The sequence below is a fragment of the Actinobacillus porcitonsillarum genome, assembly GCF_003101015.1.
Lineage (GTDB): Bacteria > Pseudomonadota > Gammaproteobacteria > Enterobacterales > Pasteurellaceae > Haemophilus_A > Haemophilus_A porcitonsillarum.
On the sequence record NZ_CP029206.1, the window covers coordinates 1,526,372 to 1,584,042 of the forward strand.

General features: G+C 40.2%; 45 protein-coding genes (2 of these 45 running past the window's edge). 31 read left to right on the forward strand and 14 right to left on the reverse strand.

What is annotated here, in order from left to right:
* Positions 1-1,450 carry the 3' portion of a nitrate/nitrite two-component system sensor histidine kinase NarQ gene (gene narQ, locus DDU33_RS07340; protein WP_108924114.1) on the forward strand. The gene continues 269 nt to the left of window position 1, outside the view, so 1,450 of the gene's 1,719 nt are visible here — the last part of the coding sequence; its start codon lies off the left edge, out of view; it ends in the stop codon at positions 1,448-1,450.
* Positions 1,451-1,494: 44 nt separating this feature from the next.
* Positions 1,495-2,007: a GNAT family N-acetyltransferase gene (locus tag DDU33_RS07345; protein WP_005819473.1), complete on the forward strand. Its 513-nt coding sequence runs from the start codon at positions 1,495-1,497 to the stop codon at positions 2,005-2,007.
* Between the two features lie 37 nt (positions 2,008-2,044).
* On the opposite strand, the gene DDU33_RS07350 is transcribed toward DDU33_RS07345, so the two are convergent.
* The 4 genes from DDU33_RS07350 to DDU33_RS07365 form a co-directional block, all read right to left on the reverse strand.
* Positions 2,045-2,851, reverse strand: coding sequence for an ABC transporter ATP-binding protein (locus DDU33_RS07350; RefSeq protein WP_108924116.1), 807 nt, complete (start codon positions 2,849-2,851; stop codon positions 2,045-2,047).
* Positions 2,852-2,860: 9 nt separating this feature from the next.
* Complete coding sequence (locus DDU33_RS07355) at positions 2,861-4,819, reverse strand: dipeptide/oligopeptide/nickel ABC transporter permease/ATP-binding protein (RefSeq protein ID WP_108924118.1); 1,959 nt, start codon at positions 4,817-4,819, stop codon at positions 2,861-2,863.
* Positions 4,819-5,772 carry an ABC transporter permease gene (locus DDU33_RS07360; RefSeq protein ID WP_108924120.1) on the reverse strand — a complete coding sequence of 318 codons (954 nt, stop codon included), beginning with the start codon at positions 5,770-5,772 and terminating at the stop codon, positions 4,819-4,821. The genes DDU33_RS07355 and DDU33_RS07360 overlap by 1 nt, the downstream gene beginning before the upstream one ends.
* Before the next feature lie 109 nt (positions 5,773-5,881).
* On the reverse strand, positions 5,882-7,468 hold the full coding sequence (locus DDU33_RS07365; RefSeq protein ID WP_108924122.1) for an ABC transporter substrate-binding protein: 1,587 nt from the start codon (positions 7,466-7,468) through the stop codon (positions 5,882-5,884).
* A gap of 245 nt (positions 7,469-7,713) precedes the next feature.
* Here DDU33_RS07365 and DDU33_RS07370 point away from each other — a divergent pair, with 245 nt between their 5' ends.
* From DDU33_RS07370 to nagA, 5 genes are all read left to right on the forward strand, one after another.
* Entirely contained in the window at positions 7,714-8,412 is a 699-nt protein-coding gene (locus tag DDU33_RS07370) for an N-acetylmannosamine-6-phosphate 2-epimerase (RefSeq protein ID WP_108924124.1), read from the forward strand.
* A gap of 1 nt (position 8,413) precedes the next feature.
* Complete coding sequence (locus DDU33_RS07375) at positions 8,414-9,292, forward strand: N-acetylmannosamine kinase (protein ID WP_108924126.1); 879 nt, start codon at positions 8,414-8,416, stop codon at positions 9,290-9,292.
* A 17-nt stretch (positions 9,293-9,309) separates the two neighbouring features.
* Positions 9,310-10,188 (forward strand): N-acetylneuraminate lyase, encoded by an 879-nt coding sequence (gene nanA, locus DDU33_RS07380; protein ID WP_005819462.1) that lies wholly within the window; start codon positions 9,310-9,312, stop codon positions 10,186-10,188.
* Between the two features lie 19 nt (positions 10,189-10,207).
* Positions 10,208-11,002: a glucosamine-6-phosphate deaminase gene (gene nagB / locus DDU33_RS07385; protein WP_005819461.1), complete on the forward strand. Its 795-nt coding sequence runs from the start codon at positions 10,208-10,210 to the stop codon at positions 11,000-11,002.
* A gap of 62 nt (positions 11,003-11,064) precedes the next feature.
* Complete coding sequence (gene nagA, locus DDU33_RS07390; RefSeq protein ID WP_005819460.1) at positions 11,065-12,210, forward strand: N-acetylglucosamine-6-phosphate deacetylase; 1,146 nt, start codon at positions 11,065-11,067, stop codon at positions 12,208-12,210.
* A 30-nt stretch (positions 12,211-12,240) separates the two neighbouring features.
* Here the strand turns inward: nagA and apaH are convergent, their stop codons facing one another.
* The 5 genes from apaH to pnp form a co-directional block, all read right to left on the reverse strand.
* Positions 12,241-13,053: a bis(5'-nucleosyl)-tetraphosphatase (symmetrical) ApaH gene (gene apaH / locus DDU33_RS07395; RefSeq protein WP_005819459.1), complete on the reverse strand. Its 813-nt coding sequence runs from the start codon at positions 13,051-13,053 to the stop codon at positions 12,241-12,243.
* Positions 13,054-13,055: 2 nt separating this feature from the next.
* Positions 13,056-13,571: a tRNA adenosine(34) deaminase TadA gene (gene tadA, locus DDU33_RS07400; RefSeq protein ID WP_039895679.1), complete on the reverse strand. Its 516-nt coding sequence runs from the start codon at positions 13,569-13,571 to the stop codon at positions 13,056-13,058.
* A gap of 98 nt (positions 13,572-13,669) precedes the next feature.
* A complete protein-coding gene (locus tag DDU33_RS07405; RefSeq protein ID WP_005819457.1) occupies positions 13,670-15,484 on the reverse strand; it encodes a DEAD/DEAH box helicase in 1,815 nt (604 codons plus the stop codon).
* Between the two features lie 205 nt (positions 15,485-15,689).
* Entirely contained in the window at positions 15,690-16,616 is a 927-nt protein-coding gene (nlpI, locus tag DDU33_RS07410) for a lipoprotein NlpI (protein ID WP_108924128.1), read from the reverse strand.
* A 63-nt stretch (positions 16,617-16,679) separates the two neighbouring features.
* Entirely contained in the window at positions 16,680-18,815 is a 2,136-nt protein-coding gene (pnp, locus tag DDU33_RS07415; RefSeq protein ID WP_108924130.1) for a polyribonucleotide nucleotidyltransferase, read from the reverse strand.
* A gap of 286 nt (positions 18,816-19,101) precedes the next feature.
* On the opposite strand from pnp, the gene parC reads away from it, so the two are divergent.
* The 5 genes from parC to glnD all read left to right on the forward strand — a co-directional run bounded on the left by parC (position 19,102) and on the right by glnD (position 30,609).
* A complete protein-coding gene (gene parC, locus DDU33_RS07420; protein ID WP_005819451.1) occupies positions 19,102-21,345 on the forward strand; it encodes a DNA topoisomerase IV subunit A in 2,244 nt (747 codons plus the stop codon).
* A 151-nt stretch (positions 21,346-21,496) separates the two neighbouring features.
* Entirely contained in the window at positions 21,497-22,828 is a 1,332-nt protein-coding gene (gene mukF / locus DDU33_RS07425; RefSeq protein ID WP_108925275.1) for a chromosome partition protein MukF, read from the forward strand.
* 12 nt (positions 22,829-22,840) lie between these two features.
* On the forward strand, positions 22,841-23,557 hold the full coding sequence (gene mukE, locus DDU33_RS07430; RefSeq protein ID WP_108924132.1) for a chromosome partition protein MukE: 717 nt from the start codon (positions 22,841-22,843) through the stop codon (positions 23,555-23,557).
* Complete coding sequence (gene mukB / locus DDU33_RS07435; protein WP_244175307.1) at positions 23,557-28,014, forward strand: chromosome partition protein MukB; 4,458 nt, start codon at positions 23,557-23,559, stop codon at positions 28,012-28,014. Before mukE ends, mukB begins: the two co-directional genes overlap by 1 nt.
* 45 nt (positions 28,015-28,059) lie before the next feature.
* Positions 28,060-30,609, forward strand: a complete 2,550-nt coding sequence (glnD, locus tag DDU33_RS07440; RefSeq protein WP_420807416.1) for a bifunctional uridylyltransferase/uridylyl-removing protein GlnD — start codon at positions 28,060-28,062, stop codon at positions 30,607-30,609.
* Between the two features lie 38 nt (positions 30,610-30,647).
* Here glnD and DDU33_RS07445 read toward each other — a convergent pair whose 3' ends face one another.
* Positions 30,648-31,028: a Z-ring associated ZapG family protein gene (locus DDU33_RS07445; RefSeq protein WP_108924138.1), complete on the reverse strand. Its 381-nt coding sequence runs from the start codon at positions 31,026-31,028 to the stop codon at positions 30,648-30,650.
* A 296-nt stretch (positions 31,029-31,324) separates the two neighbouring features.
* On the opposite strand from DDU33_RS07445, the gene rplM reads away from it, so the two are divergent.
* The 11 genes from rplM to DDU33_RS07500 all read left to right on the forward strand — a co-directional run bounded on the left by rplM (position 31,325) and on the right by DDU33_RS07500 (position 42,628).
* Positions 31,325-31,753, forward strand: coding sequence for a 50S ribosomal protein L13 (gene rplM / locus DDU33_RS07450; RefSeq protein ID WP_005596850.1), 429 nt, complete (start codon positions 31,325-31,327; stop codon positions 31,751-31,753).
* Positions 31,754-31,768: 15 nt separating this feature from the next.
* Positions 31,769-32,164 (forward strand): 30S ribosomal protein S9, encoded by a 396-nt coding sequence (gene rpsI / locus DDU33_RS07455; protein WP_005708818.1) that lies wholly within the window; start codon positions 31,769-31,771, stop codon positions 32,162-32,164.
* 122 nt (positions 32,165-32,286) lie between these two features.
* Positions 32,287-33,066 (forward strand): peroxide stress protein YaaA, encoded by a 780-nt coding sequence (yaaA, locus tag DDU33_RS07460; RefSeq protein WP_108924140.1) that lies wholly within the window; start codon positions 32,287-32,289, stop codon positions 33,064-33,066.
* Positions 33,066-33,617 (forward strand): ABC transporter ATPase, encoded by a 552-nt coding sequence (locus tag DDU33_RS07465; protein WP_108924142.1) that lies wholly within the window; start codon positions 33,066-33,068, stop codon positions 33,615-33,617. The genes yaaA and DDU33_RS07465 overlap by 1 nt, the downstream gene beginning before the upstream one ends.
* A gap of 111 nt (positions 33,618-33,728) precedes the next feature.
* Complete coding sequence (lepA, locus tag DDU33_RS07470; protein ID WP_005824931.1) at positions 33,729-35,522, forward strand: translation elongation factor 4; 1,794 nt, start codon at positions 33,729-33,731, stop codon at positions 35,520-35,522.
* Positions 35,523-35,592: 70 nt separating this feature from the next.
* On the forward strand, positions 35,593-36,489 hold the full coding sequence (gene lepB / locus DDU33_RS07475; RefSeq protein ID WP_108924144.1) for a signal peptidase I: 897 nt from the start codon (positions 35,593-35,595) through the stop codon (positions 36,487-36,489).
* A 61-nt stretch (positions 36,490-36,550) separates the two neighbouring features.
* Complete coding sequence (gene rnc / locus DDU33_RS07480; RefSeq protein WP_108925278.1) at positions 36,551-37,222, forward strand: ribonuclease III; 672 nt, start codon at positions 36,551-36,553, stop codon at positions 37,220-37,222.
* Between the two features lie 38 nt (positions 37,223-37,260).
* Positions 37,261-38,163 carry a GTPase Era gene (gene era / locus DDU33_RS07485; RefSeq protein WP_005819429.1) on the forward strand — a complete coding sequence of 301 codons (903 nt, stop codon included), beginning with the start codon at positions 37,261-37,263 and terminating at the stop codon, positions 38,161-38,163.
* Position 38,164: 1 nt separating this feature from the next.
* Positions 38,165-38,890 carry a DNA repair protein RecO gene (recO, locus tag DDU33_RS07490; RefSeq protein WP_108924146.1) on the forward strand — a complete coding sequence of 242 codons (726 nt, stop codon included), beginning with the start codon at positions 38,165-38,167 and terminating at the stop codon, positions 38,888-38,890.
* A gap of 307 nt (positions 38,891-39,197) precedes the next feature.
* Entirely contained in the window at positions 39,198-41,345 is a 2,148-nt protein-coding gene (locus DDU33_RS07495) for a TonB-dependent siderophore receptor (RefSeq protein ID WP_108924148.1), read from the forward strand.
* 110 nt (positions 41,346-41,455) lie between these two features.
* Positions 41,456-42,628 (forward strand): sugar transporter, encoded by a 1,173-nt coding sequence (locus tag DDU33_RS07500; protein WP_108924150.1) that lies wholly within the window; start codon positions 41,456-41,458, stop codon positions 42,626-42,628.
* Between the two features lie 31 nt (positions 42,629-42,659).
* Here the strand turns inward: DDU33_RS07500 and DDU33_RS07505 are convergent, their stop codons facing one another.
* Both DDU33_RS07505 and DDU33_RS07510 read right to left on the reverse strand, forming a co-directional pair.
* Complete coding sequence (locus DDU33_RS07505) at positions 42,660-44,381, reverse strand: DUF3413 domain-containing protein (RefSeq protein WP_108924152.1); 1,722 nt, start codon at positions 44,379-44,381, stop codon at positions 42,660-42,662.
* 3 nt (positions 44,382-44,384) lie between these two features.
* Positions 44,385-44,609, reverse strand: a complete 225-nt coding sequence (locus DDU33_RS07510; RefSeq protein ID WP_108924154.1) for a YejL family protein — start codon at positions 44,607-44,609, stop codon at positions 44,385-44,387.
* A 391-nt stretch (positions 44,610-45,000) separates the two neighbouring features.
* Here DDU33_RS07510 and DDU33_RS07520 point away from each other — a divergent pair, with 391 nt between their 5' ends.
* The 5 genes from DDU33_RS07520 (at position 45,001) to cdd (ending at position 51,583) form a co-directional block, all read left to right on the forward strand.
* Positions 45,001-45,975: an IS30-like element ISApl1 family transposase gene (locus tag DDU33_RS07520; protein ID WP_012478345.1), complete on the forward strand. Its 975-nt coding sequence runs from the start codon at positions 45,001-45,003 to the stop codon at positions 45,973-45,975.
* Complete coding sequence (locus tag DDU33_RS07525; protein WP_244175308.1) at positions 45,938-46,180, forward strand: TetR family transcriptional regulator C-terminal domain-containing protein; 243 nt, start codon at positions 45,938-45,940, stop codon at positions 46,178-46,180. Before DDU33_RS07520 ends, DDU33_RS07525 begins: the two co-directional genes overlap by 38 nt.
* A gap of 30 nt (positions 46,181-46,210) precedes the next feature.
* Positions 46,211-47,419, forward strand: a complete 1,209-nt coding sequence (locus DDU33_RS07530; RefSeq protein ID WP_108924156.1) for an efflux RND transporter periplasmic adaptor subunit — start codon at positions 46,211-46,213, stop codon at positions 47,417-47,419.
* Positions 47,420-47,431: 12 nt separating this feature from the next.
* Positions 47,432-50,551 carry an efflux RND transporter permease subunit gene (locus DDU33_RS07535; RefSeq protein ID WP_108924158.1) on the forward strand — a complete coding sequence of 1,040 codons (3,120 nt, stop codon included), beginning with the start codon at positions 47,432-47,434 and terminating at the stop codon, positions 50,549-50,551.
* 126 nt (positions 50,552-50,677) lie between these two features.
* Positions 50,678-51,583, forward strand: coding sequence for a cytidine deaminase (gene cdd / locus DDU33_RS07540; protein WP_108924160.1), 906 nt, complete (start codon positions 50,678-50,680; stop codon positions 51,581-51,583).
* Positions 51,584-51,632: 49 nt separating this feature from the next.
* Here cdd and yedF read toward each other — a convergent pair whose 3' ends face one another.
* The gene (gene yedF / locus DDU33_RS07545; RefSeq protein ID WP_005819410.1) at positions 51,633-51,902 is read right to left on the reverse strand and encodes a sulfurtransferase-like selenium metabolism protein YedF; all 270 of its coding nucleotides are present in this window, start codon (positions 51,900-51,902) and stop codon (positions 51,633-51,635) included.
* 25 nt (positions 51,903-51,927) lie between these two features.
* On the reverse strand, positions 51,928-53,145 hold the full coding sequence (gene yedE, locus DDU33_RS07550) for a selenium metabolism membrane protein YedE/FdhT (RefSeq protein WP_108924162.1): 1,218 nt from the start codon (positions 53,143-53,145) through the stop codon (positions 51,928-51,930).
* Between the two features lie 292 nt (positions 53,146-53,437).
* Here yedE and glmU point away from each other — a divergent pair, with 292 nt between their 5' ends.
* The 3 genes from glmU to DDU33_RS07565 form a co-directional block, all read left to right on the forward strand.
* On the forward strand, positions 53,438-54,805 hold the full coding sequence (gene glmU / locus DDU33_RS07555; RefSeq protein ID WP_108924164.1) for a bifunctional UDP-N-acetylglucosamine diphosphorylase/glucosamine-1-phosphate N-acetyltransferase GlmU: 1,368 nt from the start codon (positions 53,438-53,440) through the stop codon (positions 54,803-54,805).
* A 72-nt stretch (positions 54,806-54,877) separates the two neighbouring features.
* Positions 54,878-55,666 carry an enoyl-ACP reductase FabI gene (locus tag DDU33_RS07560; RefSeq protein WP_108924166.1) on the forward strand — a complete coding sequence of 263 codons (789 nt, stop codon included), beginning with the start codon at positions 54,878-54,880 and terminating at the stop codon, positions 55,664-55,666.
* A gap of 388 nt (positions 55,667-56,054) precedes the next feature.
* Positions 56,055-57,671, forward strand: partial view of an exoribonuclease II gene (locus DDU33_RS07565; RefSeq protein WP_108924168.1) — the 5' portion only. The gene runs 375 nt beyond the window's last position; only the first 1,617 of its 1,992 coding nucleotides appear in the window; it begins with the start codon at positions 56,055-56,057; its stop codon lies off the right edge, out of view.

A 57,671-nucleotide genomic window follows, 5' to 3' on the forward strand; every position in this document is an offset into this window, starting at 1 on the left:
ATTAAATTCAAGCTATTTATTACCTAAAGAGGTAAAAGCACGCTATCAACGCCTAAAAGATGTATGGGAAGAGATGGCGTTGTATATTCGTCATCAGGATCATGAGAGCTATTTATCTCGCATTGAACATTATGTGAAGGAAATAGATGCTTTTGTCTCTGCTTTACAGAAGTTTGCTGAGTTTAAACTTAAGATCGCCATTAGTGTCATTGCGATTTCGATGTTGCTTATTATTGCCCTTGCCTATTATGGTATTTGGTATACCCGTAAACGAATTATTAAGCATTTGGATCAATTAGTTTTGGCGAGCCAACAAATTCAGCAAGAAGATTTTGATCATGTTAATTTAGCCATTAATGAGCAAAATGAGTTGGGAGTACTCTCAAAAACCTTTACACAAATGGCGAGTGAGTTGAAAAAACTTTATACCTCATTAGAAGATAAGGTTGCAGATAAAACACGGCGTTTAACCGCAGTGAATCGTTCAATGATGGTGCTTTATCATTGCTCACAAATTTTGACCTCGAAGCCGGTTAATCGAGATCTGCTTTTACAAGTGTTAGAGAGAGTGCTTGCTAATGAGCAATTAAAAGGGATTGCTTTAGATGTTTATGGTGCAGATTATTGGAATATTACGCTTGATACTGACTTATTAAGCGACCAGTGGCAAAAGTATGAGATTGCGATTGAAAATGAAAAAATCGCCATGCTTCGTTGGAAATCCTCTTTATTATGCCCAGATGAGCGTTTGTTACATAGTGTAGCTGAAATGATTGGGCGTAGTATTTATGTCGTACAAAATCATAAACAGCAACAGCAATTGATTCTGATGGAAGAGCGTTCAATTATTGCAAGGGAATTACATGATTCTCTCGCCCAGTCTTTAACATTTTTTAAAATTCAGATTAGACTATTGCAGCGTAATGGCGAAACAGAGCAAGATTGGGAAAAACAAAAAGCGATCCTTAATGATCTTGAGAAGGCTTTAAATGATGCTTATAGTCAATTGAGAGAACTACTTTCAACTTTCCGCTTAACCATCGATGAAGCGAATTTGACCAGTGCATTGGAAAGGATATTAGATACTTTACGCGCAAGAACATCTGCACAGATTAGGCTAACTTGTAAGTTACCGTCATTAATGTTTAGTGCACAAGAACAAGTGCATGTCTTACAAATTATACGAGAGGCGGTCATTAATGCTATTAAGCATGCGGATGCGAGTGAAATAGAGGTTATTGCGGAAACCAATGCCGATGGCGAACATTGTTTAATGATTCTTGATAATGGAAAAGGTATTGAAACAGATATCGAACCTGAAGGACATTATGGTTTAACGATTATGAAAGAGCGAGCTACAGAGCTACATGGTGAATTTAAAATTCAAAACCGCCCGGAAGGGGGGACTTTAGTGATGGTTATTTTGCCTAATATGCTCAGCAAGCGGTAGAATATGAAGAAAATTTTGCATATTAATGATAATAAGGAAAAGAAATGCGTATCCGCAAATCTATAGAAACCGATTTTGAAACAATTTTAGCCATTTATAATCAAGCTATCCCAACCCATCAAATTACGGCGGATCTTGAGCTGGCAACGACAACTAATCGCCGTGCATGGTTCGATTTTCATCTATCAAGTGAAAAATATCCAATATGGACAGTTGAAGATGAAGAAGGGATTGCCGGCTGGTTTAGTTTCTCGCCATTTTATGAGCGTCCCGCTTTTATTCATACTTCAGAAATCAGTATTTATTTAGATGGAAAGGCAAAAGGAAAGGGCTACGGTTCAGAGATCATTCAATTTATGCAAGCAGAAATGTTGAATCACGGTATTCATACTCTGATGGCATATGTGTTTGAAATGAATGAAGTGAGTCAGAAATTGATGTTCAAACATGGTTTTGAACAATGGGGACGTTTCCCGAATATAGCCAATATGGGGAAAGATGAGCAAGGGCAAGATAAATGGCGAACGTTGTTGATGCTTTCTTATCAGCGTATTTAGATGAAAACTGGAGAGATTCTCTCCAGTTTTTTCTTTTTTACAATAAAGATGGTGCAGCTTGAATTAATGTTTTTGTATAGCTATCTTTTGGGTTGTTAAATACCACATCCGCAGAACCTGTTTCAATAATTTTCCCTCCATTCATGACAACGATTCGATCAGAAACTTGATGGACGGTCTGTAAATCGTGAGAAATAAAGACCATCGCAAGATTGAGTTCTTTTTTGAGATCGGCAAGTAGATTTAATACTTGCGCACGTACCGACACATCTAATGCTGAAGTAGGTTCATCTGCCACAATCAATTTAGGACTTAACGCTAATGCTCTGGCTATCGCAACACGTTGTTTTTGACCACCGGAAAGGCGAGTCGGCTCAACCTGTGCGGCAGAGCGAGGGAGTCCAACGCGAGAAAGGAGTTCATAAACACGTTTTTCTCGCTCTTTGGGTTGTAAGACATTGTGAATATCCATTGGATCTTTCAAAATATCCAATACCCTCATTCTAGGATTAAGTGCGGTAGCCGGATCTTGGAAGATAACAGAAACTTGCCGACCAAACTGTTTTCGAGCCTCTGCACTACCATACTTCATTTGTAATCCATTGAATTTAATTGTTCCGGCAGTCGGTTTTTGTAGCCCGATCATCACATTTGCTAATGTGGATTTACCACAGCCGGATTGTCCAACCAGTCCAACAGTTTCGCCTGCGTAAATCGATAAATTGACATGGTCAATTGCCGTGAATTTTTTAGGGTTGAACAGCGTACCATCACGAGAAGCAAATTCCACAACAATATCGGATAACTCAATAATAGGTTGTTCTTTTAACACTTTCATACTCATATTATCCTCCTATTTTGCTGAGCTTAAATGTGAAGCCCAGAGGTGTTTTGGATGATCTTCTGTGGCAACGAGTGGTAAACGTTGTTCTGGATTTGCTTCAGGGCGTAGAGAACGACTTGCAAATCGGTCGCCTTTGGCAAAATCAAATGGTGAAGGCACGCTACCCGGTATTTGATATAAACGTTTTGCCCGCACTTCCGTAGAAAGCACAGAACCTAGTAATCCCCGTGTATATTCGTGAGTTGGGTAAGCCAATAGTGCAGAGGTCGGCGCAGATTCAACGACTTGTCCGGCATACATCACGGTAATATGGTGTGCCATTTGTGCGACAAGGGCGAGATCGTGGCTTACAAAGACCATGGCAAAGCCTAATTTTTCACGTAATTCATTTAATAATTTAATGACTTCGGCTTGAACGACAACGTCTAAAGCGGTTGTCGGTTCATCAGCAATAAGTAATTTAGGTTCTCGAGCTAAAGCCATTGCAATCAAGACACGTTGGCGTTGTCCACCTGAAAGTTCATGCGGATAACGGTTTAATGTTTTCTCAGGATCGAGTTTCACCCATTGTAATAACGTTTCAGCAGATTGTTTTCCGCCTCGGCTAATGAGTTGTGCCATTTGATCTTTGATGCGCATAGATGGATTTAAAGCACTTAATGCATCTTGGTAAATCATGGCAATTTCATGACCACGTAGTTGATTGAGTTCAGTTGATTTTAATAAATCATGCTGTTTTCCACTGCGGTCAGTGAAAAGAATCTCACCGGTAATTTTTGCACTCTTCGGTAACAGTCCCATAATAGAGAAAGCTGTAATAGATTTTCCGCAACCTGATTCGCCCACTAACCCCATGGTTTCGCCTTCATGGACTGTAAAGCTAATTTCATCGACAAGCGGAATATCGCCATAACGATTAGGGAAGCGGATAGAGAGGTTTTTCACTTGTAAAATCGGTTTGGCATCGTGTTGTAATTGCATCCGATCTGTACGAGAAATTTCTTTCTCATGTAGCTGATTCAAATAACGTTTTAATGCTAATGTTTCGGCCATCGCCTCTTGTACATCTGTGGATAACGGTTTGGCTACATCTTCTTTTTGTTTGGTTGTCCGTTTTAATTTTGGATTTACCAATGCGTCTGTAAGCCCTTCCGCTAAGATGTTTAAAGCTAAGACCGTAAGTAAAATAAACATACCGGCAAAGGTTGTTGCCCACCAGAAACCGCTCAAGACAAGGTTACGACCTTCAGATAAGATATTCCCCCAAGATGGGAATGGCGGTTGAACACCTGCACCTAAGAAAGAGAGTGACGCTTCAAAAACAATGGCATCCGCAACCATTACGGTGGCAAATACTAAAACAGGAGCAGCCGTATTGCGAACCACATGTTTTAACAAAATATAAGTACGACTTCCGCCTAATACCCGTTCAGCACGAACATAGTCTTCTTCCCATTGTGAGATTACATTGGCACGAACCACTCGAGCGAGTTGTGGGGTATAAACGACCGCAATGGTTATAATGATGACCGGCACGGAATTGCCAAAGGTGGCTAATAATACCGCCGCAAGTGCAATACCCGGGAAAGCCATTAGAATGTCCATTAAACGCATAATGACTTCGTTCCCTAGTTTATCTGCGGTTGCAGCCGTTGCACCTAAAATACCGCCGAAGATAATTGCTACCCCAACGGCACCTAAGCCGATAAAGAGAGAGGTTCTTGCTCCCCAAACCATACGAGAGAAAATATCACGTCCCAAGCGGTCGGTTCCGAATAAAAATTCGCTATTTGGTGCTTGAACAGGGCGTATGGTTTGTAATGGATCATAAGGTGCAACAACAGGAGCCAGTATCGCAATGACCGCAATAAACACGATAAAAATTAAGGCGATTTTTGAACTGGTTGGTAAGGCTCTGAATCTTGCACCGCCATTTGCAAGCCGAGCGGCTAATCCTTGACGAAACATTATAGACTCCGAATTTTAGGGTTAATCAATAAGTAGAGAATATCTACGATGATATTGACAAGCACAAAGGTAAAGGCAATGGTTAAGACAACACCTTGTACCAGATTTAAGTCGTGATTCACAATGCCGTTAAAGATGAGTTTTCCCATACCCGGCAGGTCGAAGATTTGCTCAATAACAACAGCACCACCCAATAAATAGCCGACACGCAAACCTAATACGGTAACCGGTGTAATTAACGCATTGCGTAAAACATTGTGGCGAATAACCGTAGCGTAAGGTACGCCATTACCAATTGCGGTACGTACGTAATCTTTATCCATTTCTTCTACCATTGTGGTTCGTACAACACGAATCAATGAGGCACAAACAGGAACAGCCAGTGCTAATGAAGGTAAAATCATCGAACGTAAGTATTCGTGCGGATCTTCACTAAAAGGTACGAAACCACCAGAAGGTAACCAGTCTAATTTAAGCGAAAAGTATTGAATCAATAAAATCCCTAACCAAAATGATGGTGTGGCAACCGCTGCGACAGAAACTAAGCGAATAACTTGATCTACCCAGCGATCTCGATAAAGTGCCGCAGTAATACCTAAGCTAAATGAGACAACGGCAGCAAGAAATACCCCAATAAAGGTTAATTGCAATGTGAGCGGAAAAGCTTTTGCGATCATGCTGACAATAGGTTGTTCCGGCGGTGTTGTCATACCAAAGTCTAAAACAAACAAATTGCCTAAAAAGCGAAGGTATTGCACGATCAGCGGATCGTTTAAGCCATGTTGTTCTCGATAGATTTCTTTAGCGGCTTCGCTAGCACTTTCGCCTAATGCAATAGTAGCAGGATCGCCTGGCGTAAATTGCAATACGATAAAAACTAAGGCAGTTACACCTAGAATCATGACTGGAAGAGCCATTAAACGTCGGAATAGAAGACGGAGGACGATTTCCATGTTTTTCTCCTCATTGTGATGGTTTTAGAAAAACAAGCGGTTAGATTTTATAAAAAAATTACAAGTGATGTAGGGCGTAAGCGAATTACGCCCTTAATAACGCTAATGATTATTTACGACCAACACCTAAGAATGAAAGACCCGTTGTTGGTAATGGTTGGAAGTCTGTGAGTGCTTTTGCATTCCATGCTGTTGGGAGTTTACGATGCACAATTGGGTAAAGCGGCACTTGTTCTGCAATAATGTTGATTGCTTTTGTCCAAGCAACTTTTGCTTCTTCATGTGATTTCGCTCTCACTGCTTCATCCAGTAATTTTTGGATTTCAGCATACTCTGGTGTATCTGCCCAGCGGAAACGACGTTTTGGCCATACATCACCACGATACCACCAACTGAGTAAGAGGTCTAAGTCATTACCGAATACAGATGGATCGCCCGGTGCAATCACGACTTCAAAGTTACCTTTATCAACATGTGCCCCATATAATGCACCAGATTGTAAATGTTGAAGGGTAGCTTTCACGCCTTTTAGCGCATTCCAAGATTCGAGAATCAATGGCGCACACTCTTTAACCCAAGCATGGTCAGTAGATAAGAGTTGGAATTTTAACTCTTTCACACCTGCTTCTTGGAGTAATGCCTCCGCTTTGGCTTTGTCAAAGTCGTATTGTGCATTAGCTTTGACATAATCAGGATGCGTATCTTGAACATAAGAAGTCGCGGCTTTTGCATTACCTAAGAACGCAATATCAATCAATTTTTGGGTATCTATCGCATAATGTAACGCTTGACGCACTTTAGGATTATTAAATGGTGCTTTTTCACAGTTAAACATTAAGAAGAGTAAGCCAAAAGATTGTACAGGCTGAACTTCCGTTTTACGTTTTAAGCGTTGTGCATCTAAATAAGGCACAGATTCCATAGCTTGGATACGACCAGATTCTTGCGCGGTGACACGAGCAGCATCATCTGCTAATAAGAACCATGTCATTTTTTCGACTTTAGCAGGATAAATACCGTTATATGCTGGGTTAGCTGCAAAAACGATACGGTCATCTTTTGTTGCAGAAACAAAACGATATGGACCAGAACCGATTGGGTTTGCATCAAAGGCAGATTGTCCTGCTTCTACGATATGTTTCGGCACAATTTTGACAATGGTCAAGCGTTCTTTAAATAAAGCAAATGGATATTTCAATTTAAATTCCACCACTTTGTCATCTAATGCCTTCACGGATTCAATAAATGGAATGAATTGTGCAAATAGCGAAGCTTTTGCCGGATCAAGCACACGTTCAAAAGAATACACAACATCTTCTGTTGTCACTGGTTTCCCATCGTGGAAAACGGCACCATCTCTTAATGTGACGTGATAGGTCACTTCATCTTTCATTTCAGGATCTTTGGCGGCAAGAGCAAGATAAGGCTGACGAGTTGCAGGGTGTAAGTCCACCAAACCTTCAAAAATATGTAAGTTTGCGGCTTGTGAAGACGCGCCGCTTGCGGTTAGAGGGTCAAAGCCAGTAGAGATTGGGTAAGCAATCCCCGCTTCAATACTGGAACCCGCCCGTATACTAGCAAATGCCTCTGAAGAAAAGGTGCCTAAAGTCCCACTAAAAGCCAAGCCAGCACTTGCACCAGCAAGCAATTTCATAAAATGGCGACGAGATTCATTGAGTTCAAATTGTGTTTTCATAGATTGCTCCTTTCATTGAAGTTGCATAAATGTATTTAAAAGGAATGAAAAAACCAAACGGATGCTTGTTTTTTATTCATAATAGAACAAAAAATTCATTTTTCAACCTTTTATTGGAGATTTGTTTCATTTTTGAGATCTTGTTCACATTTTTAGAAAAAAATAATGGAGTGAAATTTCAAAAAGCATATAATCGCTGAAAAATCTTAAATATTTTTTCATTATCCAAATAAAGAGGAGGGGATATGCGTAAATCCCAAGAAAAAATTTTGGCTCAAATTCAAAATGGACTCATTGCTTCTTGCCAACCTGTTGATGACGGACCAATGGATAAGCCGGAAATTGTGGCAGCAATGGCAATGGCTTCGGTTGTTGGTGGTGCGAAAGGCATCCGTATTGAAGGTGTTGAAAATCTGAAAGCAACCCGTCCTTATATTACCGTGCCGATCATTGGCATTGTGAAGCGAGATTTGCCTGACTCGCCTGTGCGGATCACGCCTTATTTGGAAGATATTGATGCGTTAGCCCAAGCAGGGGCAGATATCATTGCTGTCGATGGAACCTTTAGAACTCGCCCAGTGGAGCTTAAGCTGGCTGTCGAGCGTATTCATGCACAAGGTTGTTTAGCAATGGCGGATTGCTCCAATTTAGAAGAGGGTCTCTATTGTCAGCAATTGGGATTCGATATTGTCGGAAGCACGATGTCGGGTTATACCGGAGGAGTAGTTCCCGATGAGCCTGATTATCAGCTTGTGATTGATTTAAAAAATGCAGGCTGTTTTGTGATGGCGGAAGGACGCTATAACACACCGGAATTAGCCCAAAAAGCAATAGAAATTGGCGCTGATGCGGTAACTGTTGGTTCAGCTTTAACGCGCCTTGAACATATTGTGAGTTGGTTTGTAAAAGCGATTCAATCTGCGGAATCTGCTAAGGTTGGTTAATATGCGATGTTTATCAATAGATATTGGTGGCACCAAAATTGCGGCGGCGTTAGTTGAAAATAATCAGCTATCTCAACGAGTACAAATTGCTACACCGCAATCAAAAGAGAGTGGGGCAATGAAAGCCGTATTAGCCGAACTTGTTGCTCAGTATCAAGGACAATTTGATGCGATTTCGGTGGCTTCAACAGGGATTATTAACCAGGGTATTTTAACTGCATTGAATCCTAAAAATTTAGGTGGATTAGCGGAATTCCCATTGAAAGAAACATTGACGCAATTGACTGCTAAACCTATTTTTCTGTTAAACGATGTACAAGCTGCTGTTTGTGCGGAATATCAACACGAAGATCCTCAAGAAATTCAGAATTTTGTCTTTATCACCGTTTCTACAGGTGTTGGTGGAGGTATTATTCAAAATGGGCAGTTGTTATGTGAACCCCACGGTATTGCAGGGCATTTAGGTCATACATTAGCCGATCCGAATGGACCGATTTGTGGTTGTGGGCGACCAGGTTGTGTAGAGGTAATAGCCTCAGGGCGAGCAATTGAAGCCGCAGCTGCAAACTGGGAAGCACCTTGTTCGGCGAAAGAGGTCTTTGAACGTTTCCGCCAGCAAGAATTACAAGCGGTTCAATTAGTTGAAAGATCTGCAAAAGCAATCGCAAATTTAGTTGCGGATTTAAAAATTGGTTTGGATACACAAAAAATCGTTATCGGTGGAAGCGTTGGGTTAGCCGAGGGATATTTGCCTTTGGTTGAAAAATTCATGCAAGCCTTACCGTCTATTTATCATTGCCCTATTGTGAAAGCTCGTTATGCCGGCGATGCCGGTTTAATTGGTGCGGCGAAATGGGCAGAAATGAATCAACAGTTTTAAACATTAGGGGATATTTTATGAAAAACTTAACAGGTATTTTTAGTGCATTACTCGTCTCATTTAACGAAGATGGTACGATCAATGAAAAAGGATTACGCCAAATTATTCGTCACAACATAGATAAAATGAAAGTTGATGGGTTATATGTAGGCGGTTCTACGGGCGAAAACTTTATGCTTTCTACGGAGGAGAAAAAAGAGATCTTCCGTATCGCTAAAGATGAAGCCAAAGATCAAATAGCCTTAATTGCTCAAGTGGGCAGTGTGAATTTAAAAGAGGCTGTTGAATTAGGTAAATATGCAACTGAATTAGGTTATGATAGCTTATCTGCGGTCACACCGTTTTACTATAAATTCAGTTTTGCTGAAATTAAACACTATTACGACACCATCATTGCAGAAACCGGCAATAATATGATCGTTTATTCTATCCCATTCCTAACCGGGGTAAATATGGGCATAGAGCAATTTGGCGAACTTTACCAAAATCCTAAAGTTATTGGTGTCAAATTTACTGCAGGGGATTTCTATTTGTTAGAACGTTTGAAAAAAGCCTACCCAAATCATCTCATTTGGGCTGGGTTTGATGAAATGATGTTGCCGGCGGTTTCATTAGGTGTCGATGGAGCGATTGGTTCTACCTTTAACGTAAATGGCATTCGAGCCAGACAAATTTTTGACTTAACCAAAGCTGGCAAATTGAATGAGGCTCTCGCACTTCAACATGAAACGAATGACTTAATTGAAGGTGTTTTAGCAAATGGGTTATACCTTACCTTAAAAGAACTATTGAAGTTAGAAGGTATTGAGGCAGGATATTGTCGAGAGCCAATGACGGCAAAATTAACAGATAAACAAATTGAAGTGGCTAAACATTTAAAAGCGACATATTTATAATTTTCAGGAGGAAAATCAAATGCGTTTAATTCCCTTAGACACGGCAGAAGATGTTGCAGTATGGTCCGCTCGTTATATCGCAGATCGTATTAACCATTTTCAACCAACAGAACAAAATCCTTTCGTACTGGGCTTGCCAACAGGGGGAACGCCACTTAAAACATATCAAGAACTGATTAAACTTTACCAAGCCGGAGAGGTAAGTTTTAAACATGTGGTGACGTTTAATATGGATGAATATGTGGGACTTCCGCCTGAACATCCGGAAAGTTATCATGCTTTTATGCATAAACATTTTTTCGATCATATTGATATTCAACCTCAAAATATCAATTTGCTGAATGGTATGGCGGAAGATGTTAATGCAGAATGTGAACGTTACGAGGAAAAAATCCGTCACTATGGCAAAATCCATTTGTTTATGGGCGGCGTGGGTGTAGATGGACATATCGCCTTTAATGAGCCCGCCTCTTCGCTTTCTTCTCGAACACGGATTAAAACCTTAACCGAAGATACGCTTATTGCAAACTCGCGTTTTTTTGATAATGATGTGAATAAAGTCCCTAAATTTGCCTTAACAATTGGGGTAGGAACTTTGTTGGATGCTGAAGAAGTGATGATTCTTGTAACCGGCTACAATAAAGCCTTGGCATTACAGGCTTGTGTAGAGGGCGCAGTAAATCATTTTTGGACAGTATCAGCATTACAACTACATAAACGTGCTGTTGTGGTTTGTGATGAGCCTGCGACTCAAGAACTTAAAGTAAAAACCGTGAAATACTTTAAACAACTGGAGAAAAACGTAGCGAGATAGCGTATCATTGCGGTATTGATATGTTCTTGCCGAGATAATGGCGAGTTTTCTGGAGAATTAAGATGAAATATGCATTAACGAATTGTGTCATTTACACAGGCTTTGATGTGCTTTATCAGCATGCGGTAATAGTTGAGCATGACAAAATAGAAGCGGTCGTTTTTGAGAAAGATTTACCCAAAGATCTTCCGATGGTTGATTTACACGGCGCAAATTTAACTGCGGGCTTCATTGACCTACAACTTAATGGTTGTGGGGGCGTAATGTTCAATGAAGAAACGACCGTCAAAACGCTGGAGATTATGCAGGAAACCAATTTGAAATCCGGCACAACAAGTTTTTTACCAACATTTATTACCGCACCAGATGAAGGCATGAAGCAAGCGATTAACGTCATGCGTGATTATCTTGAGAAATATGATAATCAAGCATTAGGCTTGCACTTGGAAGGCCCATATTTAAGCATTGCGAAAAAAGGGGTTCACCGACCAGAATATATCCGTGAAGCAAACTATGACATGGTGGCATATTTATGCCGAAATGCAGATGTGATTAAGAAAATCACATTGGCAGCAGAAAATCCAACGGCGAAACATATTGAACGCTTTGTTCATGCAGGTATTGTCATTTCTATCGGACACTCTAATGCCGATTATCAAACGGCTAAACAAGCCTTTAAACAAGGGGCAACCTTTGCAACTCACTTACATAATGCAATGTCGCCCATTAGTTCAGGACGAGAAATGGGTGTTGTGGGTGCAGTGCTGGATAGTGATGATGTTTATGCCGGCATTATCGTTGATGGCTTACATGTGACTTATGGTAATATCAACATTGCTAAACGAGTAAAAGGCGATAAGCTCTGTATTGTAACCGATGCGGTGGCAGCAGCTGGCTCAGATATCGAACAATTCCAATTTGTTGGGAAAACCGTTTATGTGCGAGATGGTAAATGTTTTGATGAAAAAGGCACATTAGGAGGAGCCGCCATTACCATGATAGAGTCGATTCGTAATTCGGTAATTGAAGTGGGGATCCCACTTGATGAAACATTAAGAATGTGTAATCTTTATCCAGCCAGAGCGATTGGCGTTGATGAAAAACTTGGTTCGATTGAAGTGGGCAAAATTGCTAACCTTACGGCATTCAATGCACAATTTAAAGTGATTGGTACAGCTGTTAATGGAAAATGGAAAGCTAATGCCTAAAAAAATCTGCACCGAAAGGGTGCAGATTTTTTATCGAAATCTCGCTTGAGTAAAGTATTGCTTATCTTCCCAGCGTAACATAGTGAGATGGTTTCCCCATGCGCAGCCTGTATCTAAGGCATAAATATTCGGGCGTGTTGATTTCCCCATAAGGCTTGCCCAGTGTCCAAAAATAATACTCTCTTTTGCAAAATGCGGATTATCTAGTTCAAACCAAGCTTTTAGCTCAGAAGGTGCTTCTTCAATAGGTAATTTACACGCAAAATCTAACCGCTTGTCGGTATAACAAAAACGCATGCGAGTAAAAACATTCACGATATAACGCCAACGTTCTATACCGGTAAGTTGTTCATCCCAGTGGTCAGGCGTATTTTCATACATTTGAGCAATATAATCGGCATAATGGTCGCTTTTTAAAACCTTCTCTGCCTCACGAGCGCAACGAAACGTCGTGGGAAGATCCCATTCCGGGCTAATCCCTGCATGAACGAGAACAAAACCATGCTTAGGGTGTTGGATTGCAAGCGGTTGATTTCGAAGCCACTTTTGCAATTCCTCACGATCTTCAGCGGTAAAAATACTGTCAACATGATCGGACGGCTTTACTTTCTTAATCCCTAATAGGGTAGAGAGTAGATGCAAGTCATGATTACCGAGAACTGTTTGCGCTTTATTTCCAAGAGATTTCACAAAACGAAGACAAGCCAGCGAATCTTCGCCTCGCGCGACAAGATCGCCGGTTAGCCAAAGTTCATCATCTTGTGGATTAAAAGAAACTTGAGCAAGTAAAGCTTGTAACTCTTTGAAACAGCCGTGCAAATCGCCAACAATATAGGTTGCCATTTTTACTCCTTTTGTTTTTGTTCCTGCCTTCTCTTTTTAAAGAATGCACTGATTTTTTGACTACATTCATCACGCATTACTCCGCCACGAATTTGTAAAAAATGGTTCATTTTATAGTCTTCAAAAAGATGAAAGCGTGAGCCAATTGCCCCTGTTTTGTAATCCGAAGCGCCAAAAACTAAACGCCCAATACGACTATGCAAAATCGCACCGGCACACATTGGACAAGGCTCTAAAGTGACATAAAGCGTTGTGTCTAAAAGGCGATAATTTTGTAAATGCTGACCTGCCATACGAATGGCTTGAATTTCGGCGTGTGCAGTTGGATCAGAAAGGATAATCGAACGGTTCCAACCTTCGCCAACTATTTTCCCGCTTTTATCAACCAAAACAGCCCCGACGGGAATTTCACCTTCTTGTTCTGCTTTATCGGCAAGGGACAAAGCATATTGCATAAAGTAAACATCCTGTTCCGTTAAGGTTAAATCGCAATGGGTTTGAGAGGGTTGGATAAACATAATTTAATTAAAATAGTAGGGACACACTGAGTGTGTCCATCAATCACAATTTTAAATACAAGTAGCGGACACACGCAGTGTGTCCCTACAAGTCATCATTATCGGCGACCACGCTCGTTAAAACGTTTTTCTTTAAATCCGCCTTCTTTGCGATCTTTAAAGCCTCGTTCATCACGGCGACCATCTTTACCGCCACGACCTTTGCCACGTCCGCCTTTATCTTCGTAAGGATTCGCATTTGTTGCACCACCGGCAGGACCTAAGAAAGACATCTGCATTGGTTTGCTTAATACTCGGGCTTTTTGTGCAAAGTGTTGCACCAAGTGTTTTGGCATACCTTGAGGTAGCTCAATGGTTGAATATTTATCGTGCAATTTGATATGTCCGATATAACGGCTGTTAATGTCGCCCTCATTCGCAATTGCGCCCACAATATGACGAACTTCAACACCATCTTCACGACCGAGTTCAATACGATAAAGATCCATTGCGACACCGTTGTTATCACGATGTTCACGACCATTGCCACGTCGTTCCGCAGAGCGAGGGTTTTCACGGCCTTTACCTCGTTCACCACGTGCTGCTTTGATAACCGGATCTGGCGGAAGAATAAGTTTTTGTTTTTCTTGAAGTAGCATCATCATTGCAGCTGCAAGTTCTTCGTGATCTTGATCAGCGGTAAATAAATCTTCTAATAGTTCACGATATTTTTCTAAATCATGATGCTCAAGTTGTTTTTCGATACGAGCTTTGAATTTCGCTCGGCGTTTTTCCATTAAGATTTCGTGATTTGGAATTGCCACTTCATCAATAGGTTTTTTGATGAGATGTTCAATGTTACGCAGTAAGCGGCGTTCACGTGGTTCAACAAACAATAATGCACGACCAGAACGTCCGGCACGACCGGTACGACCGATACGGTGAACGTAAGATTCCGCATCTAATGGAATATCATAGTTTACAACAAGGCTGATACGATCAATATCAATACCACGCGCAGCCACATCAGTTGCAACAATAATATCTAGACGACCTGATTTCAGTTTATCTAACGCTTGTTCACGAGATTGTTGTGTCATATCGCCATTGAGCGCTGCCGCTCGGTAGCCGTTACGTTCACAAAGCTCAGCAATATCAATGGTGCCGGTTTTTGTGCGGGTAAAGATAATTGCCGCGTCAAAATCTTCTACTTCTAAGAAACGTAGAAGCGCATCATTTTTACGGAAGCCATTGACTAACCAGTAACTTTGCGCAATATCTGGTGCAGAACGTTGGGTAGCTTGAATTTTTACCTCTTGCGGATCTTTCATAAAACGCTTCGTGATACGACGAATAGGCTCTGGCATTGTGGCAGAGAAGAGCGCAGTTTGGTGATTTTCAGGTAATTCAGCCATTACCGTTTCTACGTCTTCAATAAATCCCATACGTAGCATTTCATCAGCTTCATCAAGTACGATGGCTTTAAGTGCTGATAGATCAAGTGTACCACGGCGAATATGGTCGAGAATACGCCCCGGTGTTCCCACCACAACTTGTGCGCCATTTTTTAATGCACGGATTTGAATGTCGTAACGCTGACCACCGTAAATGGTAACGGTACGAATACCACGCATATTTTTGGTAAATTGTTCACATGCATCTGCGACTTGAATCGCTAATTCACGAGTTGGTGCCATAACCAACATTTGAGGGTAGCGTTGTTCAGGATCAATTTGCGCAAGAATAGGCAGAGAGAATGCCGCCGTTTTACCACTTCCTGTTTGTGCCATTCCTAATACATCACGACCATTTAAAAGGTGTGGAATACAAGCCTGCTGGATAGGCGAAGGGGTAACAAATCCCATTTCATTTACAGCGTCAAGGATAGATTGTGGTAAGCCTAAGTCGGCAAAAGTTAAATTTGTTTCAGTCATAAAATTCCAAAAATAAAACGGAAGCTCACCTTACTCTCCCTCGTTTACGGAAGAGGGGGAAGTGAACATAGAATAAAAATTATATTGTTGAGCTTCTTAGGTAAGAAAAATATATAGAAAGCAAATCAATGCTTTATTAACCTGTTACAGTAAGCGGTTAAATTTGTAAAATTTTTTACAAAAATGACCGCTTTAATCGTCCTAATTATTCCCCAACAACCGTGGGAGTTTGAACATGACTTAATGATTCGTTATTACGAAGCTGTGAAAGTTCAAACAGGGCAAAACGATACTCAACAAAGTTAAACACTTGATTTGCAAGAGCAAGACGGAAGAGGCTGATTGCCTCATCTTTTTGATTCGATTTGAGTTTTTGTTTTGCTAAATAAAAGTAAGTTTCGGTTAAAATTTCAGCATAACTAGCCGTGTTAGGCTGGGCTTGAGCATCCATTTTATCGCGAAGTTGTTTTAATGATAACTCGCCTAAAAAATAGCGAACAATATTAATGCCCCAAAAGTCTTCTGAAAGCGTTTTGGAACGAGCCATTAAATTATTTTTTGCCTCTAAAGGTTTAAGTTCGAGTTCATTAAAATAAAGCCATAATGCACGATAAGGGTCGGATTTATCTTCATTATAAAAATGTAGTAAATCTCTCTCCGCTTCAGAATAACGACCACTATAATAAAATGCTAAACCACGATTTAAATGAGTATAAGCATAGTTAGGGTCAAGTTCTAATACAGCATTAAAAGCATCAACAGAGCTATCGTAATCATCCTCAAGTAATAGGTATAGCCCCATATAATTATAGGCGGAAACCATTTTCGGATTAAACGAAATCGCTTGGTTGAAATCATAACGAGCTAAAGACCAAAGTCCTAAACTATCGTAGAGTACGCCTCGTTCAAAATAGAGGTCAGCTCGTTCTGAATCCGTTAATTTTGCCTCTTGTAAGACTTGAGTTAAACGTACAACCATTACTTCTTGTTCAAAGCGTAATTGAGGGTTTAACTCGGCTAATGCAAGTTTATCAGTTGATATCATTTCAGATGAACGACTGACACAACCACTTAAAAAGAGTGTTAAAAAACCGAGTAGCAAAAATCGGAAAAAATGAGTCTGTTGTAACATCAGTAAACAGCCTTATTAGAGAAAAAGAATCAACCTCTTTTACAAGAGGTCGATAAGCATAAATTAGATTTCAGCTTGTTCTTCTTGAATTTGAACTTCTTCAGTTGTCTCTGTGGCTTCGTTATTTAAGTCTTTCATGGTTAAACGAATGCGACCTTGACGATCGATTTCTACCACTTTTACTTGAACTTCTTGGCCAACAGATAAGTAATCTGCAACACGTTCAACACGAGCATCAGTAATTTGAGAAATATGAACTAGTCCTTCTTTGCTGCCTAAGATAGAAACGAATGCACCGAAATCAACCACACGCGTTACTTTACCTTTGTAGATAGCGTTCACTTCGACTTCTGCCACGATCTCTTCGATACGCTCCATGACACGTTTTGCTGCATTGTTGTCTGTTGCTGCAATTTTCACTGTGCCGTCATCATCAATGTCGATTGATGTGCCAGTTTCTTCAGTTAATGCACGAATTGTCGCACCACCTTTACCGATCACATCTTTGATTTTCTTCGGATCGATCTTCATTGTGTGAATACGAGGTGCGAAGTCAGAAATTTCAGCACGAGGTGCTGGGATTGCTTGTTCCATTACACCTAAAATGTGCATACGTGCGCCTTTCGCTTGATTTAATGCGATACGCATAATTTCAGGGGTAATCCCTTCAATTTTGATGTCCATTTGTAATGCAGTCACACCTTCGCGGGTTCCAGCTACTTTAAAGTCCATATCGCCTAAGTGGTCTTCATCACCTAAAATGTCTGAAAGTACCACAAATTTCTCTTCTTCTTTCACTAAGCCCATTGCGATACCTGCAACCGCAGCTTTAATTGGCACGCCTGCATCCATTAACGCAAGAGAAGCACCACACACAGAAGCCATTGAAGAAGAACCGTTTGATTCGGTAATTTCAGATACCACACGTACTACATACGGGAATTCTTCTGCAGTTGGCATTACTGCTAACACACCACGTTTCGCTAAACGACCGTGACCGATTTCACGACGTTTCGGCGAACCGATACGACCTGTTTCACCTACTGAATATGGAGGGAAGTTGTAGTGGAATAAGAAGCGATCTGATTTTTCGCCTGTTAATTCATCAATGATTTGTGCATCACGTTCTGTACCTAATGTCGCAACCGCTAACGCCTGTGTTTCGCCACGGGTAAATAATGCTGAACCGTGCGTACGTGGTAGAACTCCTGTGCAAATGTCTAATGCACGAACGGTATCCACGGTACGACCGTCAATACGTGGTTCGCCTGCAATGATACGGCTACGGACGATTTGGCTTTCTAATGCTGTGATGATATCAATGATTTTACCTTCAGATACGGTTTCATCTTCAGCTGTTAACGTTGCGATAACTTCGGCTTTGATTGCGTCGATTTGTTCGTAACGTGCTTGTTTTTCTGTGATACGGTAAGCATCGCCGATACGTGCTTCTGCTAATGCTTTAACTTTATTGATTAAATCTGTATTTGGCTCTGGTGCAACCCAATCCCAACGTGGTTTGCCCGCTTCTTTCACAAATTCTTTGATGTTTTCAATCACAACTTGTTGTTGCTCGTGACCGAATACCACCGCAGCTAACATCTGTTCTTCCGTTAAGATGTCTGCTTCAGACTCAACCATTAATACTGCTTTGTCTGTACCTGCAACGACTAAATCTAAACGGCTTAAACGCTGTTCTGACATGGTTGGGTTAAGGACAAATTGGTTGTCAATAAAACCAACACGAGCCGCACCGATTGGGCCATTAAAAGGCACACCAGATAGAGATAATGCAGCTGAAGCACCGATCATCGCCACTAAATCAGGGCTGATTTGTGGGTTAACAGAAACCACTGTTGCAATCACTTGAATTTCGTTGAAGAAACCTTCAGGGAAAAGTGGACGAACCGGGCGGTCGATTAAACGAGCAATTAAAGTTTCGCCTTCAGAAGGACGACCTTCACGTTTGAAAAAACCACCAGGAATACGACCGGCAGCGTAAGTACGCTCTTGATAATCTACGGTTAATGGGAAGAAGTCTTGACCTTCTTTTACATCTTTTTTCGCAACGACTGTAACAAAAACAGTTGTATCATCCATGCTTGCCATAACAGCAGCAGTCGCTTGACGAGCGATTGCGCCTGTTTCTAGTGTAACGGTATGCTGACCGTATTTAAATTGTTTGACGATTGGAGTCATTTTGAATGTTCCTTTTAAATTTTTGGATTTATTGTTGTTTTATTTCCTAAAAATTGCGACTAGCAAAAATGATCTTGCTTGGAAAGATGACTTTTGATAGCCGCCTCTACAAATCTGAAATAAAACGAATGTATTATACAGACTTTTTTATACAAAATCGCCAACTATTTTACCATTTACAAAAAAACGTAAAACCTTTCATAAAAAGGACCGCTTGTATTTTCAAATGGACAAATATCCACAGATCATAGAAAATATATTTCAAATTGAGGAAATAAAGAAAAACATGAGTAACGAAATCATCAATTATGAAGGCGTTGAGCAAATGCCGATTAAGCGTTTTACTGAAGATGCTTATTTAAATTATTCAATGTACGTCATTATGGATCGTGCGTTGCCGTTTATTGGCGATGGATTAAAACCGGTACAACGCCGTATTATTTATGCGATGTCCGAATTAGGGTTAAATGCAACGGCAAAATATGCGAAGGCGGCGAGAACTGTCGGCGATGTATTAGGTAAATTCCACCCGCACGGCGATTCAGCTTGTTATGGTGCAATGGTTGGTATGGCGCAAGATTTTACCTTCCGCTATCCGCTGATTGATGGTCAAGGTAACTGGGGGAGTTTAGAAGATGATGCCGCAGCTTATCGTTATACAGAAGCAAGATTAACCAAAATCGCAGCGATTTTACTTTCTGAATTAGACCAAGGTACAGTTGATTTCAAACCGAATTTTGATGGTTCTAAAGTAGAGCCGGTCACTTTCCCTTCTCGTTTACCTCATATTTTATTGAATGGCTCAACAGGGATCGCGGTTGGTATGGCAACGGATATTCCGCCACACAATATCAATGAAATTGCAGAAGCAAGTGTGATGTTATTGGAAAACCCAAAAGCGACATTAAGCGATTTATTAACGGTTGTTCAAGGCCCTGATTACCCAACAGAAGCTGAAATTATTACGCCGAAAAGCGATATTGCTAAAATCTATGAGCAGGGACGTGGCTCAATCAGAATGCGGGCAGTTTGGAGCAAAGAAGATGGCGAAATCGTCATTCAAGCCTTACCTCATCAGGCTTCGCCCTCTAAAATTATTGCACAAATCGCTGACCAAATGCGTAACAAAAAATTACCAATGGTTGATGATATTCGAGATGAATCAGATCATGAAAACCCAATTCGTATCGTGATTGTGCCTCGTTCTAACCGTATTGACTTTGATGCTTTAATGGATCATCTGTTTGCGACCACAGATCTTGAAAAAAGCTACCGTGTTAATATGAATATGATTGGTTTGGACGGTAAACCGGCAGTTAAAAACTTACATGAAATTTTAACGGAATGGCTCTCTTTCCGCCGCTCAACCGTTACTCGTCGTTTGAATGACAAATTAGATAAAATTTTAAACCGCTTACATATTTTAGACGGTTTAATGATCGCCTTTCTCAACATTGACGAGGTGATTAGTATCATCCGAAACGAAGATGAGCCGAAAGCTGTGTTAATGGCGCGTTTCAATTTAAGCGATATTCAAGCGGAAGCGATTTTAAATCTACGTTTGCGTCATTTAGCAAAATTAGAAGAACACGAGTTACAAGCGGAGAAAAATCAACTGGAAAGTGAGCGTGATGAACTGCGTCTCATTTTAGGTTCAGAACGCCGTTTGAATACATTGATTAAAAAAGAAATTCAGGCAGATGCGAAAACATTTGCAGATCCTCGCCGTTCTCCACTTGTGGAGCGAGCAGAAGCGAAGGCGATTTCAGAAAGCGATTTAACTCCAACAGAAGATGTTACCGTTATTCTCTCTGAAAAAGGTTGGGTAAGATGTGCGAAAGGACACGATATTGATGTAGAAGGATTAAGCTACCGTGCCGGAGATGGTTATTTAGCGCACACAAGAGGTCGTAGTAATCAGCCGGTGGTTTTCTTAGATAGCACCGGACGAACCTATGCTCTCGATCCGACTTCATTACCATCTGCTCGCTCACAAGGCGAGCCGCTTACCGGTAAAATTACCTTACCGGAGGGAGCTACTGTTGAGCAAGTATTGATGGCAGCACCTGAAACTAAAGTGCTGATGGCTTCAGACTCTGGATATGGATTTATCTGTACTTTTGAGGACTTAGTTTCTCGAAATAAAGCCGGTAAAGCGGTGATTTCTTTAACCGAAAATGCAAAAGTGCTTGCGCCACAACTTATTGATAATGAAGAAGATATTTCACTGGTTGCAATGAGCAGTGCAGGAAGAATGTTGGTTTTCCCTCTTGCCGAACTACCGATCTTATCGAAAGGGAAAGGGAATAAAATCATCAATATTTCGGCACAGGCTGCCAAAGAACGCAGTGAATTATTGGCCCGCTTATTATTGATTAAAGCAAATCAATCATTAGTCTTTGTGTCGGGCAAACGGAAAATTACGTTAAAACCGAGCGATATAGATAATTATCGGGGCGAAAGAGCAAGAAAAGGCTCACAACTCGTTCGAGGCTTAAGCATTAATGCTACGGTCGAAATCGTAGATTAAATTGTCCACTCTCAAGCGGTTGTTTTTGTGTTGGTTTTTGCAAAAGATCAATCAAAAACAACCGCTTGCTTTTCTGATTTCTATTTTGTTCGGTTTACTGTACAATAAAAAACATTTTTTAGAATTAAATTACACGAAGCCCTCTTTTATGATGCAACAAGAATTGGCACAAACTATTCCCGAGCTTATTACTTGGACGAAAGAGCGAGAGTTTTCTCTTTCTCTTCCTCCTGAACGCCTTGCCTTCTTACTCGCTATTTCTATTTATAATAATGAACAAATTGACGGCGAATTGTTGGAAAGCGATCTAATTGATATTTTTCGCTATGTTTCACAAGTTTTTGAACAATCTGAAGCAACGCTGATTCAGCGAGCCAACAATGCGATTAATGATCTCGTTAAGCAGCGTTTTTTGAACCGTTTTTCCAGTGAATTTACGGAAGGTTTAGCCATTTATCGTGTAACACCGCTTGGCGTTGGTGTTGCGGATTATTATGTTCGCCAGAGAGAGTTTTCAACCTTAAGACTTTCTATTCAGCTTTCCATTGTTGCCGATGAAATTCAGCGAGCTTCAGTTGCCGCAGAAGAAGGGGGCGATGAACGTTTTTGGCGGAATAACGTATTTGCGCCGTTAAAATATTCAGTAGCGGAAATTTTTGACAGTATAGATCTTTCGCAACGAATGATGGACGAAAATCAACATCAAATTCGTGAACAAATTGCAACTTTGTTAAGCCAAAACTGGCACGAAGCAATTATGAGCTGTGAGCGTTTATTAGATGAAACCTCAGGCAATTTGCGTGAGTTACAAGATACGCTCAACGCTGCAGGTGATAAATTACAAGCGCAACTTCTGCGAATTCAAAGCTGTTTAATTGGTCGCCACGATTTAGATTTTATCGACCAGTTGGTCGTCAATTTGCAGAATAAACTGGATCGTATTATTAGCTGGGGGCAGCAGGCAATCGACCTTTGGATCGGTTATGACCGCCATGTTCATAAATTTATCCGTACCGCCATTGATATGGATAAAAATCGTGTTTTTGGGCAACGTTTACGCCAATCTATTCAAAACTATTTTGAGTCGCCGTGGTTGCTTTATACGGCAAAAGCAGAAAGTTTACTTGACTTGCGTGATGATGAAAGCGAGTTAAATGAAGCGGAAGCCGTTGGTGAATTACCGCATGAGTTGGAATATGAATCTATGACTGATGTCCAAGAGCAAATCATTGCTATTATGCAAGCACACCTGGCGCCTTTCCGCGAGCAAAATAAACCGATTGACCTTGGTGCAATTTTACGTGAACAGTTGGCTTTATATCCGCAATCACGTCATTTTGATATAGCTAGAATTATTGTAGATCAAGCGGTCAAATTGGGGATGGCAAGTTCAGATAATCAAGCCATTTACCCTGAGTGGCAATCTATTAACGATTACGGCGCTGAAGTACAAGCGAATGTGATTGACCAGTATAATAAATAGAGAATAAATAAAATGACAGATAATATCCAAGATGTAATATCTCCTAAATTAGCATTAGCGATTGCTAACCCGATTTTTCCGCAACTTGATAGTCAATTAAGAGCAGGGCGACACATTAGTCTAGAAGCTCTTGATGAACACGCTTTTTTGATGGATTACCAAAGCGAGCTTGAACAGTTTTATCGCCGTTATCACGTCGAACTTATTCGTGCACCAGAAGGCTTTTTCTATCTTCGACCTAAAGCAACAACTTTGATTGCTCGTTCAGCGATGTCTGAAATGGAAATGTTAGTGGGGAAAGTACTTTGTTATCTCTATTTAAGTCCAGAGCGTTTGGCACAACAAGGTATTTTTAGCCAAGATGATGTTTATGAAGAGCTTTTAAATTTAGCCGATGAAACAAAACTTCTCAAAGCGGTAAATCCACGTTCAACCGGTTCGGATTTAGATAAGGCGAAGTTAGCCGAGAAAGTAGGCGGTGCATTACGCCGTTTAGGGCGTTTAGGAATGATTACCCGTGTTGGCGATCAAAACAGCAAAAAGTTCGTGATTGCGGAGTCAGTGTTCCGTTTTGGTGCAGATGTGCGAGCAGGGGACGATCCACGCGAAGCACAACTTCGTTTAATCCGTGATGGTGAAGCGACAAAACCTACGATTGAAAAAGAGCAAGCGGTGAGTTTTGACGAAGAATTTGCAAATGAAGAAGAATTGAATGGTGAGGAAGAATAATGCAAGAGCTAGAATTACAAAATATCCCACAAAACTTACCGCTTACTCGTGAAGGTATCGCTCGTGGCAAATTCCGTTCCCTAACCTTAATCAACTGGAACGGTTTTTTTGCACGGACTTTTGATTTAGATGAATTGGTAACAACCCTTTCGGGCGGTAACGGGGCGGGTAAATCGACCACGATGGCTGGTTTTGTGACGGCGTTAATCCCTGATCTCACCTTGCTCAACTTCCGTAATACCACCGAAGCAGGCTCAACGTCTAGCTCTCGTGATAAAGGTTTATACGGTAAATTGAAAGCAGGCGTTTGCTATTCCGTATTAGAAAGTATTAACTCTCGTGGGCAACGTGTTTTGACAGGGGTTCGTTTGCAACAGGTTGCCGGACGTGACAAAAAAGTCGATATCCGTTCATTCTCTTTACAGAATGTTGCTTCAAACCAACCTGTTATTAGTGTTTTTACCGAGCAAGTAGGTGAAAAAGCACGTGTATTAGCATTGAATGAACTTAAAGATAAATTTGAGCAAAGTGAAGTTCAATTTAAGCAATATCATTCAATTACAGACTATCATAGCTTCATGTTTGACTTAGGTGTTATTCCTAAGCGTTTACGTTCATCGGGCGACCGTAGCAAATTCTATAAATTGATTGAAGCCTCTCTTTATGGTGGTATTTCAAGCGTAATTACCAAATCATTGCGTGATTACCTCCTACCTGAAAATACGGGCGTTCGCCAAGCTTTCCAAGATATGGAATCGGCATTACGTGAAAACCGCATGACTCTTGAAGCGATCAAGGTCACTCAATCTGATCGTGACATGTTCAAACGTTTGATTACAGAATCAACTAACTATGTTTCTGCGGATTATATGCGCCATGCGAATGAGCGTAGAGGTAATGTGCAAGCTGCGCTTGAGCAACGTCAAGCTTGGTATAGTTCAAAATCCAAACTAGAACTTGAACAACAGCGCTTAGTGGAGTTTAGTCGAGAAGTCGCTGAAATTTCTGAGTCAGAGCACGGGTTAGAGGCTGAATATAATTCGGCGAACGATCATTTAAATTTAGTGATGAATGCACTTCGTCATCAAGAAAAAGTAGAACGTTACCAAGATGAAGTAGAAGAGCTAAATGAAAAGATTGAAGAGCAACAAATGGCGATGGAAGAAGTTTCGGAAGCCGTAGAACATGCTCAAGCTCAAGCAGATGAAATGGATGATCAAGTTGAAGAACTCCGTTCTCAATTAGCCGATTATCAACAGGCACTAGATGCTCAACAGACAAGAGCATTGCAATATCAACAGGCAATCAACGCACTTGAAAAAGCTAAGCAACTTTGTGGCTTACCGCATTTAGATTTACACAATGTGGAAGATTATCATGCAGAATTTGCTGCTCAAGCTGAAGATTTGACTGATCAGGTATTTGATTTAGAGCAGCGCTTATCTGTTTCAGATATGGCAAAAACGCAGTTTGAAAAAGCGTATGAATTAGTGTGCAAAATTTCAGGCGAAATTGACCGCTCGCAGGCGTGGGAAGAAGCGAGAACATTACTCAATGCGTTTTCAGATCAGAAAATGCAGGCGACTCAGGCTGTGGGATTACGTCAAAAATTGCATGAGATCGAACAGCGTTTACATCAACAACAAAATGCAGAACGTTTGTTAGCTGAATTTAATCAAAAAGCACAAACGGAACTAACCGATGCGGAATCTTTAGAAAGTTATTTTGAAGAGCAACAAGCGCGTTTAGAAGATCTTGAAGCCGAATTAGCGGAATTTGTTGAGGTGCGTTCAACACAACGCCAACAACGTGAGCAATTAAATCAACAATATAATCAGCTGGCTAAGAATGCACCTGCGTGGCATACGGCTCAATCAGCTTTAGTTCGTTTAGAAGAGCAATGTGGCGAAAAATTTGAAGCAAGCCAATCGGTTATGCAATTTATGCAAACGATGCTTTCAAAAGAGCGTGAGGCAACATTATTACGTGATGAGTTAGCGCGCAAAGAACAACAATTAGATGAGCAAATTAGCCGTTTAAGCCAACCGGATGGTTCTGAAGATGCACGTTTAAATCAATTGGCAGAACGTTTTGGTGGGGTATTACTTTCTGAATTATATGATGATGTTTCTCTTGATGATGCACCCTATTTTTCAGCACTTTATGGCGAGGCAAGACATGCTATTGTCGTTCGTGATTTAGAAGCGGTTAAAAATCAGTTAGCGACATTAGAGGATTGTCCGGACGATCTTTACCTCATCGAGGGTGATCCTTCTTCTTTTGATGATGCGGTATTTAGTGCGGAAGAATTAAAAGAAGGGGTCGTTGTTAAAGTTTCGGAACGTCAATGGCGTTATTCTAAATTCCCTGAAGTGCCGTTATTTGGACGTGCTGCGAGAGAAAAACATTTAGAAACATTAAAAACAGAGCGTGATGAAACGGCAGAAAAACACGCAGAAAGTGCTTTTGAAGTCCAAAAATGCCAACGTTTACATCAACATCTTAGCCAATTTGTCGGTACGCATTTAAATCTTGCATTCCAAGAAAACCCTGAAATTCTTATGCAAGAAATTGCAGCTGAGCGTGCTGAAATTGAACGTGAGTTAAATCAAGCGTCTGGCGATGAGCAACAACTTCGTCACCAATTAGATACGACAAAAGGACAGTTACAACTTTTAAATAAAATTTTACCGCTTGTTAATTTATTGGCAGATGAAACGCTTGAAGATCGTGCAGAAGCTTGCCGTGAACAGTTGGCTGAAGCCGAGGAAAATGAATACTTTATCCGCCAATTTGGTCAGGCTTTAACCCAATTAGAACCTATTGCAGCAGCATTAAAGAGCGACCCAAGTAAATTTGAACAACTTGAAGCCGACTATCAACAAGCTAAAATGCAACAAAAAGCGTTACAACAGAAAGTTTTTGCTCTTTCAGATGTGATTCAACGCCGTGTACATTTTAGCTATGAAGAAACTGCAACGGTTGAAGGCACTGGTCTTACAGAGAAATTACGTACGCAATTGGAATCTGCGCAACGTAATCGTGAGCAAGCTCGTGAACAGTTACGTCAGGCACAAACACAATTTACGGAATATAACCAAGTTTTAACGCGTTTACGTAGTTCCTTTGAAGCTAAAAATCAAATGCTTCAAGAGCTAATTCGTGAAATTGATGATTTAGGTGTAAGAGGCGATGCTGGGGCAGAGGAGCGAGCAAGATTACGCCGTGATGAATTGCAACAACGCTTAAGTCAACAACGTGCTCGTAAAGGTTATTTAGATAAACAACTCGGTACGATCGAAGCTGAAATTGAAAACCTCACTCGCCTTTTACGTAAAGCAGAGCGTGATTATAAAGCGCAGCGTGAAATGGTCGTACAGGCAAAAGTGAGCTGGTGTTTGGTGCTGAAACTCTCTCGTAATAGCGATGTGGAAAAACGCTTAAATCGTCGTGAGCTTGCTTATCAATCGGCGGAAGAGTTGCGTTCGATTTCGGATAAAGCCCTTGGGGCATTGCGAACCGCAGTGGCAGATAACGAATACTTGCGTGATAGCTTGCGTGCGTCAGAAGATAGCCGTAAACCTGAAAATAAAGTGGCGTTCTTTATTTCGGTTTATCAACATTTGCGTGAACGTATTCGTCAAGACATCATCAAAACGGACGATCCGATTGATGCGATTGAGCAGATGGAAATTGAGCTATCTCGCTTAACCAATGAACTGACCAGCCGTGAGAAAAAATTGGCGATTAGCTCAGAAAGCGTGGCAAATATCTTGCGTAAAACCATTCAGCGTGAACAAAACCGTATTTTGCAACTGAACCAAGGCTTGCAAAATATTGCCTTCGGTCAGGTAAAAGGGGTGCGTTTGGTGGTAAACATTCGTGATACACACGCAATGTTATTAAATGCGCTAAGTAATGAACGTGAGCAACATAAAGATCTGTTTGAGAGTGAAAAATTAAGCTTCTCTGAAGCATTAGCAATGTTGCATAAACGTGTCAATCCACATATTGAAATGGGACAACGCACACCACAAACCATTGGCGAAGAGTTATTGGATTACCGTAATTATCTCGATCTCGAAGTGGAAACCGATCGTGGTGCAGATGGCTGGCAACGAGCGGAAAGTAGCTCACTTTCAACCGGTGAGGCGATTGGTACGGGTATGTCAATCTTGTTAATGGTGGTGCAAAGTTGGGAAGAAGAGTCTCGCCGTATGCGTGCTAAAGATATTCTGCCTGCTCGCTTACTCTTCCTTGACGAAGCAGCACGTTTAGACGCAACCTCTATCAATACCTTGTTTGAACTTTGTGAACGTTTAGATATGCAGTTGCTTATCGCCGCACCAGAGAATATCAGTCCGGAACGTGGTACAACTTATAAATTGGTACGTAAGATTACCAATAACCAAGAATATGTACACGTGGTTGGTTTGAAAGGATTTGGTCAAGCTTAAATAATTTATGGACGCCCTTGTGGCGTCCGTTTTTGTATAAATATGATGAATAATTTAAAAGAACAACTCTTGCAGTTTAATGAACAGCAGAAATCACATTTTGATGCTGAAAATATTTTAAATCTCTTGCATGAACGCAGTGATTTTTATGATAACTGTTTGCTCCGGCTTTGGGCGGAATTTGGTTTTCATCAACGTTCAGATTTAGCTTTGATCGCCGTAGGTGGGTATGGAAGACGAGAGATGTTCCCATTATCTGACCTTGATATTTTAGTCCTCGCTGAAAATGAGCTTGATGAAGCAACGCATACTCAATTAAACGCACTATTTAATTTGCTATGGGATGCAAAATTACAGGTTGGGGCAAGTATTCGGACGGTGGCAGAATGTATTGAAATTGGTAAAACAGAAATTTCTGTTGCCACCAATATGTATGAAAGCCGCTATTTAACGGGCAATAAATTACTTTGGCAAAGTTTAATGGAGCAGCTTTACCAAGATGATTTTTGGGCGATAGAAGCGTTTTTCCAAGCGAAGATTGCAGAAAAAAATGAACGTTATGAGCGTTATCATAATACGAGCTATAATCTGGAGCCTGATCTCAAACATAGCCCAGGCGGATTGCGTGATTTGCATTTGATTTCATGGATTATGCTTCGTCATTATGGTATTCACGATTTTGAGACGTTGTTTAATCGAGGATTACTCTATCCAGAAGAATATCAAACACTTAGCCAAGCACAAGCGGTCTTATTTCGTATGCGTTTTGCACTACATATGCAATTAAAACGCTACGACAATCGCTTACGCTTTGATCGTCAATTAAAGTTAAGTGAGCAATTAGGCTATCAAGGCGAAGGAAACCAGCCGGTTGAGGCGATGATGAAAGACTTTTTCCAAGCAACGCAGGCGATTTCTCAACTAAGTCAATTATTACTGGCAAGCTTTGAGCAAGATGTGTTGAATTCGCAAAAAACAGGCGAAAAACAACCGCTTGATCATTATTTCTATTGCCAAAATGGTGTTATTGATACTGAAAATTATCGCTGTTTTAGTCAAGAACCGCACTCGATATTAGATCTTTTCTATCATTTGACACAGAACCCTACGGCAAATGTTAAAGCGACAACATTACGCCACCTAAGAATTGCGTTACAAAAATTAAAGCAACCGCTTTGTGAGCTGGCTCAAGCCAGAAGCCGTTTTATCCAAATTTTTCAGCAGCCGAATATGGTGGCCCGGGCGATTGTACCAATGCACCAACTAGGCGTTTTAACCGCTTATTTCCCTGCGTGGAAAGGCATTGTTGGCTTAATGCAGTTTGATTTATTTCATATTTATACCGTAGATGAACACACAATTCGGGTAATGTTAAAACTGGAAAGTTTCTTAGATAGCCAAACGCAGTCATCTCACCCATTATGTTATGAAAAATTTAGCCAGTGCGATCATCGAACATTGGTCTATCTTGCCGCCTTATTACACGATATTGCCAAAGGGCGAGAGGGCGATCACGCAGAAGTGGGCGCAGTAGATATGTATGACTTTGCGATCTTACACGGATTTAGTGAAGCGCAAGCACAGCAAATGGCGTGGTTGGTCAGAGAACATTTAACGATGTCGATTACAGCGCAGAGACGAGATATTCACGATCCGAATGTGGTAAAAACCTTTGCGGAGGTTGTCGAAAATCAGACTGCATTAAGCGATTTGGTTTGCTTAACGGTTGCGGATATTTGTGCGACAAACGAAACGCTTTGGAATGATTGGAAGCGGACTTTGCTTTCTCAGCTTTATCAATTTACCAGCCAGCAGCTGGTTGCCGAATTAGACTACCAAAAAGAGGCAGAAAATAATCGTTTAGAAGCGGTTGAACTGATGAAATTTGCACTCACTGCCGAACAACGGAAAAGATTGCAGGCATATTGGCAACCTTGCCCAGCGAGTTATTTCTTACGGAACAAACCGAAACAATTGGTTTGGCACGCTTTATCATTGTTAAAGCAACAACGTTTGCCGTTAGTTCTGGTCGGGAATGAGTATGCACGAGGGGCTACCGAAATTTTTATTCACTGTGAAGACCAAAATCAACTGTTCGCCCGTATTGCGCAAGAGTTAAGCCAGAAGAAAATTAGCATCCACGATGCGCAAATTATCACGAGTGAAAACGGCTTAGTCTATGATAGTTTTATTGTTACAGAGAGCAACGGGCAAGCATTGAATGAAATACGTTGTGAGCAAATTCAACAATCTTTGATAAAAGTGTTGTTAGATCCTGCGAGTAAAACATTTAAAGCGATTAAAAAACCGATTAAACACCAAACTTTTAAACGTAAAACGAAGGTACGCTTTTTAGCAAATTCGCCACCAAATCAGACCGCTTTTGAACTGTTTACATTGGATCGGGAAGGGCTATTAGCACAGCTCAGTCATATTTTTAATCAGTTAGAATTGGTGCTGATCAACGCAAAAATTACCACGATTGGGGAGCGAGTAGAGGATTTCTTTGTCGTAAGTACGTTATCTCATGAAGCGTTGAGCGAAGAACAACAGCACCAATTAAAACAGCATATTCTCGACGAGCTTTCACACTAAGAATAAAAGCAGGTGTTACCCTGCTTTTATTTTAAAATTTAATGTTTTAGTAACCCAGAAGATCCTTCTGAATAGTCACGAGGTTGATTTTCATCGGGAGAATCGTTTTGGGCGAGTTTGAAAAATTCAGTTTGCTGTTCTTCAGGAAGTAATTGCGAAGAACTTTGTGCAAGATGTGTATAAAGCTTTTTATAATCTTCCGCTAGGGTTGAGAGTAATGTCGCAGAATGTGCAAAATGTTGCTCTAATTGATGTTTTTGCTCTTCCACTTTTGATTTCATCGCTTTTAAATCACTTTCAAGTTGTAACTGTTTTTGTACATTTCGGCTTGTAAAGCGAACCAAAATTACACCGACAGCTAACCCCACAACAAAAGCAGAGCCAACGGCTCCCCACACAGCAGTTGTCCATTCTGTCATAATCAACTCCTTAATTGTTATTAAACTTCGCTAATACTTTTAACATTTTATTTTGAAATAGGAAAGGTGTAATATCTAAAAATGAGAAGTAAGCGACAAAATCAAAAAATTTATGCGGAAAAGATTAGATCTTTGCCTATAAAATCTGTATAATCCACGCACCCTGTTTTTGTTTGGACTTTCCCGCCAAACAGTTTGGTCTAGATTAGACTCGAAGGGGTCGGATTTAGCCGTAAAATTATAGGTAATATCTGAAAAGATATTGGGTTTAAACTTTAAATTTTGGTATTTAATTAATGAAAACTTTTGTAGCAAAACCAGAAACAGTAAAACGTGACTGGTATGTAGTAGATGCGACAGGTAAAACTTTAGGTCGTTTAGCTACTGAATTAGCACGTCGTCTTCGTGGTAAACACAAGGCTGAGTACACTCCACACGTAGATACAGGTGATTACATCATCGTTATCAACGCAGAGAAAGTAGCTGTAACAGGTAAAAAAGAAACTGATAAAATCTACTACTGGCACACTGGCTATGTAGGTGGTATCAAAGATGCAACCTTCAAAGAAATGATTGCACGTCGTCCAGAAGCAGTGATCGAGATCGCAGTAAAAGGTATGTTACCAAAAGGTCCTTTAGGCCGTGAAATGTTCCGTAAATTAAAAGTTTACGCAGGTAACGAACACAACCACGCTGCACAACAACCACAAGTTTTAGACATCTAATCACGGAGCAGAAAAATGACAGCAGCAAATCAAAACTACGGCACAGGTCGCCGCAAAAGCTCTTCAGCTCGTGTATTTATCAAACCGGGCAGCGGTAACATTACTATTAACCAACGTTCTTTAGACGTTTACTTCGGTCGTGAAACTTCACGTATGATCGTTCGTCAACCATTAGAATTAGTTGAGTTATTAGACAAATTAGATTTATACATCACTGTTAAAGGTGGTGGTATCTCTGGTCAAGCAGGTGCGATCCGTCACGGTATCACTCGTGCATTGATCGAATACGACGAAACATTACGTCCAGCGTTACGTGCTGCGGGCTTCGTTACCCGTGATGCACGCCGTGTTGAACGTAAAAAAGTGGGTTTACACAAAGCACGTCGTCGTCCACAATACTCAAAACGTTAATTTCGAGTATTTCAGATATACGAAAGTATTATCAGCAGAAGGCAGGATTTATTCCTGCCTTTTCTGTTTTTATCATTTTGTAAGTGTTAAAATAATACAAATTATTAACAAAGGTATATTCAATGCTAGCCATAATTTCTCCCGCTAAAACACTTGATTTTGAAAATCCTTCTCCTGATTTAGATCTTGCAAATACACAACCAAAATTAACCGCTTATAGCCAAGAATTGATCGATATTTGTAAACAATTTTCGCCGGCAGAATTAGCTTCTTTAATGTCCATCAGTGATAAGTTAGCCAGTTTGAATGTTGCTCGCTTTGCCGAATGGGAGCTTACTCATCACGAGCAAAATTCAAAACGGGCGTTATTTGCTTTCAAAGGTGATGTTTATACGGGGTTAGAGGCAGAAACACTTAGTAAAGAACAGGTTGAGTATGCCCAATCGCATTTACGTATGTTATCCGGGCTTTATGGCTTATTAAGTCCGCTAGATTTAATGCAACCTTATCGCTTGGAAATGGGAACAAGATTAGCTAATCCGAAAGGTAAGGATCTTTACGCCTTTTGGGGGAATACCATTACAGAAGCCTTGCAGAGTGCAATTGATGAGCAAGGCGACAGCGTATTAGTCAATTTAGCTTCAGATGAGTATTTCAATGCAGTAAAAACAAAAAATCTACAAGCTACAATCATTAAGCCAATCTTCTTAGATGAGAAAAACGGTAAATATAAGCAAATCAGTTTCTATGCTAAAAAAGCACGAGGAATGATGGTTCGTTTTATGCTTATTGAACAACCGACTTCTGTGGAGCAGCTAAAAGCCTTTAATTATGCCGGTTATTGGTTTGATGAAGAGGCTTCAACCGAAACAGAATTTGTGTTTAAACGTGAGGAACAATAATGAAATTTTCATTATTTAAAATTGCATTTCTTTCGCTGTTTTTAACCGCTTGTCAGCTGGCAGAACCGCAATTTTCTGTGCCGAAATCCATTAAATTTCAGGGTAAAACATTTGAAAAGGTTACTCATAACCAAATTGATGAAATGCAACAGTTGCTCTATTTACCTGATGATGAAGCAAAAGATCCTAACCATTGGAATAAAGGTATTTTGCTTTTCTTAGACAAAAATAGCAAAAATATAACTTTAGAAGATCGTGTTGCATTACGCCAAAACAGCTTTAATAAGCAAAAAGAAACAAAAGCGAAGGTAGAAATTGTTGGGCAAGAGCTTAAAAGTGAAGTGTTATACCCACCAACAGAACGTTTTAATGATGTTTTATTGGAAGTTTCAAGGGGGAGAACTTTACAATGTGGCTATGGGCAAATGCAATATTCAGACAAGCGGTTAATTTCTGCAAAAGAAAAGCAAAATTTGACCGCTTATCAACCTGAGCTTGCTCGATTAGCGTTAGTGTTTAGTCAGCTGGCGTGGCAAATTTCGTGTGAATAGTCGGCTTTTTTAGTTGCTTTTCTTTTAAAGTTTAGTAATTTCAAGTAGAATTGGTCGATTACATTTTTTATTAAATTTATAACAAAACAGGACATTTATTGCCCGATGAATATGAAGAACATTCGTAACTTTTCAATTATCGCTCACATTGACCACGGTAAATCGACATTATCAGACCGTTTAATTCAAACTTGTGGCGGTTTATCTGATCGTGAGATGGAAGCTCAAGTGTTAGACTCAATGGATCTTGAGCGTGAACGTGGTATTACCATTAAAGCACAAAGTGTAACATTAAATTATAAAGCGAAAGATGGCGAAACCTATCAATTAAACTTCATTGATACGCCGGGGCACGTGGACTTCTCGTATGAAGTTTCTCGCTCATTAGCTGCTTGTGAAGGCGCTTTATTAGTGGTGGATGCAGGGCAAGGCGTTGAAGCACAAACCCTAGCAAACTGCTATACCGCCATTGAAATGGATTTAGAAGTTGTGCCGATTTTAAATAAAATCGACTTACCGGCGGCAGATCCTGAACGTGTTGCGGAAGAAATTGAAGATATTGTTGGTATTGATGCGATGGAGGCAGTACGTTGCTCCGCGAAAACCGGTGTGGGTATCGAAGATGTATTAGAAGAAATCGTACATAAAATTCCGGCACCAGAGGGCGATCCTGAAGCACCATTACAAGCACTTATTATTGACTCTTGGTTCGATAACTATTTAGGGGTTGTTTCTCTTGTTCGTGTGAAAAATGGCTCGATCAAGAAAGGCGATAAAATCAAAGTGATGAGTACAGGGCAGTCTTATAATGTCGATCGCTTAGGGATTTTTACGCCAAAACAAGTGGATACTACAGAGCTTAAAACGGGCGAAGTAGGTTGGGTTGTTTGTGCGATTAAAGATATTTTAGGTGCGCCGGTTGGCGATACTTTAACGCATCACCATAACAGTGCAACCGAAGTATTACCAGGCTTTAAAAAGGTAAAACCGCAGGTTTATGCAGGCTTATTCCCAATTAGTTCAGATGATTATGAAGCATTCCGTGATGCGTTAGGCAAATTAAGTTTAAATGATGCTTCTTTATTCTATGAACCGGAAAACTCAACCGCATTAGGCTTTGGCTTCCGCTGTGGTTTCTTAGGCTTATTGCATATGGAGATCATTCAAGAGCGTTTAGAGCGTGAATATGATCTTGATTTAATTACCACTGCGCCAACGGTAGTTTATGAAGTTGTACAAACCAATGGCGAAATCATTTATGTTGATAGCCCGGCAAAATTGCCGCCGATTAGCAACATTAGTGAAATCCGTGAGCCTATCGCTGAATGTAATATGCTTGTACCACAAGAATACTTGGGTAACGTGATTATGTTATGCGTGGAAAAACGTGGTGTGCAAACAAATATGGTGTATCACGGTAATCAAATTGCTTTAACCTATGAAATCCCAATGGGTGAAGTGGTGCTAGACTTCTTTGACCGTTTAAAATCAACATCACGTGGTTATGCGTCATTAGACTATGGCTTTAAACGCTTCCAAACAGCGGATATGGTTCGTGTTGATATTATGATTAACGGTGATCGTGTTGATGCGTTAGCGCTTATTGTTCATAAAGATAACGCACAATATCGTGGTCGTGAATTAGTGGAAAAAATGAAAGATTTAATTCCACGCCAACAGTTCGATATTGCAATCCAAGCGGCAATTGGTAACCACATTATTGCACGTTCAACGGTAAAACAATTGCGTAAAAACGTATTGGCAAAATGTTACGGTGGGGACGTAAGCCGTAAGAAAAAACTTCTCCAAAAACAAAAAGAAGGTAAAAAACGAATGAAATCGTTAGGTAATGTGGAAGTGCCACAAGAAGCATTCTTAGCGATTTTACACGTGGGTAAAGATTAATTCTTAATAAACTTGGACACCATTTTGGTGTCCATAAAATACCCTTTAATTTATTCTTAAGGATATATGAATGAGTAATCTATTAACCATTGGTTTTATTGCAGTATTATATGGTGTTTGGAAAGTGTTGGATTCAATGCAGCTGCCAAACACAATTTCAATTTTATTGGTCGCATTAACATTGATTTGCGGTGGTTTCTGGCTTTATAACAAATTTAATAAAGAAAAAGTAGGCGCAGTTAGTGAATTCTTTGGCTCTTTATTTGGCGTATTAGCATTAGTTACCATTTTGCGTTCCTTTATTTTTGAGCCATTCCAAATCCCGAGCGGTTCAATGGAGCCTACACTACGTGTTGGTGATTTTCTTGTGGTAAACAAATTTAGCTACGGGATTAAAGATCCGATTTTACAAAATACCCTAATCGAAACAGGTAAACCGGAAAACGGCGATATTATTGTGTTTAAGGCACCTAAGCAGCCTAGCGTTGATTATATTAAGCGTGTCATTGGTGTTGGGGGCGATAAAGTGAAATATGATTCGGCAACGCAATCATTAACAGTTACCCATCCTAATGGTTCGGTTAAGGTTTTCCAATATGAAAATGCGAAACCAAATGCAGACTTCTTCTATAATGGCGAAATGCAAATTGAGAAAACTGAGATAGGCGATATTACCCATCAGATCTTAAATAACCCTATGCCGCTTAATTATGAGCCTTATTTATATAAACAAGAAGGTCAAGCGGTTGGCGAATGGATTGTGCCGGAAGGTCATTATTTTGTGATGGGCGATAACCGAGATAATAGTGAAGATAGCCGTTTTTGGGGATTTGTCCCTGAAAAAAATGTGGTTGGAAAAGCGACCTTTATTTGGTTAAGTATCAATAGAAAAGCGGATGAAGGCGCAATCCAAGCCTTATTTAGCAAAGGGCTTCGCTTTGATAGAATGTTCACATCAATAAAATAACAAGGAAGCGGTCAGGTTTTGTAAAAGTTTTGCAAAATTCGACCGCTTAAATATGAGTATTATGCAATTAGAACGTTTACAAAAAAAGTTGGGTTATCAATTTGAAACCCTTGATTACCTCACTCAAGCTTTAACGCACCGTAGTGCGGCATCAAAAAATAATGAACGCTTAGAATTTCTAGGCGATTCCATTCTCAATTTTACCATTGGCAAAGCCCTTTACGATAAATTCCCTAAAGCAAACGAAGGCGAGCTAAGCCGTATGCGGGCAGCGCTTGTGCGTGAACAAACCTTAGCGGTCATTGCTCGTCAATTTGAATTAGGCGAGTATTTAAAATTGGGCGCAGGCGAATTAAAAAGTGGAGGTTTTCGCCGAGAGTCGATTTTATCTGATTGTGTTGAAGCAATTATTGCCGCTATCTATTTAGATAAAGGTATGGAACCGGCTATGGAGCGTATTTATGCGTGGTATGAAACCTTTTTAGCTGAAATCACACCAGGTGAAGCACAAAAAGATCCTAAAACACGCCTACAAGAATTTCTCCAAGGTCGCAAATTACCACTGCCTGAATATGAAGTGATTGATATTAAAGGCGAGGCGCACAATCAAACCTTTAAGGTAACTTGTAAAGTACAGGGGATTGATGAAATTTTTACAGGGCAAGGGACAAGTCGCCGCAAAGCAGAGCAAAATGTCGCAGAAAAAGTGCTGACACAAATTATGAAAAAATAGATATCGCCTTTTCATAAGGGGATAAAAAGGAAAAATAAATGACAGATTCAAAAACATATTGTGGCTTTATTGCCATTGTTGGTCGCCCAAATGTTGGGAAATCAACGCTTTTAAATAAAATCTTAGGACAGAAAATCTCAATTACTTCTCGCAAAGCACAGACAACTCGCCACCGTATTGTAGGTATTCATACAGAAGGGGCATATCAAGCCATCTATGTTGATACACCGGGATTACATATTGAAGAGAAGCGCGCTATTAACCGTTTAATGAACCGTGCGGCAAGTTCGGCAATAGGCGATGTTGATTTGATTATCTTTGTGGTGGAAGGAACCAAATGGACCGAAGATGATGAGATGGTCTTAAATAAACTTCGTGCAGCGAAGGCGCCGGTCGTATTAGCGATCAACAAAGTTGATAACATCAAAGAAAAAGATGAGCTTTTACCGCATATTACCGAATTATCACAAAAATTCGATTTTGCAGAAATTTTACCGATTTCAGCACAACGAGGCAAAAACGTTCACATTCTACAAAAATTTGTGCGTGATTCGTTACGTGAAGGTGTTCATCACTTTCCTGAAGAGTATGTTACCGATCGTAGCCAACGTTTTATGGCTTCAGAAATTATTCGTGAAAAACTGATGCGTTTTACCGGCGATGAATTGCCATATTCTGTAACGGTTGAGATTGAACAATTTAAGATGAATGAACGTGGTGTGTATGAAATTAACGGTCTAATCTTAGTTGAACGTGAAGGGCAGAAAAAAATGGTTATTGGCGCTAAAGGGCAAAAAATTAAAACCATTGGAATGGAAGCCCGTGCAGATATGGAGCGTTTATTTGATAATAAAGTTCATTTAGAGCTTTGGGTAAAAGTGAAAGCCGGCTGGGCAGATGATGAACGTGCATTACGTAGCTTAGGGTATATTGACGAGTAATATGCAAGACCAACAATGGCAACGAGGATTTGTGTTACACAAACGTGAATATAGCGAAACGAGTTTATTGGTTGATCTTTTCACCGAAAACTATGGGCGTATCACGTTACTTGCCAAAGGTGCAAGAAGACCTCGTTCGCCATTAAAAGCCCTTCTTCAACCATTTACGCCTTTGTTGCTCCGTTGGAGTGGTAAGGGCGATCTCAAAGTTTTAACTAAAGTTGAAGCTGCCGCCCTTACCTTGCCAATGAATACGAAAGCACTTTATAGCGGCTTTTATATCAATGAAGTTTTGGTAAGAGTATTAGAAAATCAGACCGCTTACCAAGAGCTATTTCATCATTATTTACAATGCGTCACGCACTTAGCCCTACGAAGCGAAGAATTAGAACCCATTTTACGTACCTTTGAATTTCATGTGTTAAAAGCATTGGGCTATGGCGTGGATTTTACGCATTGTATGGCAACAGGATTGGATGTTGAGCCGGAAATGACCTATCAATTTCGAGAAAATGAGGGATTTATTGCCTCATTGCTGCAAAACAATCTCAGTTTTTTAGGCAAAGACCTCCTTGCATTTGCTGCATTGGATTTTTCAGAAAAATCGGTGCAACAAGCCGCAAAACGTTTTACTCGCATTGCGTTAAAACCTTATCTCGGCTCGCAACCACTCAAAAGCCGAGAATTATTCCAATCTATTTTACCTCATCGATTAAAAGGGGCTTAAGGCTTCTTAGAACATGATAAACCCTATACGAGCCGTATAGGGTTATTTAATCTGAGCTGCTCTGCGGCTCTTCTATTACAGCCCCAGCGGGGCTGGGCTTAACGAACCTAGCACGGCTCGTGCTAGGTTATTTCCCCAAAATAGAGTTTGTTAGCAATCTGAGGATTTTAATGCTCCTTTTGTTATTTCTTTTTTTCCGTGAAATTAAAATACTTTAATTGCGATCTATTTTCATTTATAATTTCTGCAAATGTTATTGAGAATTTTTCTTAACAAGCAAAATTTTAATTTCAAAATAGGGTCTTTTATGAAATTCAAACACAGTGTCATTTATACGGCGTTATTTATTCTTCCAACCATTGCACAGGCTGAAACAGCTAATGAGGCTGCACTTGAACAGGTTGATGTTGTTTCACAATTTGAAAAAGCAAAAGCAGCAGGCGATAAACAGAAAGAAATCGTTAATTTAAGTTTATTGGGACGCCAAACTGCATTTACTTCGCCTATTGCGGTGGTTAACTATGATGAAAAAGCATTTGAAGATAAATCACCTCGTAACATTGTTGATGTGATTGCGAAAACAGATGCTTCTGTGATGAATTTTGGTGGCGAAACGAATACCCTTTCAGGCGTTTATGTTCGCAATTTACAGCTTGATATGCGTCAAGTGAGTGTAAACGGTTTAGCAGGGCTATATTCTACCTATAACTCTCCAACAGCAGGTGTTGCTTCTGCTCAAATCATTAAAGGCGCATCTACGGCAACAACAGGTATGGATCCAGAAGGTTCAGCCGGTGCGGCAATGAACATTGAAACCAAACGTGCCACCGATGAAGATATTAACAAAATTGGTTTTGGTTGGTTTAGTAATAACCGCTTGCAAGAGACTTTTGATTTTGGTCGCCGTTTTGGGGCAAATAAAGAGTGGGGGATCCGCATTAACGGGAAATACCGTGATGGCGATACTGCTCGTGAGAACTATGATGAATTAGCTAAAGAAATTGCAATTGGTGCAGATTATCGAGGTGAGAAATTACGTGTCGGCGTAGATTATATGCATAATAAGCGTGATACAAATGGCGGTCGTGCAAGACTTCAAGATATGCAAAATCTGACTTACACCGTGCCTTCCGCACCAAATGGCAAAACCAACCTTAACCCGGCTTGGATTGGGCAGCGTACAGAAGATGAAACCATTATGGGGACATTCGAGTATGATTTACCTTATGGCATGATGCTTTCAGGGGGGATTGGTCATATGGAGTCGAAATACTCTGGTGCATTTGGGCAAATTACCTCAATTAAACAAAATGGCGACTTTAACGTTTCAGGTATTCGTGGCATTGATTTCCGCTCAAGAACCACAAGCGGTAATTTAAAATTAGAAGGCGAGTTAGAAACTGGTGCAGTGAAACATAACTGGAATGTGGCGTATGATGAAGTGCAACGTCAGCGTGATCACGACCAAAGTGCGAAAACTAATGGCTCTATTAAAGGCGGCTCAATTTACAGCCCTTCATTTACAGAATTGAAAAATTTTAATTTAACGCCAACAGAACAAGGTACAGATACAAAATTAACCGCAAGAAGTTTTGCTTTATCAGATACGCTTGGCTTTATTGAAAACTCGCTTCGATTAACGTTAGGTGGACGTTTCCAATGGATTAAACAGTACGATAAAAGTGAGAACACAACGCTAAAAGCGGATCGTTTTAGCCCAATGGTTACGCTAGCTTATGTGCCAAACCCAAACCTTGTTGTATATGGTAACTATTTAGAAGATTTGGAACCGGGTAATGCCGATCCGGATACAGGCGAGATGAATAGCCCGCGTGTGAGCAAACAAATTGAAGTCGGTGTTCGTAAAAACTGGCAAGATTGGCTAACTTCTACATTAAGCGTTTATCAAATTTCACGCCCGGGGATTATTCGTGGTGCGAAAGGAAGTACATTAGCAGATCAGGCAGGTAAGGAACACGGGAAAGAACGTAACCGTGGCGTAGAACTTAATGTGTATGCAAGTTTATTGGATAATACCTTACGCCCAGCGTTAGGTTTAACTTACAACCAAGCGAAAGTTTTTGATTTCCCAACTTATAAAGATGTGATTGTTGATGGCGTTCAAGTAACAAGCCCTCGTTGGATTGCTAAAGCTGGGGTAGAGTGGGATACGCCATTTATCCAAAATTTAACATTAAATGCAGCGTTACAGTATTATGGCAAATCGTATCAAGATACGGCGGCAAATTATAAATTGCCTTCATATACTACGGTTGATCTTGGTGCCAAATATGTTGTACGAGTGGCAGAAAAACAACATTTAACGCTACGTGCGGGCGTAGATAACCTCTTCAATAAACATTATTGGCAGGTACAACGTGGTCTATATGACCGTAGTTTTGCCGTGTTAGGTATGCCACGTACTTATTGGGCGAATATGGAGTACTCATTCTAGTTTAAGCGCCTAAAACACTATTTTATTTACAAGCGGTTGAATTTTTCTTAATCTTTGCATTTACAAAAATTTTGAGAAATTTAACCGCTTTATTTTCTAGGAAAAAAAAGATGATTTCACGACAATCTTATCGCCGGCTTTCTTTATTAAGAGTGCTGGCGTTTTCACTTTCAGCTTTTATTTTTAATACAACAGAATTTGTGCCTGTAGCATTACTCTCAGATATAGCAGCGAGTTTCCAAATGGAAACCGCAACCACGGGGTTGATGATTACAGTGTATGCGTGGGTAGTATTTTTGTTTTCTCTGCCATTGATGTTGCTTACCGCTAAAATGGAGCGTAAAAGTTTACTGATTAAGCTCTTTATTTTGTTTATAGCGAGTCATATTTTGTCGGTATTTGCTTGGAATTTCTGGGTTCTCTTGATTTCTCGTATTGGTATTGCTTTTGCTCATGCGGTATTTTGGTCAATTACTGCATCGTTAGTTATTCGTGTTGCGCCTAAAGATAAAAAACAGCAAGCCTTAGGTTTATTAGCGTTGGGTAGCTCTCTAGCCATGATTTTAGGTCTGCCTTTAGGCAGAATGATTGGGCAGATGTTAGATTGGCGTTCGACCTTTGCGGTAATAGGTGTTATTGCCTTTATTGTGATGTTAGTGATGTGGAAATTATTGCCTCATCTACCAAGCCAAAATGCAGGATCGCTATCAAGCTTACCGATTTTATTTAAACGACCAATGCTTGTCGGAATTTACCTTTTGGTTGCAGTAATTATTTCGGGACATTTCACAGGGTATAGTTATATTGAACCTTTTGTGATGAACATTAGCCGAATCTCGCCTGAGATGGCGACAGTTGTGTTATTAGTTTTTGGGCTGGCAGGTATTTTGGCTAGCATGTTGTTTGGTCGTTTATATGCAAAATCGCCTCGCATATTTATCAGTAGCGCAATTTTGTTGATTAGCTTTATGCAACTACTATTATTGCCACTCGGACATTATGAGTGGGTTCTTTTCCCTCTAGTTTTCATTTGGGGTGTGGGCATTACTGCCGTGAGTATTGCACTACAAATGAAAGTGTTGCAATTAGCACCAGATGCAACAGATGTAGCCACCGCCATTTATTCAGGGATTTATAATATCGGTATTGGTTCCGGTGCGTTAATTGGAAGTGTTGTCATGAATAAAATTGGCTTAGCCGAGATTGGCTTTGTTGGTGGTGGATTAGCGTTGATTGGACTGTTATGGTTTAGACATATTTCATTGAAATTTGAACAGAAGTAAAAAATAAGGCATCTTTCTCGATGCCTTATTGTTACTGTTTCATAAACTGATTACTTTGTTTAAGCATTTGGAAGAACAGTGCAAGCGGTGGTTTTTCGCTTTTTATTTGCAATCCTTCCGCATTAAAGCTTTCAAGATGACCTTTTTTATCAATATGGAATTGTTCTCCATCCGGCATAATGGCGATGTTCCAATAATGATTAGATGCCAGTAACCATAATCGATTATTTTTCTTCGTAAGATCAATTCCTTGAGCATAATCACTAGCAGGGTTTAGCACGCCAAAGAATTGGCTAAAGATCGTTGGCATAATATCTAAATGGCTGGATAATTGCGTATAGTATTGGCTATCGCCTTGCCAATAAAACATCATTGGGACGTGAATACGAGTTTTATCAAAACTATTTTTTGTACTATTTTGCTCAGCAATATCTGCTGTAATAATCACTAATGTTTTCGTTAGTAAATTTTGGCTTTGTAGCGTTTCCCATATTTTAGTTAATTGCATATCAATCTCTTTCACTTCCGTTAGAGAATGTGTTTGTAAATTGAGATCAAGATAACTAAAGAATGAGCTATGTTGTTTTTCAATCCATTTTTGCCACGCCGAAACTGCTTCTTGGTTTCCCTTGGTTTGAGGTAGTGGCATTTGTGCAAATAATGCTCGGCGGAATAAAGGATCGCTAAATCCGTCATGCGAGAATAAGCCAAATTGATATTGGTATTTTTTAAATGCGGTAATCAGTGGTGAAGCTGCTTTTTCGCTTAAGACGGCATCAATATATCGACCACTCAAACCATAGAAAATACCAAGCGTACTTGCCATTTTACTATCAGCACTGGCGTAATGTTGCATAAAGCGGTGCGAATGTTTTGTAATATCAAAGAGCTGTGGCATTGCTTCTGCGGTAATGACTTGATTATTTAAACCAGAAATATTAATCAACAAGACATTCACTTCCGGTGATTTTGTCATTTGTAGGGCATTTTTCGGATAATCGAGATAAAAGGTATCTAAACGCCCGGTTTCCTCAATTTTTTGTTCTATTTTTCCGATATCAACCAAGCCATGTTTTTCTAAGAAGCTACGAGCTGTCATCGGATAAGAAAGTGGGTAGTTAGCTTTTTGAGAGGTAATCGGGCGGTTAATACTCATATCTGCCCAAGCATAAATCAGATGCGTTGCGGTAAAGCAACAGATGAAAAATAACGCGACATATTTCCCCCAAGTTTGGCGGTTAAAGCTACGAAGCTTTTGCCAACACCAGCGAGAATAAAGCATTTCAACCAATAAAATCAATGGCATAGGTACAAATAGCAATTGCCATTGGCGAGAAAGCTCGCCATCATCCGGATTAACCAGCAAATCCCAAACTAAAGGCGAGAGGTGGAGATAAAACTGTTTAAAAACTTCGGTATCAACTAACAGTAGTGTTTGTCCAATGGTGGCAAAAATCACGGAGAAGCCACGAAAACCACGCTCATTTTTGATTAAGAAGCTCAGGGGGAACAAACAGAGTAAATAGAATGCAAAAACAACGAAGCTGAAGTGCCCAAATAAACTGATAAAAAAGTAAAGTTTACCTGTAAGTGTGTTGGGCCAGTCTGCGTTAAAAGCATAACGAGAGGCAATCAAAATAGATACGACAATGTTAAATAAGGCAAACCAATGCCCCCATGCAATACGTTGAGAGGTTTCTTCTCGGTATTGTCGGGTATTGGTTGGGAATAATTGTCGTAAATAGCTCAGCATAGATTAGTTCGCAGATTTTAATGCATTTTTTAATGTGGCAGCAAAAGCCTCGGCTAAACGTTCACGTTGAGCTTGATCTTTAGCGCTATTGTGTAAAATGTTGGTAACCATATTACCCAATGCCATTAAAGAAAGATCAGCCGGTGCTTTATGCTTTTCTAATACGATAAAAAGATCTTTAAGAAGTTCGTCTAATTGTTCGCTTTTATATTTAGATTGAATTGCCATATGATTGTTTTAACAAAAGAAAATTTGCCAAATAGTAGCATATTTTTACCCGATAGAGAGCAACAAGCGGTTTAAAAACGAAAAATTTTTGCGGAAATAAGTAAAACGAGTACAAAAATAAATTGTCATTTGATTTTGTTCTCGCTTTTTCTTCTAAAAATGCATAAAATGAACAGTCGTTCAGTTTGTCAGAATGGGGGGATTCATGCAGAATATATCATCCGCTAAAGATGATATGAATCGTCAAATTCTTTCCGCAACAGAAAGTTTGATTGCCGAAATCGGCATACAGAATTTATCTATGCGCTGAATTTACAATCCAAGTGCAACAAAAAAAGAAGTACTCATCAACTAGAATATAATTTTGTTTCCACACAAAAACCACTTCCAAATGATGAGTACTTCCTACCGACATCTTACAATAAACGAGCGAGAAAAGATAATGATTTTACTCGCACAGGGCAAAAAACAAGCAGAAATTGCCAAAGCACTGGGACGTAGCTCCAGCACCATTTCTCGCGAGCTGAAACGACACGCTCTAGAAAGCTACAGTGCAACGAACGCACAAAACAGCTATTTGAAGCATCGTCAAAATAGCAAAGCACAGCGCAAATTAGAGCAGCCTGAATATTTCAATTTGGTGCAAGAAAAGTTTCTGACAGAAAACTGGTCGCCCGAACAAATCAGCGCACGATTAAAATTGGAAAAATCTGAATTATCCATTAGTTATTCAACCATTTATCGTGGTATTTATTCAGGGTTGTTTGATATAGGCGAACGCAAAGCCAGTCGCAAACTGCGCCACAAAGGCAAAACACGGCATACAAAAAATCATCATGAAAAACGTGGCAAAATTCAGATATCCAACCATTTGAACGACCGTCCCATTTCGGCGCAAAATCGCAGTCGCTTTGGACATTGGGAAGCCGATACCGTACTGGGTAAAGCGGGTGGAGCTTGTTTGCTGACGCTGACGGAACGCAAAAGTCGTTTTGAGTTGGTGAAGAAAATTCCTGCCAAAAAAGCCGAAGCAGTCCAAAAAGCCATGATTGAATTGCTGGATTCACATATATTGCGGTCAATTACGCCAGACCGTGGTAAAGAATTTGCCCAACATCGTTTGGTAACAGAAGCACTGGGTGTAGAATTTTACTTCCCCGAGCCGCATCAACCGTGGACACGGGGAACGAATGAAAATACAAATGGGTTACTTCGTGAATACTTTCCGAAGCACCAAGACATCAATCAGTGGAGCGAAGTTGATATTCAACAGGTGATCAATAAACTGAATTTACGACCACGTAAATGTTTAGGTTGGAAAACACCTTATGAAGTTTACTTCAAAAAATCGTTGCACTTGGTTTGACAATTCAAGGAATAAATTTGTCCGAAAAGGGCAACAAGCAGGCGTTATCGCAAAACTGCCGGCTGAGTTACTTCATATTTTGGGCATAGGAACCGTAATTGAATTATGTCATTTACAGCAGGTGCTTAAAAAAGAATATTCCAAAGAGACTATTGAGGAAATGTTATTGCGTTCTTGGAAAGCCATTTCAGCAAATCAAGAGTAATTATTTATACGATCTAATGATGGAGAAAATATGACAACAGAAAATCAAAAGCCTTCTCGTGGGAGAAAGTTTTTAATTGTACTTACGTTGATTATTGTTCTTGCCGTATTTTTAGGTACAGCAGGATTACAAAAGTTTATTGAAGGGAAAAAAGCCGAAGCAGCAGCGAATATGCCGGAAACGGTTAGCCAAGTAACAGCAATGCAAGTGCAACCGCAAAGCTGGACACCGACGCTTTCTGCGGTAGGTTATGTTCGCCCGAATCAAGGTGCAATGCTGAGTGCTGAAGCATCAGGTACAGTAAGCCGAGTATTAGTGCGTTCAGGGCAACGTGTGAATAAAGGCGATTTATTAGTTGAATTTGATAGTGCAGTTGAAGTGGCTAACTTAAAAGCTTCTGAGGCACAATTACCTGCGGCAAAAGCAGCTTATGATCGTTATCGCAACCTTGTGGCATCAAATAGTGCTTCACAAGCAGAGTTAGATAATGCCAAAGCAACCTATAACCAATTAGTAGCAAATATCGAGTCGCTCCGTTCAACCATTGGTCGCCGTAAGGTTTATGCACCATTTAGTGGTATTGCCGGTATTGTGAATGTGAATGTTGGTCAATATATCTCAACAGGGACAGAGATTGTTCGAGTTGAAGACCAAAGCTCAATGAAAATCCGTTTCACATTACCTCAAACCGATATTGAGAAAATCAATGTAGGGCAACGTGTAACCGTTGAAATTGATGCTTTACCGGGGCAAACTTTCTCTGCTCGTATTGCGGCAATTGACCCCGCAGTAGATCGTTTAACCGGTTTAATCAATCTTGAAGCTGTTATAGAAGATAGTCAGAATAAATTGCTTTCAGGTATGTTTGCTCGTTTAAGTGTTGAATTACCTACAGAGGAAAGTCAAGTTGTGGTACCACAAATTGTCGTAACCTATACCATGTATGGTGAAACCGTTTATGTATTACAACCGCTTTCTGATGAAGATAAAGCTCTCGTGAATAAAATGGCGGAGCAAAACCCTGCTTTAAAAGATACGGCTAAAGTGTATCGTGCAAAACAAGTTGAAGTAAAAACAGCTGACCGAAATGGTGTTTATGCTCAATTAGTTAAAGGTGTTAAAGTCGGCGATTTAGTTGTAACCGGTGGATTCCAACGTTTAAGTAATAATGCTTTAGTGATTGTTTCTGAACAAGAAGCGGTAGGCTTAACCCAACCGGCTAAAGAGAGCAAATTATAATAGAGGGTATCAATGAAATTTACTGATATTTTTATTAAACGCCCTGTATTAGCCGTCTGTATTAGTTTGTTGATCACGATTTTAGGTCTGCAATCTATTAGTAAGCTACAAGTGCGTGAATATCCTGAAATGACGGTTTCAGTTGTAACCGTCAGCGTAAATTATTCGGGTGCAGATGCAAGTTTAATGCAGGCATTGGTGACTTCTCAGATTGAGGAAGCCGTAGCGCAAGCGGACAACATTGACTATGTAACGTCGTCAAGTAAGCCAAGTACTTCAACAGTTACGGTCAAGATGAAATTGAATACTAACCCACAAATGGCGTTAGCGGATATTTCAGCAAAAGTGAATGCAATCCGCTCTAACTTACCGAGTGGGATTGACGATCCGTCCATTAGCGTTTCGTCTGGTTCGAATGATGCGTTGATGTATATTCGTTTCGTATCAAATGAGTTAAGCACACCGCAAATTACCGATTACATTAACCGTGTAGTAAAACCGCAATTCTTTACGGTAAACGGTGTATCAAGTGTTGATATTTTTGGTGCGGCAAACTTTGGTCTGCGTATTTGGTTAGATCCTGACAAAATGGCAGGAAATAACTTATCCGGCGCACAGGTATTATCGGCACTTTCGTCAAATAACTTAAATACCGCGGCAGGTAATGCGAACGGCTACTATACTGTTTACAAAAATAAGGTGGAGTCAAGCACGCCTTCGGTTGAAGAGCTTGAAAACGTAACGATTTCAACGACTTCTGATGGACGTATCATCAAATTAAAAGATGTGGCAACCGTTGAATTAGATAAATATCAAGATGCTTCACGTACCGTAGCAGATGGTAAAGAAGCGGTTGTATTAGCAGTTTCTGCTGCAACTACGGCAAACTCATTAACCGTTGCTAAAAATATCTATCCAGTTTTTGAGTTGATCCAAAAGAATTTGCCTGACTCTGTTAGTGGGCAAATTATGTACGATAAAACCATTTCAATTAATAGCTCTATCAATGAGGTAATTAAAACCATCTTTGAAGCAACGGTTATCGTTTTAGTGGTTATCGTTCTGTTCTTAGGTTCGTTACGTGCTATGGTGGTGCCGATTATTACGATTCCTATTTCGTTAATCGGTGCACTGTTCTTATTACAAATGATGGGCTTCTCCATTAACCTCTTAACCTTACTGGCGTTAGTATTGGCTATCGGGCTTGTGGTGGATGATGCGATCGTTGTATTAGAAAACGTAGAACGTCACGTAAAAGAAGGTAAATCACCATTTGATGCAGCGATTATCGGTACACGTGAAATTGCTGTACCGGTTATTTCAATGACTGTTGCACTCGGTGCAGTATATTCCCCAATGGCATTGATGGAAGGGGTAACAGGTTCTTTATTTAAAGAGTTCGCCTTGACACTTGCCGGCGCAGTATTTATTTCAGGTATTGCGGCATTAACGCTTTCGCCGATGATGTCTAGCCGAGTATTAAAAGAGCATAATCATGATGAAGAAAGCCGTTTTGCTCGCTGTATCAATGGTATGCTGGATAAAATGACTTCTTGCTATACCAATATGCTACGAGGTGTGATGTCGGTACGCTGGTTTATGCTGATTTTTGCAGTGGGCGTATTTGCAACCTTACCTATTTTATTAAACTCACTTTCAAGCGAAGTTGCTCCAACGGAAGATCGTGGCTTCGTGGTGGGGATTGGCAGTGGTCCGGCAAATACAAACTTAGATTACACACAAGCTGCAACGGCAAAATTTAACGAAGAAGTAGGTAAGATTCCAGAAGTGGCTGCAATGATGACCATTTCGGGCTTTAATGGCACAAACAGTGCTTTATCGATTATCTCGTTAAAAGACTGGAGTGAGCGTACTCGTGAAAGAGCCGCTATTTCTGCTGATGTTGCAGCCATTGCGAAGAAAGTCGTGCCAATGGATATCAACGCAATCGCATTCCCTGAAATTTCAACAGGGGAAAGTGGTTTACCTTTCTCGTTAGTTATTACAACATCAGATAATTACGCAAAATTAGCCGATGTTGCCGGCGATTTCTTGAAAAAAGCGCAAGCATCAGGTCAATTCTTCTTTGCAAGTTTAGACCTAAAATTTAATACGGTTACAATGAAATGGAAATTTGACCGTGAAAAAATGGGAACCTATGGCGTAACCATGCAACAAGTGAGTAATACACTTGGGGCTTATTTGTCAGGTGCAATTATTACCCGTGTGGATATTGACTCTCGTGCTTATCCGATTGTGTCGCAAGCAGTGCGTAATGATCGATTAAATCCGGATGATTTAACCAAATTCTACGTAACTACAGCAACAGGCGAATCGATCCCGTTGAGTTCGTTTGTAACGTTAGAGTTATCAACAGAGCCGGCTTCACTTGAACGTATGAGCCAATTAAATGCGGCAACGATTACTGGGGTTGTATCAGGATCTATTGGTGATGCAGTAAACTGGGCGAAAGCAGAATTAGATAAATCATTACCTCAAGGTTATCAATATGATTTCCGTTCAGAATCACGTCAATACGTACAAGAAGGGAATGCGATGGTCATGACCTTTGCTTTAGCGGTAATCATTATCTACCTTGTATTAGCAATTCAGTTTGAATCTTGGCGTGATCCGATGGTAATTCTCGTTTCTGTACCATTAGCCGTAAGTGGGGCATTATTAACGATGAACGTACTTGGATTGATGAAAAACCCAGGGGCAACGCTCAATATCTACTCTCAAGTAGGTTTGGTGACATTGGTTGGTTTAATCACGAAACACGGTATTTTGATGTGTGAAGTGGCTAAAGAAGAACAGTTAAATCACGGGCTTTCTCGCTTCGAGGCGATTGTACATGCTGCAACGATTCGTTTACGTCCAATTATGATGACAACAGCCGCAATGATTGCAGGTCTTGTTCCATTACTGTTTGCTTCAGGTCCGGGCGCAATCGCACGCTTTAGTATGGGTATGGTTATTATTGCTGGGCTTGGTATTGGGACTATGTTTACCTTATTCGTATTACCGGTTATCTATACTTTCTTAGGTCAAGAACACAAACCACTCCGTGAGTTTGATGAAGACAAATTTGAAAGAGAGAAGATCAGTAAGTTGGTTGAAAATATCGACTAAGCGACTAACTTTTAAATAGCATGCTCAAGCGGTAGTTTTTTTCAATGATTTTGCAAAAAATCAAAGAAAAACTACCGCTTGTTTTATATGATCTGAAACAGGGACAATAAATAAAAAGGAGAATGTATGCCGACTTTAAAAGCAATTCAACAGCGTTTAACGCAATTAGCGGAACAACAAAATCCTATTGTTCAATCCGTGATTTCACAATTAACACAACAGCAATTTCATGCCCGTTTAGAGGCGAATTTTGTGGCTTCATTGTGCCGGCAATTTAATAAAACCGCAGTGGAATTAGCATTGGCTTGTTTACCCATAGCGGCTTGTTATGCCAAAACGCCTGTTTCTCATTTTTATGTAGGTGCTATTGTTATTGGACAATCAGGGGATTTCTATTTTGGTGCTAACCAAGAATTTGAAGGCGAAAGCATGGCTCAAACCATTCATGCGGAGCAAAGTGCGATTTCCCATGCATGGTTGGCTGGTGAAACGGCTCTTTCAGATGTTATTGTCAATTATACGCCGTGTGGGCATTGCCGACAGTTTATGAATGAATTGAATACGGCAAATACCTTAAAAATTCATTTACCGCATAGTCAAGAAAATGCATTGCATACTTATTTGCCTGATGCATTTGGTCCGAAAGATTTACACATTGAGAAAGTGCTGTTTGATAAACAATCTCTCGCGTTTGTAATTGAAATGGATAGTTCAATAGATAAAGTGAGCCGAAAAGCGATTGAAGCAGCACAACAATCCTATGCACCTTATAGTGGCTCTTTTAGTGGCGTTGCATTGTTGTTGGCTAACCAGCAAATTGTTTGTGGACGCTATGCTGAAAACGCTGCATTTAACCCGAGTCTTCCTCCATTGCAGTTGGCATTGAATTACCAACGAATGTTAGGTTTAGCAGATGAAAAAGTTTTACGAGCTGTAATGGCGGAAAAGAGCAACACCATTAGCCATAGATCGAGCACAGAAGCTATGGTAAATACGTTATTAAATCTCCCACTAGAATATATTGCGCTGTAAGAAAAAGTCCTCCATTTTGGAGGACTTTTGTCTATTATGCCTTTATCTATTAGCGTTGAATTAAATAACGTAATTTCGTACCGTCTTGCTCTACACTTAATAAGGTATAGCCGTGATTTTTAGTATCTACGGGGATATTATTGATAGATTGAGCACAATCACTTAATAATTCTAAAATCTCGCCTTTTTGCAATTGTGGCATGGTTTCTAACATTACAATGGCAGGGTAAGGGCAAGGTTCGCCTAAGGTATCGAGTGTGTAATCTGGGGTAATCTCTTTTGGATCTTTATCCAATTTTTGTACAACGGTAAAAGCCATAATTAAATTCCTTCTTTGAGTAAAATTAGTTTGAACAGCAAGATGTTGCTGCGACTTTCGCTTTTGCTTTCGCTAGGAAACGTTTTTCCCACCAAACAACCGCGATTAAACATAGGATCAGTAGAGTGTAATTCACTAATAAACCGCCTACATCGCCAAATTCTTTGAGTAAATTAAGTTTTTCGTAATCTAAGGCAAGTGCTGGAGCAAGGTCGTCCCATAAGTAAGCTAATAGGGTGGAACCAATCACATTACCAACGCCAACCCACATAAAATGCACCTGTCCTTCCATTGAGCGATACATCCAGCCTGTTTCACAACCGCCTGCTAAAACAATGCCGAAGCCGAATAATAAGCCACCAATAATTGCATTTGGACCAGCCCACATAATTTTAGGAGCAACGCCAAGTTGGATATAAGAGAATACACCAATAGTGCCAACGATAATCCCGAAGATGATCGCTTTTGCCATATATGCACGACCTGTTACCCATAAGTCACGGAAAGCAGAGGTAAAGCAGATTTGCGCTCGTTCGATTAAAAGACCAAAGGCTAAACCACATAACATTGCAAAGCCAAATTTAACCGAAGACTGCATTACATAAAGCGAGGCAATGAAGTAAGCAAAGAAAATCACCATACCTAAGCGGAAACGGCGAGTGGCTTGTTTAGGATCGGTTTCTTGTAGTTTTGCAGCCCCTTTTTTCAATTCTAATTTCACACGGAACATTGGAAGTAGGGTGAATTTCACCCCGAAATAAGTACCGATTGCCGTTGCAATGGTAAAGAACCATGCGTGAACGGAAAATTGAGGGATACCTGTAAATAGAGAGGCGAGATTACAGCCCATCGCTAAACGAGCGCCAAAACCAGCAAGAATTCCACCGACAACAGCTTGTATAATACGGCGTTTATGCGGTTGATTTCGCCATTTGACATTATTTGCCCATAGTGCTGCAGAAATACAGCCTGCGAACATCCCTAAAATCATCACGCCATCAATACGCGTAAATACCGTACCATTCATACCAATGATTTTGTAGTAGCTCCATTCACTCACATCAATGCCTAAGGCTTGGAGTGCATGACCGCCCCAACGGGTAAATTCGCCGGTCACCGCCCAATAAGTACCAGTAATACCGAAATAGTAAGCCGAAAGTAACCCGGCTGCGATCACCGCTGCCACAGGGTTCCAATATTTGATGAGATAGTTTTGTTTGAATTGTTGCCAAATCTCTAACATAAGTCCTTAAATCCTTAAGAGAAAGTTAATCGATTTGCAAGAAAGGTATAACAATGAAAACGAGAAATGTCGTTGAACAAATTTTATTGATTCATTTCCTATACACAACACTTGCGATATATCAATGAGTGTCTTGATGACTTAAACATTATAGCGTAATTTTAGTTGAGTGGAATAATCAAATATCAGAAATTTGATACTATGCCAAGTGGCTTATTTTTTTATACCTTTCTTATCCATGAATTTTTTTGGTAAAATGCTCACATAACTCTCTTATGAAAGGATATTAAACATGACTCAAGCACTTAGCGTAGTAATTTTAGCCGCAGGTAAAGGCACTCGTATGTATTCGGACTTACCGAAAGTATTGCATCCTGTTGCTGGCAAACCGATGGTTAAACACGTAATTGATACAGCAAAACAATTAAATGCACGTCAAATTAACTTAATTTATGGACACGGTGCAGATTTATTAAAGGAACGTTTAAGTGATGAGCCTGTAAACTGGGTATTCCAAGCAGAGCAATTAGGTACGGGGCACGCAATGCAACAAGCTGCGCCATTTTTTGCCGATGATGAAAATATTGTAATGCTTTATGGCGATGCACCGTTAATTCAAAAAGAAACCTTAGAGAAACTGATTGCAGCTAAACCGGAAAATGGTATAGCGCTATTAACGGTTGAATTAGATAACCCGACAGGTTATGGACGTATTATTCGTGAAAATGGCTCTGTGGTAGCAATTGTTGAACAAAAAGATGCGAATCCGGAACAACTAAAAATTCGTGAAGTAAATACGGGCGTTATGGTTGCAAGCGGTGCAAGTTTTAAAAAATGGCTCGCAAGTTTAAATAACAATAATGCACAAGGCGAATATTACATTACCGATGTAATTGCGATGGCAAATCAAGACGGTTTTACCGTTCAAGCCGTTCAAGCTTCTGAATTTATGGAAGTGGAAGGCGCAAACAATCGTTTACAGTTGGCTGCATTAGAGCGTTTCTATCAAGAAAAACAAGCAGAAAAATTATTGCTTGCCGGTGTAACGATTATTGACCCGAAACGTTTTGATATCCGTGGTAATATCACTCACGGTAAAGATGTTTCAATTGATGTGAATGTGATTTTAGAAGGGAATATTCAATTAGGCAACAACGTGAAAATTGGCGCAGGCTGTGTGTTGAAAAACGTAGTGATCGGCGACAATGTTGAAATCAAGCCTTATTCTGTTTTAGAAGATAGCGTAATTGGCGAAAGTGCAGATGTAGGTCCGTTTGCCCGTTTACGTCCAGGGGTTGAACTTGCTGCCAAAGCTCACGTAGGTAACTTTGTTGAAATTAAAAAATCGACTATTGGCGAAGGCTCGAAAGTGGGGCATTTAACTTATATTGGCGACAGCGAAGTGGGTGCAAACGTGAATATCGGTGCAGGTACGATTACTTGTAACTATGATGGTGCGAATAAATTTAAGACGATCATTGGCGATAATGTGTTTGTCGGTTCTGATAGCCAATTAGTTGCACCTGTAACTATCGCTAATGGTGCAACCATTGGTGCAGGCGCAACCATTACGAAAGATGTGGCAGAAAACGAACTTGTGATTACACGAGTACCACAAAAACATATTCAAGGTTGGAAACGTCCGACCAAACAGAAATAATCCCACAAGCGGTTGTTTTTTAGATATAATTTGCAACGTTTTGAAAACGTTAATGTTAAATGAGGAAAGATTATGGGCTTTTTAGCTGGTAAAAGAATTTTAATTACAGGTTTAGCAAGCAATCGTTCAATTGCTTACGGTATTGCAAAATCAATGAAAGCACAGGGTGCAGAATTAGCGTTTACCTATTTAAACGACAAACTTCAACCACGTGTTGAAGAGTTTGCCAAAGAATTTGGTTCTGACATCGTATTACCATTAGATGTAGCAACCGATGAAAGTATCACAAACTGCTTTGCAGAATTAAGCAAAAAATGGGAAAAATTTGATGGTTTTGTTCACGCAATCGCATTTGCACCGGGCGATCAATTAGATGGCGACTATGTCAATGCTGCAACTCGTGAAGGTTACCGTATTGCCCACGATATCAGTGCATACAGTTTCGTAGCAATGGCACAAGCTGCACGTCCATTCTTAAACAAAGACGCTGCATTATTAACCCTTTCTTATTTAGGTGCAGAACGTGCGATCCCTAACTACAACGTTATGTGTTTAGCCAAAGCATCACTTGAAGCTGCAACTCGTGTAATGGCAGCTGATTTAGGTAAAGAAGGTATCCGTGTTAATGCAATCTCTGCAGGTCCAATCCGTACGCTTGCTGCATCAGGTATCAAAAACTTCAAGAAAATGCTTGCAGCGTTCGAACAAACCGCAGCATTACGCCGTACCGTAACAATTGAAGATGTAGGCAACTCAGCCGCATTCTTATGTTCTGATTTAGCTTCGGGCGTAACAGGCGAAGTGTTACACGTTGATGCAGGCTTTAGCATTACAGCAATGGGCGAATTAGGCGAAGAATAATAATTGCTTTATTGAAATGATTGTGAGGGACAGGCTTTATGCCTGTCCTTTTGTCTACAATGTCTTGTTATCCTAGACTATGTAGCAGTTGCACAAAAGGATACGTAGGAACGCCACGCTGGCGTTCATTTCAAGTATCGAGATACAATACACGATTATGACTATCATTTTGAAGATGTAGAATTGTTCACTTATGTTATATTTATGATGGACGTCAGCATGGTGTCTGTACTATGCCATTTTATTAAATTAAGGGGTTGTGCATTTACTACAGAATACTGGAAAAAATCGTGATTTTCTCAGACAGAATGGCTGAAATCCGTTATAATCCCTTCAATTTTACAGGTGCATTTCGCACCGCTTTTTATTTTTACTAACTTGAGAATTTATGTTTCAAAACAATCCATTATTAGCGCAGTTAAAGCAACAAATTGAAGCGAGCAAAGAATACGTTGAAGGACGTGTCAAAACCTCAGATAAAGCTTATGGCTTCTTAGAATGTGAAAAAGAGAGCTTTTTTATTCCACCAGCAGAAATGAAAAAAGTAATGCACGGCGATACGGTTAAAGCGGTGGTTAAACGTGAAGGCGATAAGGCGTCAGTAGAAATTGATAGCCTAATTGAACCAATGTTAGATCGCTTTATTGCACAGGTGCGTTATAACAAAGATAACAAGCTTCAATTATTGGTAGATCATCCAAGTATTAAAGCGCCAATGCCTGCGAACACCCATAAAAAGGTAACAGAGACATTAGAAAATGGCGATTGGGTTGTCGCACAATTGCGTACGCACCCATTAAGAGATGATCGCTTCTTCTTCGCACAGGTTACACAGTTTATTTGTAAAGAAAGTGATCATTTTGCACCGTGGTGGGTTACATTAGCACGCCACGAGCAACCTCGTGAACCGGTTGCCACAGAAAAACATTACGCATTAAATGATGAATTAGAACGTCAAGATCTTACCGATCTCTATTTTACCACCATTGATAGCGCCTCTACTCAAGATATGGACGATGCGTTATATATCTCGCCAATCGAGGAAAATGGTGTTCAAACAGGCTGGCGTTTAGTGGTTGCGATTGCCGATCCTACTGCGTATATCCCAGAAAATTCACAAATTGAAAAAGCGGCTCGTCAGCGTTGTTTTACGAACTATTTACCGGGTTTTAATATCCCAATGTTGCCGAGAGAGTTATCTGATGATCTTTGCTCTTTAGTTGCAAATGAAAAACGTCCTGCCTTAGTTGGTTTTATTGAAACGGATCTTGAAGGGAACATTGTTAAACAAGCGGAGTTTGTCTCTGCTTGGGTAGAAAGCAAAGCTAAATTGGTTTATGACAATGTGTCAGATTATCTAGAAGGCGTTGAAAATGCGTGGCAACCGGAAAATGCACAAGTCAAACAGCAGATTGATTGGTTACACCAATTTACACAAGCTCGCATTAACTGGCGCAAAAACAATGCCTTAGTTTTCAAAGAACAAGGCGATTATTCTTTCGAATTAAATGAAGACGGTTCGGTACGCGATATTCATATTGAATATCGCCGTATTGCCAATCAAATTGTCGAAGAGAGTATGATTATTGCGAACATTTGTGCCGCACAATTCTTAGATGCTAACGCACAAACAGGGGTATTTAATACTCACGCAGGTTTTGATCCTAAAAATTATGAAGCGGTAAAAACCTTTTTATTAAATACGTTAACGAATGAAAACACTGATGAAGCGACATTAGCAACATTGAACGAACGCTATTCAAGCGAACGTTTAGCGACCTTAGATGGGTATTGTGAGATGCAACGTGATGTGAGAGATTTCCCGGAGAATTTCCTTGAATTGCGTTTACGCCGTTATCTGACATTTGCCGAATTTAAAGCAGAAGTTGCACCGCATTTCGGTTTAGGTATTAGCCATTATGCCACTTGGACTTCACCAATTCGTAAATATGGCGATATGGTAAATCATCGAATTATCAAACAGATCTTACAAGGGAAGTCGGTT

What these genes read in the sequence shown, in the direction of transcription:
- DDU33_RS07345 (WP_005819473.1), top strand. Translation starts at nt 1,495, where the DNA reads ATGCGTATCCGCAAATCTATAGAAACCGATTTTGAAACAATTTTAGCC.
- DDU33_RS07350 (WP_108924116.1), bottom strand. Translation starts at nt 2,851, where the DNA reads ATGAGTATGAAAGTGTTAAAAGAACAACCTATTATTGAGTTATCCGAT.
- DDU33_RS07355 (WP_108924118.1), bottom strand. Translation starts at nt 4,819, where the DNA reads ATGTTTCGTCAAGGATTAGCCGCTCGGCTTGCAAATGGCGGTGCAAGA.
- DDU33_RS07360 (WP_108924120.1), bottom strand. Translation starts at nt 5,772, where the DNA reads ATGGAAATCGTCCTCCGTCTTCTATTCCGACGTTTAATGGCTCTTCCA.
- DDU33_RS07365 (WP_108924122.1), bottom strand. Translation starts at nt 7,468, where the DNA reads ATGAAAACACAATTTGAACTCAATGAATCTCGTCGCCATTTTATGAAA.
- DDU33_RS07370 (WP_108924124.1), top strand. Translation starts at nt 7,714, where the DNA reads ATGCGTAAATCCCAAGAAAAAATTTTGGCTCAAATTCAAAATGGACTC.
- DDU33_RS07375 (WP_108924126.1), top strand. Translation starts at nt 8,414, where the DNA reads ATGCGATGTTTATCAATAGATATTGGTGGCACCAAAATTGCGGCGGCG.
- nanA (WP_005819462.1), top strand. Translation starts at nt 9,310, where the DNA reads ATGAAAAACTTAACAGGTATTTTTAGTGCATTACTCGTCTCATTTAAC.
- nagB (WP_005819461.1), top strand. Translation starts at nt 10,208, where the DNA reads ATGCGTTTAATTCCCTTAGACACGGCAGAAGATGTTGCAGTATGGTCC.
- nagA (WP_005819460.1), top strand. Translation starts at nt 11,065, where the DNA reads ATGAAATATGCATTAACGAATTGTGTCATTTACACAGGCTTTGATGTG.
- apaH (WP_005819459.1), bottom strand. Translation starts at nt 13,053, where the DNA reads ATGGCAACCTATATTGTTGGCGATTTGCACGGCTGTTTCAAAGAGTTA.
- tadA (WP_039895679.1), bottom strand. Translation starts at nt 13,571, where the DNA reads ATGTTTATCCAACCCTCTCAAACCCATTGCGATTTAACCTTAACGGAA.
- DDU33_RS07405 (WP_005819457.1), bottom strand. Translation starts at nt 15,484, where the DNA reads ATGACTGAAACAAATTTAACTTTTGCCGACTTAGGCTTACCACAATCT.
- nlpI (WP_108924128.1), bottom strand. Translation starts at nt 16,616, where the DNA reads ATGTTACAACAGACTCATTTTTTCCGATTTTTGCTACTCGGTTTTTTA.
- pnp (WP_108924130.1), bottom strand. Translation starts at nt 18,815, where the DNA reads ATGACTCCAATCGTCAAACAATTTAAATACGGTCAGCATACCGTTACA.
- parC (WP_005819451.1), top strand. Translation starts at nt 19,102, where the DNA reads ATGAGTAACGAAATCATCAATTATGAAGGCGTTGAGCAAATGCCGATT.
- mukF (WP_108925275.1), top strand. Translation starts at nt 21,497, where the DNA reads ATGCAACAAGAATTGGCACAAACTATTCCCGAGCTTATTACTTGGACG.
- mukE (WP_108924132.1), top strand. Translation starts at nt 22,841, where the DNA reads ATGACAGATAATATCCAAGATGTAATATCTCCTAAATTAGCATTAGCG.
- mukB (WP_244175307.1), top strand. Translation starts at nt 23,557, where the DNA reads ATGCAAGAGCTAGAATTACAAAATATCCCACAAAACTTACCGCTTACT.
- glnD (WP_420807416.1), top strand. Translation starts at nt 28,060, where the DNA reads ATGAATAATTTAAAAGAACAACTCTTGCAGTTTAATGAACAGCAGAAA.
- DDU33_RS07445 (WP_108924138.1), bottom strand. Translation starts at nt 31,028, where the DNA reads ATGACAGAATGGACAACTGCTGTGTGGGGAGCCGTTGGCTCTGCTTTT.
- rplM (WP_005596850.1), top strand. Translation starts at nt 31,325, where the DNA reads ATGAAAACTTTTGTAGCAAAACCAGAAACAGTAAAACGTGACTGGTAT.
- rpsI (WP_005708818.1), top strand. Translation starts at nt 31,769, where the DNA reads ATGACAGCAGCAAATCAAAACTACGGCACAGGTCGCCGCAAAAGCTCT.
- yaaA (WP_108924140.1), top strand. Translation starts at nt 32,287, where the DNA reads ATGCTAGCCATAATTTCTCCCGCTAAAACACTTGATTTTGAAAATCCT.
- DDU33_RS07465 (WP_108924142.1), top strand. Translation starts at nt 33,066, where the DNA reads ATGAAATTTTCATTATTTAAAATTGCATTTCTTTCGCTGTTTTTAACC.
- lepA (WP_005824931.1), top strand. Translation starts at nt 33,729, where the DNA reads ATGAAGAACATTCGTAACTTTTCAATTATCGCTCACATTGACCACGGT.
- lepB (WP_108924144.1), top strand. Translation starts at nt 35,593, where the DNA reads ATGAGTAATCTATTAACCATTGGTTTTATTGCAGTATTATATGGTGTT.
- rnc (WP_108925278.1), top strand. Translation starts at nt 36,551, where the DNA reads ATGCAATTAGAACGTTTACAAAAAAAGTTGGGTTATCAATTTGAAACC.
- era (WP_005819429.1), top strand. Translation starts at nt 37,261, where the DNA reads ATGACAGATTCAAAAACATATTGTGGCTTTATTGCCATTGTTGGTCGC.
- recO (WP_108924146.1), top strand. Translation starts at nt 38,165, where the DNA reads ATGCAAGACCAACAATGGCAACGAGGATTTGTGTTACACAAACGTGAA.
- DDU33_RS07495 (WP_108924148.1), top strand. Translation starts at nt 39,198, where the DNA reads ATGAAATTCAAACACAGTGTCATTTATACGGCGTTATTTATTCTTCCA.
- DDU33_RS07500 (WP_108924150.1), top strand. Translation starts at nt 41,456, where the DNA reads ATGATTTCACGACAATCTTATCGCCGGCTTTCTTTATTAAGAGTGCTG.
- DDU33_RS07505 (WP_108924152.1), bottom strand. Translation starts at nt 44,381, where the DNA reads ATGCTGAGCTATTTACGACAATTATTCCCAACCAATACCCGACAATAC.
- DDU33_RS07510 (WP_108924154.1), bottom strand. Translation starts at nt 44,609, where the DNA reads ATGGCAATTCAATCTAAATATAAAAGCGAACAATTAGACGAACTTCTT.
- DDU33_RS07520 (WP_012478345.1), top strand. Translation starts at nt 45,001, where the DNA reads ATGATGAGTACTTCCTACCGACATCTTACAATAAACGAGCGAGAAAAG.
- DDU33_RS07525 (WP_244175308.1), top strand. Translation starts at nt 45,938, where the DNA reads ATGAAGTTTACTTCAAAAAATCGTTGCACTTGGTTTGACAATTCAAGG.
- DDU33_RS07530 (WP_108924156.1), top strand. Translation starts at nt 46,211, where the DNA reads ATGACAACAGAAAATCAAAAGCCTTCTCGTGGGAGAAAGTTTTTAATT.
- DDU33_RS07535 (WP_108924158.1), top strand. Translation starts at nt 47,432, where the DNA reads ATGAAATTTACTGATATTTTTATTAAACGCCCTGTATTAGCCGTCTGT.
- cdd (WP_108924160.1), top strand. Translation starts at nt 50,678, where the DNA reads ATGCCGACTTTAAAAGCAATTCAACAGCGTTTAACGCAATTAGCGGAA.
- yedF (WP_005819410.1), bottom strand. Translation starts at nt 51,902, where the DNA reads ATGGCTTTTACCGTTGTACAAAAATTGGATAAAGATCCAAAAGAGATT.
- yedE (WP_108924162.1), bottom strand. Translation starts at nt 53,145, where the DNA reads ATGTTAGAGATTTGGCAACAATTCAAACAAAACTATCTCATCAAATAT.
- glmU (WP_108924164.1), top strand. Translation starts at nt 53,438, where the DNA reads ATGACTCAAGCACTTAGCGTAGTAATTTTAGCCGCAGGTAAAGGCACT.
- DDU33_RS07560 (WP_108924166.1), top strand. Translation starts at nt 54,878, where the DNA reads ATGGGCTTTTTAGCTGGTAAAAGAATTTTAATTACAGGTTTAGCAAGC.